Annotated in this window: 51 protein-coding genes, 5 pseudogenes and 1 riboswitch (1 of these 57 running past the window's edge); of the genes and pseudogenes, 25 read left to right on the top strand and 31 right to left on the bottom strand. The window is 37.4% G+C overall.

What is annotated here, in order from left to right; genetic code table 11:
- The 3 genes and pseudogenes from M014_RS0124465 to M014_RS0124450 all read right to left on the bottom strand — a co-directional run.
- Positions 1-1,369, bottom strand: a pseudogene (locus M014_RS0124465) (C40 family peptidase) (it extends 138 nt beyond the left edge of the window).
- Positions 1,370-1,434: 65 nt separating this feature from the next.
- Positions 1,435-1,749: a winged helix-turn-helix transcriptional regulator gene (locus tag M014_RS0124455; RefSeq protein WP_016112543.1), complete on the bottom strand. Its 315-nt coding sequence runs from the start codon at positions 1,747-1,749 to the stop codon at positions 1,435-1,437.
- Positions 1,750-1,918: 169 nt separating this feature from the next.
- Entirely contained in the window at positions 1,919-2,761 is an 843-nt protein-coding gene (locus M014_RS0124450) for a DegV family protein (RefSeq protein WP_026594035.1), read from the bottom strand.
- A 240-nt stretch (positions 2,762-3,001) separates the two neighbouring features.
- Here M014_RS0124450 and M014_RS0124445 point away from each other — a divergent pair, with 240 nt between their 5' ends.
- Entirely contained in the window at positions 3,002-3,643 is a 642-nt protein-coding gene (locus M014_RS0124445; protein WP_026594034.1) for a YigZ family protein, read from the top strand.
- A gap of 25 nt (positions 3,644-3,668) precedes the next feature.
- A complete protein-coding gene (locus tag M014_RS0124440) occupies positions 3,669-4,793 on the top strand; it encodes an LCP family protein (RefSeq protein ID WP_026594033.1) in 1,125 nt (374 codons plus the stop codon).
- Between the two features lie 57 nt (positions 4,794-4,850).
- Here M014_RS0124440 and wecB read toward each other — a convergent pair whose 3' ends face one another.
- Together wecB and M014_RS0124430 are read right to left on the bottom strand one after the other, a co-directional pair.
- Positions 4,851-5,969: a non-hydrolyzing UDP-N-acetylglucosamine 2-epimerase gene (wecB, locus tag M014_RS0124435; protein ID WP_026594032.1), complete on the bottom strand. Its 1,119-nt coding sequence runs from the start codon at positions 5,967-5,969 to the stop codon at positions 4,851-4,853.
- 270 nt (positions 5,970-6,239) lie between these two features.
- A complete protein-coding gene (locus M014_RS0124430; protein ID WP_051588625.1) occupies positions 6,240-7,565 on the bottom strand; it encodes a UDP-glucose dehydrogenase family protein in 1,326 nt (441 codons plus the stop codon).
- A gap of 585 nt (positions 7,566-8,150) precedes the next feature.
- Here M014_RS0124430 and M014_RS0124425 point away from each other — a divergent pair.
- The 3 genes from M014_RS0124425 to M014_RS0124415 all read left to right on the top strand — a co-directional run bounded on the left by M014_RS0124425 (position 8,151) and on the right by M014_RS0124415 (position 12,934).
- Complete coding sequence (locus M014_RS0124425; RefSeq protein ID WP_026594030.1) at positions 8,151-9,224, top strand: glycosyltransferase family 4 protein; 1,074 nt, start codon at positions 8,151-8,153, stop codon at positions 9,222-9,224.
- A 192-nt stretch (positions 9,225-9,416) separates the two neighbouring features.
- Positions 9,417-10,154, top strand: a complete 738-nt coding sequence (locus M014_RS0124420; protein WP_026594029.1) for a polysaccharide deacetylase family protein — start codon at positions 9,417-9,419, stop codon at positions 10,152-10,154.
- A 104-nt stretch (positions 10,155-10,258) separates the two neighbouring features.
- A complete protein-coding gene (locus M014_RS0124415; RefSeq protein ID WP_026594028.1) occupies positions 10,259-12,934 on the top strand; it encodes a PRD domain-containing protein in 2,676 nt (891 codons plus the stop codon).
- Positions 12,935-12,977: 43 nt separating this feature from the next.
- Here M014_RS0124415 and M014_RS0124410 read toward each other — a convergent pair whose 3' ends face one another.
- Entirely contained in the window at positions 12,978-13,403 is a 426-nt protein-coding gene (locus tag M014_RS0124410) for a CHRD domain-containing protein (RefSeq protein WP_026594027.1), read from the bottom strand.
- Between the two features lie 224 nt (positions 13,404-13,627).
- Between M014_RS0124410 and M014_RS0124405 the strand changes: the two genes are divergently transcribed.
- Positions 13,628-14,788 carry a chromate transporter gene (locus tag M014_RS0124405; protein ID WP_026594026.1) on the top strand — a complete coding sequence of 387 codons (1,161 nt, stop codon included), beginning with the start codon at positions 13,628-13,630 and terminating at the stop codon, positions 14,786-14,788.
- Between the two features lie 35 nt (positions 14,789-14,823).
- Here the strand turns inward: M014_RS0124405 and M014_RS29435 are convergent.
- From M014_RS29435 to M014_RS0124385, 5 genes and pseudogenes are all read right to left on the bottom strand, one after another.
- A pseudogene (locus tag M014_RS29435) lies at positions 14,824-14,910 on the bottom strand (chitin disaccharide deacetylase); the annotation flags it as partial.
- A 28-nt stretch (positions 14,911-14,938) separates the two neighbouring features.
- Positions 14,939-16,263, bottom strand: a pseudogene (locus M014_RS27465) (6-phospho-beta-glucosidase).
- Between the two features lie 3 nt (positions 16,264-16,266).
- Complete coding sequence (locus M014_RS0124395) at positions 16,267-16,590, bottom strand: PTS lactose/cellobiose transporter subunit IIA (RefSeq protein WP_026594025.1); 324 nt, start codon at positions 16,588-16,590, stop codon at positions 16,267-16,269.
- A gap of 332 nt (positions 16,591-16,922) precedes the next feature.
- The gene (gene celB, locus M014_RS0124390) at positions 16,923-18,230 is read right to left on the bottom strand and encodes a PTS cellobiose transporter subunit IIC (protein WP_026594024.1); all 1,308 of its coding nucleotides are present in this window, start codon (positions 18,228-18,230) and stop codon (positions 16,923-16,925) included.
- A gap of 17 nt (positions 18,231-18,247) precedes the next feature.
- Complete coding sequence (locus M014_RS0124385) at positions 18,248-18,550, bottom strand: PTS sugar transporter subunit IIB (protein WP_026594023.1); 303 nt, start codon at positions 18,548-18,550, stop codon at positions 18,248-18,250.
- Between the two features lie 453 nt (positions 18,551-19,003).
- Between M014_RS0124385 and speD the strand changes: the two are divergent.
- Positions 19,004-19,328: pseudogene (gene speD / locus M014_RS28840) on the top strand (adenosylmethionine decarboxylase).
- 144 nt (positions 19,329-19,472) lie between these two features.
- On the opposite strand, the gene M014_RS0124375 reads toward speD, so the two are convergent.
- The 4 genes from M014_RS0124375 to M014_RS0124360 all read right to left on the bottom strand — a co-directional run bounded on the left by M014_RS0124375 (position 19,473) and on the right by M014_RS0124360 (position 21,147).
- Positions 19,473-19,886 (bottom strand): DUF3021 domain-containing protein, encoded by a 414-nt coding sequence (locus tag M014_RS0124375; RefSeq protein WP_035415761.1) that lies wholly within the window; start codon positions 19,884-19,886, stop codon positions 19,473-19,475.
- Between the two features lie 9 nt (positions 19,887-19,895).
- Positions 19,896-20,345, bottom strand: a complete 450-nt coding sequence (locus M014_RS0124370) for a LytTR family DNA-binding domain-containing protein (RefSeq protein WP_026594021.1) — start codon at positions 20,343-20,345, stop codon at positions 19,896-19,898.
- A gap of 134 nt (positions 20,346-20,479) precedes the next feature.
- On the bottom strand, positions 20,480-20,797 hold the full coding sequence (locus tag M014_RS0124365; protein ID WP_026594020.1) for a PTS lactose/cellobiose transporter subunit IIA: 318 nt from the start codon (positions 20,795-20,797) through the stop codon (positions 20,480-20,482).
- 125 nt (positions 20,798-20,922) lie between these two features.
- Positions 20,923-21,147, bottom strand: a complete 225-nt coding sequence (locus tag M014_RS0124360) for a hypothetical protein (protein ID WP_026594019.1) — start codon at positions 21,145-21,147, stop codon at positions 20,923-20,925.
- Positions 21,148-21,255: 108 nt separating this feature from the next.
- Here M014_RS0124360 and M014_RS0124355 point away from each other — a divergent pair, with 108 nt between their 5' ends.
- Entirely contained in the window at positions 21,256-22,425 is a 1,170-nt protein-coding gene (locus tag M014_RS0124355; protein WP_081811121.1) for an acyltransferase family protein, read from the top strand.
- Positions 22,426-22,540: 115 nt separating this feature from the next.
- Here the strand turns inward: M014_RS0124355 and M014_RS0124345 are convergent, their stop codons facing one another.
- Both M014_RS0124345 and M014_RS29820 read right to left on the bottom strand, forming a co-directional pair.
- Positions 22,541-23,626, bottom strand: a complete 1,086-nt coding sequence (locus tag M014_RS0124345) for a hypothetical protein (protein WP_026594017.1) — start codon at positions 23,624-23,626, stop codon at positions 22,541-22,543.
- Between the two features lie 106 nt (positions 23,627-23,732).
- Positions 23,733-23,876, bottom strand: coding sequence for a hypothetical protein (locus M014_RS29820; RefSeq protein WP_090695168.1), 144 nt, complete (start codon positions 23,874-23,876; stop codon positions 23,733-23,735).
- 271 nt (positions 23,877-24,147) lie between these two features.
- On the opposite strand from M014_RS29820, the gene M014_RS0124335 reads away from it, so the two are divergent.
- The 3 genes from M014_RS0124335 (at position 24,148) to M014_RS0124325 (ending at position 28,273) form a co-directional block, all read left to right on the top strand.
- On the top strand, positions 24,148-25,503 hold the full coding sequence (locus tag M014_RS0124335; protein ID WP_026594016.1) for a cytochrome ubiquinol oxidase subunit I: 1,356 nt from the start codon (positions 24,148-24,150) through the stop codon (positions 25,501-25,503).
- Positions 25,496-26,521: a cytochrome d ubiquinol oxidase subunit II gene (locus M014_RS0124330; protein WP_026594015.1), complete on the top strand. Its 1,026-nt coding sequence runs from the start codon at positions 25,496-25,498 to the stop codon at positions 26,519-26,521. The genes M014_RS0124335 and M014_RS0124330 overlap by 8 nt, the downstream gene beginning before the upstream one ends.
- 393 nt (positions 26,522-26,914) lie before the next feature.
- Complete coding sequence (locus M014_RS0124325; protein ID WP_026594014.1) at positions 26,915-28,273, top strand: arsenic transporter; 1,359 nt, start codon at positions 26,915-26,917, stop codon at positions 28,271-28,273.
- A gap of 151 nt (positions 28,274-28,424) precedes the next feature.
- Here M014_RS0124325 and thiC read toward each other — a convergent pair whose 3' ends face one another.
- Positions 28,425-30,185 carry a phosphomethylpyrimidine synthase ThiC gene (gene thiC / locus M014_RS0124320; protein WP_026594013.1) on the bottom strand — a complete coding sequence of 587 codons (1,761 nt, stop codon included), beginning with the start codon at positions 30,183-30,185 and terminating at the stop codon, positions 28,425-28,427.
- A 116-nt stretch (positions 30,186-30,301) separates the two neighbouring features.
- Positions 30,302-30,493 carry a hypothetical protein gene (locus tag M014_RS27460; protein WP_035415734.1) on the bottom strand — a complete coding sequence of 64 codons (192 nt, stop codon included), beginning with the start codon at positions 30,491-30,493 and terminating at the stop codon, positions 30,302-30,304.
- A 25-nt stretch (positions 30,494-30,518) separates the two neighbouring features.
- Positions 30,519-30,634, bottom strand: a riboswitch (TPP riboswitch).
- A 556-nt stretch (positions 30,635-31,190) separates the two neighbouring features.
- Between M014_RS27460 and M014_RS0124310 the strand changes: the two genes are divergently transcribed.
- The gene (locus M014_RS0124310; protein ID WP_026594012.1) at positions 31,191-31,373 is read left to right on the top strand and encodes a hypothetical protein; all 183 of its coding nucleotides are present in this window, start codon (positions 31,191-31,193) and stop codon (positions 31,371-31,373) included.
- 105 nt (positions 31,374-31,478) lie between these two features.
- Here M014_RS0124310 and lldP read toward each other — a convergent pair whose 3' ends face one another.
- The 3 genes from lldP to M014_RS0124295 all read right to left on the bottom strand — a co-directional run bounded on the left by lldP (position 31,479) and on the right by M014_RS0124295 (position 34,386).
- Positions 31,479-33,140 carry an L-lactate permease gene (gene lldP / locus M014_RS0124305; RefSeq protein ID WP_026594011.1) on the bottom strand — a complete coding sequence of 554 codons (1,662 nt, stop codon included), beginning with the start codon at positions 33,138-33,140 and terminating at the stop codon, positions 31,479-31,481.
- Positions 33,141-33,510: 370 nt separating this feature from the next.
- Complete coding sequence (locus tag M014_RS0124300; RefSeq protein ID WP_026594010.1) at positions 33,511-34,005, bottom strand: metal-binding protein; 495 nt, start codon at positions 34,003-34,005, stop codon at positions 33,511-33,513.
- A gap of 15 nt (positions 34,006-34,020) precedes the next feature.
- A complete protein-coding gene (locus M014_RS0124295) occupies positions 34,021-34,386 on the bottom strand; it encodes a YkvA family protein (protein ID WP_026594009.1) in 366 nt (121 codons plus the stop codon).
- Positions 34,387-35,090: 704 nt separating this feature from the next.
- Here M014_RS0124295 and M014_RS0124290 point away from each other — a divergent pair.
- From M014_RS0124290 to M014_RS0124265, 6 genes are all read left to right on the top strand, one after another.
- Positions 35,091-37,019 (top strand): LTA synthase family protein, encoded by a 1,929-nt coding sequence (locus M014_RS0124290; RefSeq protein WP_026594008.1) that lies wholly within the window; start codon positions 35,091-35,093, stop codon positions 37,017-37,019.
- Positions 37,020-37,533: 514 nt separating this feature from the next.
- Positions 37,534-38,418, top strand: coding sequence for a D-amino-acid transaminase (locus tag M014_RS0124285; RefSeq protein ID WP_026594007.1), 885 nt, complete (start codon positions 37,534-37,536; stop codon positions 38,416-38,418).
- A 209-nt stretch (positions 38,419-38,627) separates the two neighbouring features.
- Positions 38,628-40,298 (top strand): C40 family peptidase, encoded by a 1,671-nt coding sequence (locus tag M014_RS0124280; protein WP_026594006.1) that lies wholly within the window; start codon positions 38,628-38,630, stop codon positions 40,296-40,298.
- Between the two features lie 330 nt (positions 40,299-40,628).
- Positions 40,629-41,840: a NupC/NupG family nucleoside CNT transporter gene (locus M014_RS0124275; RefSeq protein WP_026594005.1), complete on the top strand. Its 1,212-nt coding sequence runs from the start codon at positions 40,629-40,631 to the stop codon at positions 41,838-41,840.
- 108 nt (positions 41,841-41,948) lie between these two features.
- Positions 41,949-42,701, top strand: coding sequence for a dGTP triphosphohydrolase (locus M014_RS0124270; protein WP_026594004.1), 753 nt, complete (start codon positions 41,949-41,951; stop codon positions 42,699-42,701).
- Complete coding sequence (locus M014_RS0124265; RefSeq protein WP_026594003.1) at positions 42,698-43,993, top strand: glycosyltransferase family 2 protein; 1,296 nt, start codon at positions 42,698-42,700, stop codon at positions 43,991-43,993. Before M014_RS0124270 ends, M014_RS0124265 begins: the two co-directional genes overlap by 4 nt.
- A gap of 310 nt (positions 43,994-44,303) precedes the next feature.
- Here M014_RS0124265 and M014_RS30405 read toward each other — a convergent pair whose 3' ends face one another.
- The gene (locus M014_RS30405) at positions 44,304-44,438 is read right to left on the bottom strand and encodes a hypothetical protein (RefSeq protein WP_090695650.1); all 135 of its coding nucleotides are present in this window, start codon (positions 44,436-44,438) and stop codon (positions 44,304-44,306) included.
- Between the two features lie 166 nt (positions 44,439-44,604).
- Positions 44,605-44,915 (bottom strand): annotated as a pseudogene (locus M014_RS28830) (BCCT family transporter); the annotation flags it as partial.
- Positions 44,916-45,617: 702 nt separating this feature from the next.
- Between M014_RS28830 and M014_RS0124255 the strand changes: the two are divergent.
- The 4 genes from M014_RS0124255 (at position 45,618) to M014_RS0124240 (ending at position 51,383) form a co-directional block, all read left to right on the top strand.
- On the top strand, positions 45,618-46,508 hold the full coding sequence (locus M014_RS0124255) for a cell wall-binding protein EntA (RefSeq protein WP_026594002.1): 891 nt from the start codon (positions 45,618-45,620) through the stop codon (positions 46,506-46,508).
- 87 nt (positions 46,509-46,595) lie between these two features.
- Complete coding sequence (locus tag M014_RS0124250) at positions 46,596-46,868, top strand: DUF3910 family protein (protein ID WP_026594001.1); 273 nt, start codon at positions 46,596-46,598, stop codon at positions 46,866-46,868.
- 155 nt (positions 46,869-47,023) lie between these two features.
- Positions 47,024-48,643 (top strand): SWIM zinc finger family protein, encoded by a 1,620-nt coding sequence (locus M014_RS0124245; protein WP_026594000.1) that lies wholly within the window; start codon positions 47,024-47,026, stop codon positions 48,641-48,643.
- Positions 48,627-51,383, top strand: a complete 2,757-nt coding sequence (locus tag M014_RS0124240) for a DEAD/DEAH box helicase (RefSeq protein WP_026593999.1) — start codon at positions 48,627-48,629, stop codon at positions 51,381-51,383. Before M014_RS0124245 ends, M014_RS0124240 begins: the two co-directional genes overlap by 17 nt.
- A 39-nt stretch (positions 51,384-51,422) precedes the next feature.
- Here the strand turns inward: M014_RS0124240 and M014_RS0124235 are convergent, their stop codons facing one another.
- The gene (locus tag M014_RS0124235; RefSeq protein WP_026593998.1) at positions 51,423-51,908 is read right to left on the bottom strand and encodes a VanZ family protein; all 486 of its coding nucleotides are present in this window, start codon (positions 51,906-51,908) and stop codon (positions 51,423-51,425) included.
- A gap of 110 nt (positions 51,909-52,018) precedes the next feature.
- Between M014_RS0124235 and M014_RS0124230 the strand changes: the two genes are divergently transcribed.
- Positions 52,019-52,243, top strand: a complete 225-nt coding sequence (locus tag M014_RS0124230; protein WP_026593997.1) for a DUF1659 domain-containing protein — start codon at positions 52,019-52,021, stop codon at positions 52,241-52,243.
- A gap of 28 nt (positions 52,244-52,271) precedes the next feature.
- Positions 52,272-52,487 carry a DUF2922 domain-containing protein gene (locus tag M014_RS0124225; protein WP_026593996.1) on the top strand — a complete coding sequence of 72 codons (216 nt, stop codon included), beginning with the start codon at positions 52,272-52,274 and terminating at the stop codon, positions 52,485-52,487.
- 20 nt (positions 52,488-52,507) lie between these two features.
- Here the strand turns inward: M014_RS0124225 and M014_RS0124220 are convergent, their stop codons facing one another.
- Complete coding sequence (locus M014_RS0124220; RefSeq protein ID WP_026593995.1) at positions 52,508-52,909, bottom strand: DUF4359 domain-containing protein; 402 nt, start codon at positions 52,907-52,909, stop codon at positions 52,508-52,510.
- 301 nt (positions 52,910-53,210) lie between these two features.
- Here M014_RS0124220 and M014_RS0124215 point away from each other — a divergent pair, with 301 nt between their 5' ends.
- A complete protein-coding gene (locus tag M014_RS0124215) occupies positions 53,211-53,690 on the top strand; it encodes a competence protein ComK (protein ID WP_155924363.1) in 480 nt (159 codons plus the stop codon).
- 101 nt (positions 53,691-53,791) lie between these two features.
- Here M014_RS0124215 and M014_RS0124210 read toward each other — a convergent pair whose 3' ends face one another.
- The 5 genes from M014_RS0124210 to M014_RS29815 form a co-directional block, all read right to left on the bottom strand.
- The gene (locus M014_RS0124210; protein ID WP_026593993.1) at positions 53,792-54,259 is read right to left on the bottom strand and encodes a sigma-70 family RNA polymerase sigma factor; all 468 of its coding nucleotides are present in this window, start codon (positions 54,257-54,259) and stop codon (positions 53,792-53,794) included.
- A 215-nt stretch (positions 54,260-54,474) separates the two neighbouring features.
- Positions 54,475-55,170, bottom strand: coding sequence for a Yip1 family protein (locus M014_RS0124205; protein WP_026593992.1), 696 nt, complete (start codon positions 55,168-55,170; stop codon positions 54,475-54,477).
- Positions 55,171-55,303: 133 nt separating this feature from the next.
- Positions 55,304-56,503, bottom strand: a complete 1,200-nt coding sequence (locus tag M014_RS0124200) for an ABC transporter permease (protein ID WP_026593991.1) — start codon at positions 56,501-56,503, stop codon at positions 55,304-55,306.
- Complete coding sequence (locus M014_RS0124195) at positions 56,500-57,180, bottom strand: ABC transporter ATP-binding protein (RefSeq protein WP_026593990.1); 681 nt, start codon at positions 57,178-57,180, stop codon at positions 56,500-56,502. The genes M014_RS0124200 and M014_RS0124195 overlap by 4 nt, the downstream gene beginning before the upstream one ends.
- Positions 57,177-57,671: hypothetical protein (locus M014_RS29815; RefSeq protein ID WP_026593989.1), on the bottom strand; the 495-nt coding region annotated here is incomplete at its 5' end. The genes M014_RS29815 and M014_RS0124195, both read right to left, overlap by 4 nt.

The following is a 57,671-nucleotide window of genomic DNA, read 5'->3' as shown; positions in this document are numbered from 1 at the left end:
AGTACCTTGGAAGAATACTAAATCTCCAGGTTGTGGGCTACTTACTTTAGAAACTGAGTTCCAATAACCCGCAACATCTTGACGACCTACACCAAAAATATAAGAAATGAAACCACTGCAATCAAAACCACCATTTGATGGAGATGCACTTCCCCATACATATGGAAGACCAAGGTATTGTTGTGCTTTACCAATTACGCCACCTTTATTTGGTGCTGGTGCTGGTTGAGGTGTTGGCGCTGGCTTTGGAGCTGGTTTAGTTTCTTCTTTTTTAGCTTGTCCACCATTATTTGCTGGTGCTGGTGCAGCTTGTTGCGGAGCTGCTTCTTGTGCTGGTGCTTGTGCTGGCGCTGGTTGCTGAGCTTTCTCTGCTTGTTGCTTTGCAGCCTCTTCTTGTGCTGCCTTCTCTTTTGCTTCTTCTTCAGCCATGCGTTGTAATTGTAGCGCTTGTTTTTCAAGATCTTTTAATTGATCTTCTGTGCTTGTCATATTGTTTACAACCGTATCCATTTTACCGCTTAAGTCGTTTACTGCTTCTTGTTTTTTCGCTTTTTCAGTATCAAGATCTTTCTTTACAACTTCAATCTTTGCTTGTGCTTCTTTTAATTCTTTTTGTTTTTCTTTTACCGTTTCAACATCTTTTTTCACAGTTGCTTGCTCTTCTTGTTGCGTTTTCATGATATCTTCATCAGATTCAAGAATTCTAGAAACAGAAGTTAAACGATCTACTAGATCAGCAATGTTTTTAGAGTTTACAACAACCTCTGTTACAACGTTCGTGTTCGGTTGCTCTTGAAGTGCTACTAAACGTTTTCTTAACAAATCTTCACGCTTTGCAATTTTCGTTTGTAATTCTGCAATGTTTTTATTCTTCTTCTCAATTAATGCTTGTGTTTCTTCAACTTTTTTCATTGTTTCGTCAAGTTTCGCTGCATTTTCTTGAACAGACTTATCTAAACCTTCAACCGTTTTATTTAAGTCATTCATTTGTTTTTGAAGCTCATCACGTTCTTGTTGTTGTTTATGTAAAGTATCATTTTGTGCGTTAATTTGTGTTTTTACGTCCTCAATCTTTTCTGCGAATACATTTGGTGTTACTACTGAAAACATCATAAATCCTGCAGCCAATGCGCAAGATGCAATTTTTAATTTTTTCATTTTGTTTTTACACCGCTTTCTTTTTTTCTTTTCCGACATATAATCTATTAAAATTTATACCATATTTCGTAAGATTTTTTCTCAATGTTACGCTTTTGTAAAATAAATGTAATATTGCGCTTGTGATTTCCTGACATTTTCCTTCTAATCCTGTATTTTCTTGTAGAATTTTAAGAAAATGACACTGTTTTTTTATACAATTGTCATACATTTGTTATAAAAAAATCACAAGGAAAACTCCTTGTGATTTTTTCTCCCTATCCATGGATTACTTTATTATTTCACCCATTTTTCAGCCCAGTTTTGGACTTCATTCATAACACTTTCTAATGCTTTTCCTTTGTCTGTTAAACCATATTCGATTCTAACAGGTACCTCTGGATAAACATTCCGAACAACTACCCCTTCACTCTCCAATTCCTTTAAACGTTCTGACAGCATACGATCACTCATATTTGGGATAATATCCGCGATTTCTCTAAATCGTTTCGGTTCTTCTAACAGAGATTTAATAATTAAACCCGTCCACTTTTTACTAAGCAGTGTAAAAGCCGACTCAAACTTTGGACATAAACAAGAATTATGCTCCATATGTTTCACCTCTCCTTTATTATAAAATAGTTTCTTATAAAAAGTAAGCAATAAAACTTTCCTCATTTTAGGTTATGTATCATTTTATCACTTCCAAATATTAACTTGTCAATTCAATGTGGATATCCGTAAAAAAACTCTCTACAAAAAGAGAGCTTTTACATTACTATTATTTTGTATACCAACCTAGACCTAGTGCTCCCTCTCCTAAATGCGTTCCAATTACAGCACCAAAATAACTGATGCGAATTGTAACATGAGGGTATTTTTCCGCTAATTCTTGCTGCCATTCTTTCGCTTCCTCTTCACGATTTGCATGAATGATAACAGCTTCCATTGGCATACCTTTACTCGCTTGCTCATCAAAGATTTCAACAATACGCTTTAGCGCCTTTTTGCGCGTGCGAATTTTTTCAAACGGAATGATAACTTTATCTCTAAAGTATAAAACCGGCTTTACTTGTAATAAGCTACCGATAAATGCTTGTGCACTATTTAAGCGACCACCACGCTGCAAATGATGCAAGTCATCCACAACAAAATAAGCATCTATAGTTTGTTTCATTTCATCAAATCTAGCTAAAATTTCTGCTGGCATCTTTCCTTCGCTTGCCATTTTTGCACCTTCACGCACATAAAACCCTTGTACTTCACAACTAATTTCAGAATCATACGTATATACGTCTATTCCCTCGACCATTTGCCCAGCTGTCGTTGCTGTTTGATATGTGCCACTAATCCCGCTTGAAAGATGGATACTAATAACCGCATCGTATTCTTTTGATAATTCTTCAAATAGCTCCACAAATTTTCCAATTGCTGGTTGAGAAGTTTTTGGAAGTTCTTCATGTTCACGTACTTTTACATAAAAATCATCCGCTGTAATTTCTGCTTCTTCTTGGGAAGAATTCGCCCCAAAAATTACATCTAATGGGATCATATGTATATTGAGTTCTTCACGAATATGCTTCGGTATATATGCTGTACTATCCGTAACAATAGCTGTTCTCATTTTCGTACCTGCCTTATAAAAAAGTTTTTATTTCCTAATTTTACACGAAAATTGGAAAAGGTGCATTAGTGTATGAAAAATGCTGATTTAAGATTATAATCAACACTAGGGAAATTTACAACAAAAACATTAAATTTATAATAGAATTTGCCACCTTGCTATAAAAAATGTTTGAATCTGAAAACTCCCCATTTTACAATAAAGAGTACTAGTAATTTTGAAAGGTAGGAGCGTATACTATTGCTATTACAATATTTAACAATCAAGGGATACGGTGAACACGAAATTGTCATTCAAAAATCACGTTTCATTTGCTATATAAGCCGAGCGAAAACAGAAAAAGAAGCACAGGAATTTATTCAAAAAATAAAAAAACAACACTGGAACGCGACGCATAACTGTTCAGCCTATTTAATCGGGGAACAAGATCAAATTCAAAAGGCAAATGACGATGGTGAACCAAGCGGTACAGCTGGTGTGCCTATGCTAGAAGTATTGAAAAAACGTGGACTGAAAGATACTGTCGTTGTCGTCACACGATATTTTGGTGGCATTAAACTTGGTGCTGGTGGTTTAATTCGTGCATATGGAAAATGTACAAGTGAAGGACTTAACCATGTAGGTGTTGTTGAACGAAAATTAATGCGGGTTATGAAGACAGAAGTTGAATATACACTACTTGGGAAAATTGAAAATGAATTACGCCACTCGAAATATGTGATTAAAGAGATACATTACCTAGAAAATGTGACATTTGACACTTATGTGGAAGAAGATCAAAAACAAACTTTCACAAATTGGATGATTGAATTAACAAATGGGCAATGTACAATACAAGAGGATGACATGCTCTATTTAGAGCATGACGTTGTTCAACAATAACATATTGATTAAAGGGAGATTATGTATGGAAGAGCGTTATCATCATCTCCAGAAGAGAAGAATTAAAAAAAAGCGCAGACGTAGATTTTTCATCTATCTCATTATTATAGGCCTAATTAGTAGTGTAGGACTTTATGTATTTAATTCTTATTCGTCACTTATGGAGATGTATAGTGGTTTTACTCGCGATAAATCAAAATTACGTGCGGTAAATGTAGAAATTACAAAAGAACCTTTCAGCGTCCTGATTATGGGAATTGAAGATTATGCAACAGATGGACAAAATGGACGAACAGATTCTCTTATGTTCGCAACAATTAATCCAAAAACACAAAATGTTTCAATTATGAGTATTCCACGTGACTCACGTGTTACAATTGCTGGAAAAAATAAAAAAGATAAAATTAACGCCGCACATGCTTATGGTGGAGAAAAAATGGCATTAGAAACCGTAGAAGGTTTTTTAGGCGTGCCTGTTGACCATTATGTTAAAATTGATTTCAAAGGCTTTAAAGGAATTGTTGATGCTGTTGGCGGTATTACAGTCGATGTTCCGTTCGATTTCGAGGAACGATCTGATATAGATTACTACAAGCTAATTCAATTTAAACAAGGAAAACAAGAATTAAATGGTGAAGAAGCGCTCGCTTATGTCCGAATGCGGAAACAAGATCCGAACGGAGACCACGGCCGTGCTGATAGACAACGACAAGTACTTGCTGCGGTTGCTAGTAAGCTAAATTCCACTTCCACCGTCTTTAAGATTAAAGAATTAGCAGAGGTTGTTGGAAAATATATAAAAACTGATATACCTGTATCTGACGGCCTTGCCCTATACACTAAGTTATCTGGATTCGATCCTTCTAACATACAGACGATTCAATTAAAAGGTGAAGATAAAAAACTAAACGATATTTATTACTTTATTCCAGATGAAGTAGGCTTACAAGATGTTCGTAATACAATTTTAGCAAACTTGGGTAAAGAAAAAATAAACACGAATTCAACAACCAATAATGATTCTGGTTCTAGTTCTAGTTCTAATTCTGGTTCTAATACAAATTCATCAAATTCCTCTACTAAGACGAAAACAGAGGAACCTCCATCTACGAATGCGAATGCGGAATGGTTAATGCGCAATCATCAGTAGAGCATAAAAAAAGAGACTTTTCCTATACTAATAAAAATAGGAAAAGTCTCTTTTTACTTACTTTTGATTAAAGTATTGTAAAATCGCTTCTACAATACGCTCTGAAGCAAGGCCATCACCGTAAGGATTAGACGCTTGTGCCATTTTATTATGTGCTTCTTCGTTAGATAACAAGTCATCCGCAAGCGTGAAAATCGTCTCTTCATCTGTACCCGCTAATTTTAATGTACCTGCTTCAATGCCTTCTGGACGTTCTGTCGTATCACGAAGAACAAGAACCGGCACCCCAAGGGAAGGCGCTTCCTCTTGCACACCACCAGAGTCTGTTAATATTAAGTATGAACGTGCTGCAACGTTATGGAAATCAATTACATCTAGTGGTTCAATTAAGTGAATACGATTATGATCTCCCAAAATATCATTCGCTGTTTCACGCACAACAGGGTTCATATGTACTGGATATACAACTTGTACATCTTCATACTTGTCAACAAGGCGTTTAATTGCACGGAACATATTACGCATTGGTTCCCCTAAATTTTCACGACGATGCGCCGTCATAAGTACAAGTCGGTCATTTCCAAGCTTCTCAAGTACTGGATGACTATATTCTTCTTTTACTGTCGTTTTTAGCGCATCAATTGCTGTATTTCCTGTTACGAAAATACGTGCTTCATCTTTATTCTCTTGTTGCAAGTTCGTTGCTGATTTTGCTGTAGGAGAGAAATGAAGATCTGCCATTACACCTGTTAATTGACGGTTCATTTCTTCCGGGTATGGAGAATATTTATCCCATGTGCGAAGTCCAGCTTCAACATGACCGATTGGAATTTGATTATAGAAAGCAGCAAGACTTGCAATAAAAGTAGTTGTTGTATCACCATGTACAAGAACGATATGCGGCTTTGCTTCCTTCATTACTTTATCTAGACCCTCTAAACCACGTGTTGTAATATCAATTAATGTTTGACGGTCTTTCATGATATTTAAATCAAAATCTGGTTTAATACCGAAAATATCCAATACTTGATCTAGCATTTGGCGATGTTGCGCTGTCACTGTCACAATTGATTCAATTTGCTCAGGATGTTTTTGCAATTCTAATACAAGAGGTGCCATTTTAATCGCTTCCGGACGTGTTCCAAAAATTGTCATCACTTTTAAACGTTTAGTCATTTCACTGCCTCTTTTCTTTCACTAATTACAATCTACGAAAAGCTAACATAAAATCTCTCCTTTTGAGTGGGAGAGCGCGTCCAGCTATGCATAGAAACGGTCAAATCTTCTTTTAGCTCCACGCCAAGTAAAACAAAAGGAGAAAACGAGCGAAGATCTCCTTTTATTTTCATAGCCGCTATTTAGATACAGCTTCTCAACATGGATTTATATAGTATTGTTACACCCACCATTATATAGGAGAGTATACAAGGACAAAAGAGAACCTTCTTAATAGACCGTAGAAACTTTCCTATTACAAATACTTTTTCTGCCAACAGAATAGTAATCCATTCTATGCTTTTCAACATCTTTCCCAGTATAACAATTTCTACCATCAAATAAAATAGGTTCACGCATAAGCTTCACATACTTCTCTAATGGATACGTTCGTATGCATTCCCATTCGGTTACAATAAACGCTGCATCTCCTTCTGTAATTGCCTCATCTAAATTGGTTGTATATTTTATTTCGTCTCCAAACAACTGTTGTACATGCAATAGAGCTTGCGGGTCATATACAATTACATTTGCTTCCATCTCTAATAACTCTTTTATAATGAGAAGAGACGGCGCTTCCCTAATATCATCTGTATTTGGCTTAAAGGCCACTCCTAATACCGCAACCTTCTTTCCCCTCATGTTCATTACACTTCTAGCTTTCCGAACAAGCAACATCTGTTGTTTATTATTCACTTCAATTACCGCTTTGAGTAGCCTAAAATCATGCGCAACATTACCTGCGATTTGAACAAGAGCATCCGTATCTTTTGGGAAACATGAACCTCCATAACCGATACCTGCCTGTAAGAAATGTGGACCGATTCGTCGATCTATTCCCATGCCACCTGCTACTTCTAACACATCTGCGCCCACTTTTTCACATATATTAGAAATTTCATTGATGAAGCTAATTTTCGTAGCTAAAAAAGCATTGGAGGCATATTTAATCATCTCAGCACTGCGGGTATCTGTAACAAACGTTTCCATTCGTAGCTTGCTGTATAACCCCTCTACTTTCTGTGCGATTTCTTCTGTTTCAGCTCCTATGACAATACGATCACCATGGAAAAAGTCATGTATACCCGATCCTTCACGTAAAAACTCTGGATTGGATACCATATGTATGATATGCCGTCCTTGTAACTTCTCCTGAATCCATTCCTTCATTTGATCGTTCGTACCTACAGGAACCGTACTTTTGGTAACCACAATTACATCTGAATTTGCATATATCCCAATTTCATAACAACTATTACGAATATATGTTAAATCTGCCGTCCCATCCGGTAAAGAAGGTGTTCCCACTGCTACAAATATAAAATCTACATGTTTAAATGCCTCTGCTTGACTTGATGTAAATACTAGTCTTTTTTCTTGGACAGCTGCATTGACTAATTGTCCTAAACCTGGTTCATAAATTGGCATTTCTCCTTGCTTCATTCGTGCTATTTTTCCTTGATCTATATCAAAACAAGTAACTGAATGACCTAATGTGGCTAATCCTACTCCAGTAATTAATCCAACATATCCAGTACCTATCACTGTAATTTTCATTAGATGTTCCGCACACACTACCTAACATTATATTTTAGGTATTTTTGTGCTTCCCCCTTTCATACGAAGAATGAATATAGGACAATCCCTTTAAGAGTTTCTTTTCCTCTGTATTAAGACATGGAATATACAGAAGAGATAACATGCCATCTCTCACCCCTTATTATATGAGACGTCTTCTCTTTCATTTTTTAAGATTTTGTAAAATACCATCATTACATTTGAACATATTTGTTTACAAACTGTTCCATTATCAACACATTGAACAGTTCCATATTTTAACACGAAACGTACATGTTTGAACGTGCAACACTTATAGTAAAGAGATTCATTATCGGCCACATCGTATCGTATGTAAATGTTATAAGCTATACTAAATGATACGATATATTGTAACCTTCTTGTGGGACATTATATTTATCATAAATTTGTCATATTTTTATCTGTTTCCAATTACGTTGAACGAGAAAAAAGATTGAATTCTAATCTTTTTGTGATACCATATGTTATGAGCCTGCAAATAAACATCTTAATTTTCAGATAATTATTAAAAAACTACGTTAAAATATAAAAGGTGGGGTATTAATGGACTCACAAGTGATTTATGCAGTTTTGGCATCTTTCATTACCGTATTAGTCGTTACTCCTTTCGTCATCAAATTAGCATTTAAGATCGGAGCAACTGATAAGCCAAACGCACGTAAAGTACACCAAAAAATTATGCCTCGCCTAGGTGGACTGGCAATTTTCATTGGTGTAGCTGTAGGATTCATTGTTAGTGGATTATATGAACAAAGAATGCTATCCATTAGTTTAGGGGCTGTCATCATTGTCATTATCGGTATTTTAGATGACATGTATGAATTATCGGCAAAAGTAAAGTTCGGTGGACAACTAGTAGTTGCCGCATTCATCGTAAAAAGTGGATTATTAGTTCAGGTGTTATACATTCCATTCCTAGGAGATACTGAGCTTGGTCTACTTGCATATCCAATTACAATATTCTGGATTGTCGGTATTACAAACGCCATTAACTTAATTGATGGATTAGATGGATTATCCGCTGGTATTTCATCCATCGTTCTTGCAACGTTAGCATATATGGCCTTTACTAGTCCGATTGGTACTGGTGCTGTCATTATTCTACCATTAGCACTTATTGCACTTGCAAGTACACTTGGGTTTTTATTCTATAACTTCCATCCAGCAAAAATTTTCATGGGAGATACAGGTGCACTGTTTTTAGGATACTGTATTTCTGTTATATCCTTACTTGGATTGTACAAAAGCGTAACGTTATTCAGCTTCGTTGTTCCAATTATTATTTTAGGTGTACCAGTGTTCGATACAACCTTTGCAATTATTCGACGTGTTGTAAACAAAAAGCCAATTTCTGCACCAGATAAATCACATTTACATCATCGGCTGTTAGCAATGGGCTTCTCTCATCGTACAACGGTACTTATCATTTATGCATTCGGCATTTTCTTTAGCGTAAATGCAATTATATTCACTAGCGCAACATTATGGTTATCCATTATCCTTCTGTTCGCTTTAATCTTCTTTACTGAACTCATAGCAGAAGTAATTGGTCTTGTGCACGAGCGTTATAAACCAATTATTTCCTTCTATAAAAAAGTGAAAAAACGCGAAGACTAATTATAGTATCGTCTTTACTAGCAAAGAATATTCAAATAGCACTCTTTCTTTTTAAGAAAGAGTGCTATTTTTATTTCCAAAATATAGTTTGTTTGAGAGTTCTTCTATTGGAGCAAGATATACATATAAAGGGAATCATGAGAATATAATCTTAATTCCTTCTTCACGACTGTTAGATTGAGGGTGAGTATAATGATAAAGCAAATGTTTCTATGTATTATTATATTTTTGAGTATTACTACATGTTCGATATCTTATACTGAAGCAGCCGCTAACTCCCCACTTATACATCAATCTCCGGCTCAGGACACGGCTCTTCCGTCCAAAATTGCATACTTAACATTTGATGATGGACCAAACAAGTACACATCACAAATTTTAAACATCTTAAAACAAAAACAAGGAAAAGCAACCTTCTTTGTAATTGGTAGCAAGGCTTCACATTACCCCCAAATAATGAAACGTTTCATACAAGAAGGTCATTATATCGGTCTTCATAGCATGTCCCATGACGTAAAACGTCTATATACTGGTGATCCATCCACTTTAATTACTGAAATGGAACAGACCCGCTCAATTGTCCGTCGCACCGCAAACTTGGATACACACCTTGTTCGCGTTCCATATGGTAGTATGCCTTATTTAAAAAAGAATTATCGTGATGCGCTTGTTTCTGCTCAGTATAAAATGTGGGATTGGACAATCGATACATATGACTGGAAAAGTTATCATAATCCTTCGGCTGTACTAGAGCGTGTTATGAACCAAAACGATGAACAAGTTGAAGTTATTTTAATGCATGATTCTAGCGTTACCGTACAAATTCTTCCAAAGGTAATTGATTACCTCAAAGCAAAAGGGTACACACTTCTTCCTTATAATCCTTCCTCACATTTAGAAGTTAACTTTTGGAAGGACACAAGATTGTAACAGCTTTAGTATATATACTAGGGCTGTTTCGTCTTTTTCTCTTCCCACACTTCCTATTTTTGTGTAAAATTTTAAATAGCGACGAAGTTTCGAGGTGAAGAAAAATGAAACGAATGGACCTCATTTATAATGTAATAAAGAAAGGGAATTACTCAGAAGGTGTAACAGCATCTGAACTCGCTACCTTTCTACAGCTAGACCGTGCAAATGTAAGCAGCGATTTAAATAAGCTGGTGAAAGAGGGTCGTTTATCTAAAACAGGGACACGCCCTGTCCGTTTTTATTTAGGAGTTAACTCTCATATGGAAACGCATTCAGAAAATGACACTTCACTCGATACCTTTGCAAAAGAGAACACAAGCCTCAAAATTGCGATTGAAAAAGCAAAGGCCGCTGTACTCTATCCGCCAAATGGTATGCATACATTACTACTTGGAGAAACAGGTGTCGGGAAATCTATGTTTGCCTCTTTAATGCATGAATACGCAATTGAAGTTAATCGGCTCCCAAAAGATGCACCGTTTATCGTCTTTAACTGTGCGGACTACGCAAATAATCCACAGCTCTTACTTGGGCAGCTTTTCGGGATAAAGAGAGGTGCTTACACTGGTGCAAGTGACCAAAAGGGATTAATTGAAAAAGCTCATGAAGGCATTCTCTTTCTAGATGAAATACACCGCCTTCCGCCAGAAGGACAAGAAATGCTATTCACATTTATTGACCGGGGTGTGTATCGTCGCCTTGGAGAAACAGAGAACGAGCGCCGAGCACAAGTATTAATTATTACCGCAACAACAGAAGAACCAAACTCGTTTTTACTGAAAACATTTACACGGCGAATTCCAATGACCGTAACGCTTCCACCACTTCGTGAACGAACACATCAGGAACGCTTTTCACTATTGCAGCTCTTTTTTACAAATGAAGCGATTCGCCTACGAAAAGAAATTCATGTCAGCCCAAATACAATGCGCGCATTCGTCTTTTATCAATGTCCAAACAATATCGGACAATTAAAAACCGATGTACAAATCGCCTGCGCAAAAGCCTATTCTGATTTCGTAACAAAAAAGAGAGATTCTGTACGTGTTTCTAGCACTGACTTACCATGGTACATGAAGGAAGGCTTATTTATCGAAAGAAAAAGTCGCCATCTGTATCAAGTACCAAACGAAACTTTTGTGTTTACGAGTGACGAAGGATGGAGTAGACATAAAACAGAAGATACACGCTCTTCCATTTATGATTACATCGATCATAAATATGAAGAACTCCAAGCACGCGGGATTGAAGAAGAAGAATTAGAATTATTAATAGACAATGATATCCAAAGCTTTTTCGTTCATTATTTTAATCAAATGTCCAAAAAGACAAATCATGAAAACGTCTTTAAAATCGTCGATCGTAATATTGTTTCTGTTTGCGAAAAAATCGCTGAACTAGCAGAAAAACATTTATCTAAGACATTCGATGAAAAAGTCTTTCTCGCTTTAAGTTTACATGTACAGACAACTTTACAACGTTTACAAGGCGGGAAACAAATTCATCACCCACAGCTGAATCAAATTCGTACGAAATATAAAGAAGCTTTCTCCGTTGCCATGCAATGTATCCAGCTGTTAGAAGAAGAATTACAAATAACGATGCCGATTGATGAAGCTGGATTCTTAACGATGTTTTTTGTTGTTGATCCCATCCCAGCTTCCCAAACAGAAGTAAAAGTATTAATTTTGGCTCATGGCAATGGTATCGCAACAGAAATGGCAAATGTATCCAATGAACTTCTCGGTATCGATGAAGTAACAGGAATTGATATGCCCCTTCATGAATCGCCGAAAGATTTCTTAGAACGAGTAAAAATGTACATGAAAACACTAGGACATATAAATGGACTTCTCTTACTTGTCGATATGGGGTCACTTGCTTATATCGGAGATATACTAGAGACGGAATTCCATATCCCTGTACGCGTTCTCTCGATGACAAGTACGCCGCACGTACTCGAAGCAGCGCGAAAAGCCCAGCTCGGTTACTCATTAGATACGTTATATGAAACCGTGAAAAATTTAACACCGTTTTACTTGAACGTACAAGAAGAAAAGAAAAAGCCACTCGCTCCAATGAAATCAGTCATTTTAACAGCTTGTTTAACAGGAGAAGGAAGCGCACTGGCCATTCAAAAAATGCTTGAAAACTATTTGCGATTCGATAAGGATTTAATAGAAATTATTCCGATTAGTATCGTTCATGAAAAAGATTTAACAAAAATGATCGAAAATATAAAGAAAGAACGCAATATGATTTGTATTGTTACAAACTTTGATGTACAAGTACCATGTTTAACTTATCATTTCCAAGATATTATAAACTACAAAGCCATTCAACCGATTCAAGAATTAATTACGTATGAAGAAACATATGCAAAAATGGCTGATATTCTCGGGCAACAAATGCAACGCGAAGATGGAGCACTGATGATTAAAACAATACGGTACGCGCTCAATACAATTCAAGAGCTCATCTCTTTACAGTTAAACCCTGATAGTTTAATGGGAGTTATTTTGCATATGAGCTGTATGATTGATCGGCTGCAAAAGGGAGAAAAACTCCTCCCTTACCCTGACAAAGAAGCACGTAGACAAGATGAATACTGGATGTATATGAAAGTAAAAAAAACGCTGCAACCGATTGAAAATACGTTTGACGTACAAATTCCAGATGATGAAGTATTTTATGTAATGGACTTCTTCATAAAGAATCAACCAGAAAAAAAAGAATAAAGTAAATATGCCCATGAATGTTAACATTCATGGGCATATTTACTTAACGGCTTATCGATCGGCTATACCCCTTTATCTTTCCACGTATTTCTCCTCTTGCATATGCTCTTGTATGAACATTTACATATGCATTCATTTCTTCGATTGCCTGCACAAGATTTTCGAACGTCTTCCCTTGCAAAGGCCCTTCTAGATCTTCAGTGGACACCATACCTGTTATCGTTCCTTCATTTACACTAATTCCATGCTTCACAGGTCCATATAAAAACATTACCACTGGTCCTGTCTGATTCCCTTTGCCTAAGTGAATTTGGCAAGATGTTATCTTCTCAATATTCTTCAATATGATCCTATAATGTAGTTTTGTAAAATTGCTATTGAAAATAAGTTCAGCTACCCCATAAGCCTTTGTTTCTACAGGAGGTAATTCATTACCACCTTTTAGCTTAGCAACAAAATGTTTTGTCATACGAGCAACATTCTCCTTATATAAATTTCAATTTGAATAGCTGGCATCTCTTTAACTAATTTATTGCTGGGACACGATTAATTATGACTTTTTCAGAGGCGCTTTTTCATGAGGATTATTCCACTCAAGAAATCTTTACAAAAACATTACATCATAGCCATTCCCTTTGCTTAGGTCCTCCTTGTATAATGCACATAGACTTGAAATTTCTTTAGGAGGCCACCTTGAAAACGATAATAGAAATCTTTCTCGTATCACTTAAACTAGGTCTTACCTCTTTCGGAGGTCCTGTAGCTCATCTTGGGTACTTCCATCACGAATACGTACAAAAGCGAAAATGGATGGATGAGCGAAGCTATGGCGATTTAGTAGCACTCTGTCAATTCCTTCCTGGCCCTGCAAGCAGTCAAGTTGGAATTGGCATCGGTTTATCACGCGGAGGACTCCTTGGAGCTATAGCCGCTTGGACTGGATTTACACTCCCATCCGTTCTTGTACTTGTCTTTTTTGCTTCACTGCTCCAGCAATTTCATGTGACGGATGCTGGCTGGATTCATGGTTTAAAGCTTGTAGCAGTAGCAATTGTCGCCCATGCAATATGGGGAATGGCTCAGAAATTAACACCGGATCGAAACCGAGCAACCATTGCAATCATCACTGCTGCAATCGCATTATTATTTCCAAGTACATGGACACAAGTTGCACTTATTCTACTTGCTGGTTTTATCGGTTGGCTCTTATATCGTAAGTATGAAGTTCCACCTGCTAGCAAAATACATATTCCTATTTCACGTATAACAGCCATCTTGTGCCTTTTACTATTCCTTAGTTTATTATTCTTGTTACCCATCTTACGACCATTTTCACACTGGATTGCCATGTTTGATAGTTTCTATCGCTCCGGCTCACTCGTGTTTGGCGGGGGACATGTCGTTCTTCCTCTTCTTGAAAATGAATTTGTACTAAATGGCATGATGACAAAAGAACAGTTTCTAGCAGGATACGGTCTAACACAAGCCGTTCCAGGTCCTCTTTTTACATTTGCATCTTACATAGGAGCTGTGCTGGATGGAACGCTAGGAGCCATTCTTGCAACAATTGCTATCTTTCTTCCTGCATTCTTGCTTGTCATTGGTGTACTGCCATTTTGGGATCAAGTTAGACGCTTGTCTTATGTACAAGGCGCACTCCTTGGTATTAATGCTGCTGTTGTTGGCATTTTACTAGCTGCTTTTTACAATCCAATTTGGACAAGCTCCATCATAAGTACGCCTGACTTTGTCATCGCCTCTCTCCTATTTTGTCTATTAGCATTTTGGAAAGCACCACCATGGATCATAGTTCTTCTTGGCGCCGTTAGTGGCTATATTCTTTCTATTATCTAGCCATACAAAAAGACGGTCTTAATAAACCGTCTTTTTTAAAATCTCACAAGTTCTATCCCCTCTGGCAACTCACTTTCCGTTAAAACCCGTAGTTCCTTCACGCGTTCCATTACATAAAATGAAAAAAGCGTGCCTTGTCAGCGCCGCTTTTTATTTCTCTACTTTTGTGAAGAACTGCGGAAGATAGTCTTTATGTGCTTCCAACATTTCATCTAAAATTTGTTTTGCTACTTTATCTGATGGTACAAGTGGATTAATTGTCATAGCTAGCAGCGCTTTATGATAATCCCCTGTAACAGCAGCTTCAATTGATGTGCGCTCAAATGATTTGATTTGCTGAACTAAACCGCAAACAGAAACCGGTAAGTCTCCTACCGCAATCGGCTTCGGACCATCTTTTGTAATGGTACAGTTCACTTCAACAACTGAATCATGTGGCAAGCTTGCAATTGTACCGTTATTTCTTGTATTAACAGGTTGAATATCACCTTTATTATTATAAATGGATGTAATTAAGCTACATGCTGCATCACTGTAATACGCCCCTCCGCGTTTTTCTAACTGCGGTGGCTTAATATCTAAATTCGGATCTTTATATAACTCGAATAAATCGTCTTCTAATTGTTTCACCACTTCTGCACGTGTTCCTTTTTTAATAGAAGCTTGTTTTTCTTCTTCTAGCATTTCACGTGTTTTATAATAGTAACGATGGTATGGACATGGAATTGCACGCAGAGCGCGGATGAACTCTGGCTCCCAATCTAGCGCAGCGATGTTTTCCATCGTAATTTGCTTTTCTGGGTCTGTTACAAGTTCTATTACTTGATCCATCACACTTACTCCATCTAAATACACATTTAATCCGTAGACCATATGATTTAAGCCGGCAAAGTCAACATGAACGCGGCTTGCATCTACTTCAAGCAACCTTGCAAGCCCCATACGAATACCAATTGGAACATTACATAATCCCACTACTTTTTGAATGCTTGTATAACGAAGTACAGCCTCTGTTACCATGCCAGCTGGATTTGTGAAATTAATGAGCCAAGCATCTGGACAAAGCTCTTCCATGTCTTTACAAATATCTAAAATAACCGGAATCGTTCTCAATGCTTTGAATAATCCACCTGGTCCATTCGTTTCTTGACCGATTACATCATATTTTAATGGAATCGCCTCATCTTTCGTACGTGCCTCTAATAAACCAACGCGAAGCTGTGTTGTTACAAAGTCAGCATCCTTAAGTGCAGCGCGGCGATCAAGTGTTAAGTGAATATCAATTGGTAGACCAGCTTTTTTCACCATACGTTTCGCTAAATTCCCAACGATCTCTAACTTTTCTTTTCCTTCTTCAATATCAACGAGCCAAATTTCGCGAACTGGAAGCTCATCATAGCGCTTAATAAATCCTTCAATTAACTCTGGTGTATAACTAGACCACCGCCGATTGTAGCAATTTTAATTCCGCTCATACCTTATTCTCCTTTCGCATCAAGTTTTTTATAAAGGTCAATAAATTCTGCTGCTAATTCTTTTACAGTCATTGAATTCATTAAATGGTCTTGTGCATGAATTAAAAGAACACTAATTTCTGTTTTTTCTCCTCTTGCTTCTGATTGTATAAGCTCTGTTTGGAAATGATGTGCTTCATTAATGGCTTCTTTCGCTTTTGCCATCGCTTCATCTGCTTCTAACAATCTCCCCTGTTTCGCATATTGCAGTGCCTCCATCGCATAACTTCTTGCGTTACCGCTGTGTAAAATTAATTGGAATGGAATTTGTTCTGCTGTAGTCATCATAAATACCGCCCTCTCTATAAAGTGAAACTTTAATCAGCAGGGGCTTTTTCCCACTGATTATTAGCCCTCGCCAATCGGGCATTTACAGGTAGTTGTCTCCACCTAACTTCTTTGCTTTTACCGAATTTTCAGGTAGGAGGCTTACTCCCCTTTAATGCGGGGTAAAGTTCAATCGATTGAAATACCCCCTCAGTTTGAACGCGTCTATTAAAATTAAACTATTATTTTAGTTGTATATTTTTAGTATTCTTCCAGATATGTGCCATCTTTCTGAACATGATATAAAGGTATTGTCCTCACGATCTAGCACCGCCCGTGAGAACAATCATGTATTACATAGGTACAGATTGATCGTTTCCTTGTGCTGCAGCTTTTTCAGTTTTAACAATAGAACGGTCACATAATACAACGAATGGATAGTAAATTACCATTGCAATTACAAAGTTGAGTAACTGGAGAATTGCACCTGAAATATGTCCACCCGTTACAAGGTAACCACTAATAATTGGTGGTGTTGCCCACGGAATCATCGCAACTGTTTTGGGCACCATTCCTAAAGAAATCGCTGTATAAGAAGTAATTACTAATACAATTGGTGTCACAATAAATGGAATAAATAAAATTGGGTTTAAAATAATCGGTGTACCAAAGATTACTGGTTCATTAATGTTAAATGCACCTGGTCCAATTGATAATCGGGATACGCCACGCATTTGTGCGCTTTTCGCTACAATTAATACAACTACTAAGAATGCTAATGTTGCACCAGAACCACCAAGATATACGAATGTATCAAAGAATGGCTTGGTAATAATGTTTGGAACATCAAATGCAGACACACCATCTTGGAATAATTTTATATTTTTTTCTAACGCTGGTAAGTATAACGGCTCGATGATACCACCAACGATGTTTGGACCGTGTAAACCAAAGAACCAAAGAAGATGAACAAGAATTACAATAACAATTGCACTTGGTAATGTACCCGCTAAACCTTGTAATGGTAATTGAATTGTATTAAAGATAAATTCATGAACACTTGTACCTGCTAATTTCACAGCTAATTGAATACCTGCAACTACTGTCAAAATCACAAATGCTGGAACTAACGCTGCAAAAGAGCGAAGAACAGCTGGTGGTACTCCATCTGGCATTTTGAAAGTAATCTCTCTTTGTACAAAGAAACGGAATGCTTCCGTAACAAGAAGTGCTACAATGATTGCTACGAATAAACCTTGTGCTCCTGTCCAAACTAAATTTAATCCGCCCTCTTTTGGTGTTGTTGGTGTAAGAATAATTAACGCACCAAATGAAATAATACCTGCAGACAATCCATCAACACCGTAAGATTTTGCTAAGTTGTAACTTGTTGTAAATGCTATAATTAATGCTAAAATTGCGAAAGAACCAGTCCACATTCCTCCGCCTATCTGCTTCCACGTTTCACCAAACAAACCTTTCATGAAACTTTGAAAAGCTTCAGATGGAAAGCCATTAACAAGCGACGCTAGGGCACCAACTAAGATAAGCGGCATAACTGCAATAAATCCATCACGGATCGCAGCTAAATGACGTTGTGATCCGATTTTACCAGCGACTGGAACAATATACTTTTCCATAAATGCAATAAACTTTTGCATTCTTTCTTCCCCCCTAATTATTTTTTAAGTGTTAATGCGTGATCTAAAACTGCCTCTCCATTCATCATGCCGTAGTGCATTGGATTGATAACGTCGATACCAACATTCCTCTCATCAGCAAGCGCTTTCATTGAAGAGAGCATATAACGAACTTGTGGTCCTAGTAATAATACATCTGCTTCATCAATGTTGTTTTTTACTGCATCCCCAGATACAGCCCAGATCTTTCCTTCTAGACCGCGAGCTTTTGCAGCCTCTTCCATTTTTGTAACTAGTAAGCTTGTAGACATTCCTGCTGAACAACAAAGTAAAATATTCATTAATAAGTCCCCCTATGCATGTAAACTATTTTTGTTATTTATTTTTCTTTCTTTACACCTTTTATTATTGCAATTGCCGTGCCAACTTTTCAAACTGCCTAAAATCAACATTCTCCTAAGTGTTTTTTATTGTGTGTTATCGCTTTCAAAAAGTGTGTTATTTAAAATATCGGTAGTGTGTTATAAAACAACACGCTTTTAACACATATCTGTATGAAAATAGATTAGTGTTTAGTTGTCTAGTCGTGTGGGAAAACAAAAAATAAAATATTTTTACAAATAAATTTTATATTGGCTTTTCACTTTGTAATAAACTAGTGTTTCATATTCCAAAAGAATAGATTGTCCAATCTAACTTCTATTTCTTTACATAAAATAAGATAAAACATTTTTTATACAAGAAGTATGGAACATGCCACATTCGGCAGACATATAATTGTAGATTTGTAGAAAATAGATTTTTTCTCTATTAAATGCTTGTGAATTTTTAGAACAACATTTAATAACTGCATCTGTTATATGTGGTGCTACTGTTCTATCTGTAAGCGAAAAAATATTTCACCCATATGGCGTTACTATATTAATTCTACTAGCAGAGAGCCACATCTCTATTCACACATATCCAGAAAAGGGCTTCGCAGCAATCGCCTATTATACATGCGGTACAGCCGTTGATCCACAAAAAGCGATTAACTATATATTAGACATTTTAAAACCGAAGCGATTTTATATAAAAAAATTGCTTCGAGGTATAGGAGAAATAACGAATATGAGCTAATTCTTATTTTTATTCTTCTACTAAAAGGAGGTTACGCTACAATAACAGGACCATCAGTGATAATCCACTGATGGTCCACACCCATCTATCATTCAAATATTGGCGATTCGAAAACCTACAATAAAGAATTAACCTCCTGTAAACCTACTTCAATCCACTATTCAATCCCTCAATTTTTTTCTTCCAATACATTGTCATCGTAAACCAGATAATGAAGTAAATAACGATAAAGCTACCTATGCAAATCAGAATGGGAACAAGTTGACTTGGAACCCAACCAATCCAAATTGCAATCGGTAAGAATGTTCCTAGTAAAATGATAAAGTGAATCATCGTTTGCTTCAAAATGCTCCATTCTTCTCTCTCAAACACAAAGGAAGCAAACGAAAAGATCATCCCTACAATATTTGCTGTTACAAGGTGGGTAAGTAATGTCTTTGTCTCTAATACATCCATTCCATTTGCATAACCGATTCCTAAAAACAATAAGCTATACACCATCGCCATCGCCATTCCTGCAATCACTTTAGCGCCTATTCTATCAAACAATGTAATCATCATATATCTCTAACCTCCTCCTATATTCAATGCTTCTTTAATAAGCGGCACATATTTTCTTGAAACATACTCTTTCATTCCATTTGAAAAGTGTGCACACATACTGCCACTAAAAGACATTTCAAAACTTGTTACATACTGCAAGTTAGCTAATGTAGACTTTGAGAATCTCACAAAGCGATCACCCTGTAATTTTGTTTCTAACTCATACAAACGTGATTTCACTTCAAGACTTCCTTTCGTCGTTTGCGCCATTATCTTTCGACCCTCTGCATAAAACCAATAAATATCTTTCGGTTCTAACAAATAATATTGCTGTTCCGAAATTCCAACAATTTGCTTCACACCTCCACCTTCTATCCTTTTTAAAAGATGCTGAACTTCGTCTGTTACTTCTTTTGTCTTTACAATAATCTCTATTTCATCTTGTGATGGATCTAATTCAAGGTGAATCTTCACTACCTCCACCTCCCTTACACTTTTATTGTTACATATATTTGGAAAAAATAAATAGATTGCTACATAAGTGGTATCACCCTCGACATAACTGACACTTTTTCGTACATAAAAAAAGACCTTGCATAAGCAAGGCCTCATTCTTTCGCTAACATTTTCTTATATAATCCTACAAATTCACTCGCTAATTCCTTCACCGTTATAGCATTCATTAAATGGTCTTGTGCATGAACCATGAGCAGGGTGATCTCCGTCTTTCCCCCCGCAGCTTCCCTCTGTATCAAATCTGTTTGCAAACGATGCGCTTCTTGTAATTCTTGAAGCGCATCCTGTAGTTTAGCGTCCGCCTCTTCAAACTTTCCTCGCTTTGCATAATCAATCGCTTCCATCGCACTGCTTCTCGCATTTCCTCCATGTAAAATTAAATGAAAAGCTTGTGTCTCTAATGTATCCATTTTATCTCTTTACTCCCCTTTTTCTTACGCTACTTTTTGCTTATCCTACACTCTCAAAAATGGTAAATAAAGAATACCATCGTAGCCCCAAAACTTTCTGCACAGATTCATAATTATCATATTTGTTATATCTTTCTTTGCTTGAAAAACGCTGCAGGTTTTAATCCATTCGTGATAATTAAATTGAACTCATGACACCGCCCACCATGGCTCGTCATGAATTCCACATGGACAATAATGAATACTACTAATACATCCACTTTATGTTGTTTCTCAAACCTGTAAGCGATTCCAATAAAACCTATTAAAGACATTATATTAAATGTTGCACTAACTGGATACCCGAACACTTCCTTACAATTACCTCCAAATAAAATAACACTTTATTTGCCACAAATTTGTTATAACTTTCACAAAGTTTCCACAGCGCTTTCTCTTCCTTCGTACTATAATCATGTATGGAAAAGGAGATGGAAACTATGACACAAAACGCCCCGGAATTTAAAGTTTTGCAAAGCATAGCATTTCTTGCTGTTGTTTTGCAAAGTTCCTTACTATATACAATGAATCAAGGACATATTCTACTAGAACAATCTCTTATTATGGGAATGCTATTTAATCTCGCAAAATTTTCAGCACCAGCATTCATCTTCATTGTTGGATTCCATTTAATTCGGCAATACACAAAACAAATGGTTTATACAGAATACCTCTATGAAAAAACAACACACTTACTTGCTCCTTATTTCTTCTGGTCCGTCGTATACCTATTTACAACAAATCAAGTCGTTACAGTGCAAAGCGGAATAAAAAGCCTATTTCTCGGAACAGCCGCACCCCATCTTTGGTACGTCATCATGATGTTCCAAATTCATTTGTTGTTCCCACTGCTATGCGGATTGTTCTATTGGTTTCAAAAGCGAACACACAATCAGCAAGATATATACCGGTACATGGCCGTTTTCGCTAGCATGTATTTTCTCTTAATGTGGTATTCTTCTCATTATATTTTTAACGGTGAAGTCTTAACTAGATCAACTGTTTTGCATTATACAGATCGATCCTTCTTCTTTTATTCATTTTACTTTGTCATGGGAGGAATCGCAGCTGTAGCACTTCAAGCTTGGCGTTTATTTGTAATGAAACATATACCGCTCATAACAATCTTATTTTTTATTCTATTCTTATTCATTAACTATGAACTATTTAGCTTTTATGGTGTAGATTCCATTCACCTTACTGTATCTACCTATTTAAAGCCATCCATGTTTCTGTACATTGTATGTGAAATTTTAATATTATACGTACTATCTATCATGATTGTACAGCGACGAGGTTTGTTATATAAAACATTACGTTTTATCGGAAACTACACGTACGGGGCCTATTTAGCGCACTTTTTCTTTTTACAGCTAATTACGAAATTACTATCTCTATTTACATTACAAGCAAATACAATTCTATATAGTCTATCACTATTTCTTTTGACGGTAACATTTTCTATCATCACAATGGTTATATGTAGCACGGTTCCATTCCATACATGGATTACAGGACCTTCTCCCACGCCTGTATTAAAATGGCCTACACTTATACCTTTACTATCGTTAGTAAGAAGTAAAAAATAAGAAGAAGCTGCCTCCGCAAAGAGGCAGCTTCTTCTTGTCCAGAAACCTGTTGATTTTTCTTTCTTCTAATATAACAAGGCCATCTACAATAACTGCAGGAGCCACTATCATCCTTTTACTTCTTATCCATTTTCAATTCCGTCTCAGCTAATAGCGGCAACACGTTATCAAAAATATGCGTGTTGTCCTCTTTCCCAACTACATATCCACCATAAAACCTGCTAAATACGTTGTCATTCCGAAATTCACTCATCCGATTGTATAATTCCTTAGCAAACTTTATATCTCCCGTTTGCAACACATATAGAATGGTTAGCCCATATGCCGCTGGTGATTCAAAATCTACTACTGGTTTTCCTGTATCTAAATCATAACGACCGTATAGCTTTCCATCTTTATGGAATGCTTTTTTGATAAAATCTAAATAGGCTTCCGAAGCAATGCCGCCTAAACTCCGATGATAAGCAACATACGATTGATCAATCAGATTCACCTGTTTTTCATATGTGAACGTGCCATCTGCTTTATATTCTTTCGGGAATGCCCAGCCGCGCCTCGGATAATCCGCTAAAAATTGAATAACTCCTTGATATTGCGTTTCTGAAATTTTTCCGTACTTTTTCATATAAGAGAATGCACTTGGATTTATGTAGGATGTCGTTAATATATTGTGTTGCATCTCCTTATCCGCATCATAATAATCAACATAGATGTTTCCTCTCTTATTATAACGAAGTACAGCATCACTCACTTGATCCGCAAGATGTTTATACCGCTCTTCTTTATACATTTCATAGGCACGATATAGCTGTTCGATAATGCGAAGATCATCAATGAGAGCGTTCGTAGCTGCTTGTCTTTCTCCTGTTTCAGAAATTTTCCATAAAACAATATGGACTGGATGTATAAAATAATTTTGGATAACCTTTACTTGTTCATCAAACAATGATTGATTGTCCATATCAAGTGTATATTGTAGCCATAGTCCTGCTGATTCTGATAATGCTTCACGACCGATTGCCTCGTCCGTTCCTTCCTCTGAATCAGCTATTCGATATGTTGCGAGCGTCCCATTCTCGTTTATCATATGTCTCAAAATAAAATATTCTGTTCGATTCCCTTGTAGTGCAGCCCAAAAAACAATCCCTCCTAAAACCATAAATAAAACTAACGCCACCCATATATACAAATGTTTCCGCACGTTTTCTCACCTCTATAATAAGGCTAACCGTAATCTTGGCAGAACATACGGAAACATTTAAAAGACAATCCTTTAGATTGCCCTTACTTTTTATTCTTTACATACGTTAGTTAGCCTCTTTCGCAGGACGATACAGTAATTGCACAAGGCGATCATATTCACGCCGTGTAATTTCTTTATTGTATAACTTTAATAATAAATCTTTATGCTCTTTCGAAAACGCCATTTTTCTAATGACTTCAGGATACATACAAGGATCCCCCTCCGTTTCACATGAACCTCTTCATTCTGTTGGTCTCAACCTCAGGAACAGAACTAACGTTCGTATAAGCATTATAAAAGATTTTGTTCTGAAATACAAATGCAATTACATTCCTTCCCTATTTTTTATCTTTTCTAAAGATTTCAAAATTATAATATCATACTCACTTTTTAAAATACATATATATTTTTGGCAGTTTTTTGAATAAATTTTCCAGTTCAATCAGAAAATAATGGCAAAAATGAAGAGGAGTAGAGTTATGGATACTGTTACATTGTCACGGGCTTTCTTTGGATCATCATTAGCATTCCACATTATTTTTGCAACTCTTGGAATCGGACTATCCTTAATGATTTTTATAAGCGAAATATTATATCACTGGAAGAGGGATTCAGATTATGCTGTTATGGCAAAAAGATGGACAAAAGCTTTTGCCATCCTTCTTGGTGTAGCAATTCCTACTGGAACAATTGTCGGTGTACAAATTTCACTTCTTTGGCCCGGTTTCGCCAAAATTGTCGGTCAAGTCATATCTGTTCCATTCCAGATTGAGATTTTCGCATTCTTCTTAGAAGCTTTATTTATGTCCATTTACGTATATGCAGCAGATAAATTACCACCATTCATGAGATTAATCTCACTCTTTTTTGTCATGCTTGGTGCCACGGCATCTGCCGTGTTAATTACTTCAGCAAACACATGGATGAATACACCGGCAGGCTTTTCTATGAACCCTGATGGCTCTGTCTTTAACGTTGATCCGTGGAAGGCATTCTTTAATCCAAGCTTTTTCACAAGCTCCCTTCACGTGGTCATTACGGCTTACGCAACAGGTGCAGCAGTCATTGCTTCTATCGCTGGATTTAAATTATTAAAACGAAATATAAGCCCACGGGAAATTGCTTATCATAAAAAAGGACTATTTTTAGGCCTCGTCGTCACGTTTATTACAGGTGCAACAATGTGGCTTTCTGGACATGAATCAGCAATTGCCCTGCATGAACATTCTCCGGAAAAATTAGCAGCGGCTGAAGCATTATTTCATACAACATCACATGCTCCTCTTGCAATTGGTGGGTTTGTTGATCCTGCAACACATGAGCTAAACTACGCCCTTGAAATCCCAAATATGCTAAGCATGTTAGTTGGATTTAATCCTAATACCGTTGTAAAGGGATTAAATGAATTTCCACAAGAAACGTGGCCACCATTTTATACACATACGTTCTTTAATTTAATGGTCGGTACAGCTGCATTCACTTTTGCTGTAGCAGCAATCGCTCTTTTATATTGGTACTTTATCTATCGAAAAAAAGGGACAGAATTACCAAAGTGGCTTCTGTGGGCTACTGCTGCATGCGGACCGATTATGATGCTTGGCATTGAATTTGGATGGGTTTTCAGTTGTAGCGGCCGTCAGCCTTGGACGATTTATGGGATGCAGCGCACAATGGATGCCGCTACGCGGGCTGATTTCGTCGGGCCCTTATTTATTTTATTCATCATCTTATATGTCGGTCTTGGCGCTTTAACGATTTTCGTACTACGAACGTTCTTTAGAAGACATCCATTAAAAAACGATCTAGGACAGCAAGGAGGAGATCCTCGTGCATGAGGAAAGTATTGCGATTATCATCTTATGGGCCATTATCTTCGTATACAGTATTTTAGGTTCCATTGATTTTGGGGCTGGATTTTGGGGCATGGTATACGCGAAGCACCCGACGCTAGCCGGAAAGCTTGCCAATCGTTATCTATCACCAACATGGGAAGTCACGAATACATTTCTTGTCTTTGTCGTTGTCGCATTTCTTGGCTTCTTTCCGAAAGCAGCTTTTACACTCGCAACAGTCATGTTCGTTCCTGTAACATTAATTTTAGTTCTCGTTGCTATTCGTAGTACCTTTATGGTGTTTGCTTACTCTGTACCAAAATATGAACACGTCCTGCGCCTCATTTCTGGTATTACTGGGCTCTTAATTCCTGCCTTATTAATTACAGTTTTGCCAGTAACAGAAGGTGCCTATATTACAACCTCTGGTGGAAAAGAAGTTTTATTATATGGGAAACTTCTATCAAGCCCTGTAATCTATTGGTATATGTTGTTCGGATTAACTTCTGAGCTATTCTTATCCTCTCTGTTTCTAGCTGATTTTGCGAGAGAACAGCGCTCAGAAGATACATATCGAATTTACAGACGTAATGCCATCATACTCGGCCCAGCAACACTCGTTACTGCCATCATCGCCCTTGTTGTTATGGACCCAGAAACCCATTGGCTCATGCAAGGATTAATTAAACAGTTTCCGTGGTTCACAGTCTCCATTATTTTATTTGTAATCGGGTATTCTTCCCTTTGGTGGACAAACAAAAAACACGGTTCACTTGGCTGGCCTCGCATCGCTGTGTTAGCAGTTGTTGCACAATATGCATTTGCAAGTTACGCTTATGGCGTTGCACATTTACCGTATATTATCTATCCGGACGTTACCGTATTTACAAGCTTTACAACGAAAGAAACATTCTATGCGCTGCTCATCCTCTATGCAATTGGCATCGCGATCTTACTTCCGGGCTTTATTTTCTTCTGGAATTTATTCTTAAAAGATCGAACATTCCTCAAAGAAAAATAGCAATTAAAAAAGAAGCTACTCCAAACATTTACTGAAAATAGAGATGTTTGGAGACCAGCTTCTTTTTTTATGATCATAAAAAAGTGACCTACTCTTTGTTTTAAACTGGGCATGGGGTTAAACCGCTTCTATGCTTGAGCAGATGCTCTTTCTCCCACTTTAAAATGTTTCTATATTATTTGTTCATTTTTTATTTATGCAGGCACTTCTCTCTATCAAAAAGCACTAGTTATCTCTCTCGTATCTATATTTGCCTTTTAACATCAAATACACATATTCACTAGATTCAGATACATACCTAGTTCTACTTGTCTTTCTTTGAATATACTACTGTATAAACTTGAGACAAGCTTACATCTATTTGTTCAAGTAAAAAAGAAAGGTAGGCTAACAATGAGTACAGAAATATTGGTTACTATCGTCGTCTTCTTCTTAACCATGATTATCATCTTTTGGCGACCACGTGGATTGAATGAAGCATGGCCCGCTGCAATTGGCGCCGGTATCATTCTCCTTACAGGGCTTGTATCAAAACCGGACGTCATGGATATTATTAGTAAAATAGGAGGCGCCTCCATAACGATCTTAGCAACCATTGTTATGGCGGTTATACTAGAAAGCTTCGGCTTTTTCCATTGGTCGGCTGCAAAACTGGCAAACTTAGCAAAAGGTTCCGGCCGCCGTTTATACTGGTACATTCAATTATTATGCTTCCTCATGACACTTCTATTTAACAATGATGGCAGTATCTTAATTACGACTCCAATTCTAATTTTACTTCTTAAAAACCTTCGATTAAAACCACATGAGCAAATCCCATATTTACTAAGCGGTGCTTTAATTGCTACTGCTTCAAGTGCACCAATTGGTGTAAGTAATATCGTAAACTTAATCGCATTAAATATCGTAAACATGACACTTTATATGCACACTGCAATGATGTTTGTTCCGGCAACGCTAGGATTACTATTTATGTCATGGCTCATGTACACTGTGTTAAAGAAAAAATTACCAGAAAGATTACCTGTTTCCTCTTATGATATTGAAGAAATTTTCTTCACAAAAAACTTTCATCCTCTAAAAGGGAGAAATCCCGTAGATACAAAACAAAAACGGACAAAATTCATGTTAAAAGTATTACTTTTCGTATTCCTTATGCGCTGTCTTCTCTTCGTCGCTTCCTTCCTATCCATACCGATTGAAATTGTAGCTGTACTGGGTTCATTCATTCTTCTTGTGTGGAGATGGTACTATTTACGTACAAATCCTGTCGATATCTTAAAAAAGACACCTTGGCATATCCTAATCTTCGCTTTCTCTATGTATGTTATCATCTACGGCTTGCACAATGCAGGATTAACAGAGTTGCTGGTAAAATGGTGCGAACCCATTGTAAACCAACATCTTCTTTATGCGAGCTTTACAATGGGCGGATTGGTTTCTATCCTCTCTAACATCTTTAACAATCACCCTGCTCTCATGATTGGTACCATTACATTAACTGAGATGGGACTTGATCCAGTCACTCTAAAAACAATCTATCTTGCAAACATTATTGGTAGTGACATGGGATCATTATTATTACCAATCGGTACACTTGCTTCCCTCATTTGGATGTACATCCTAAGACAAAATAAAATTAAAGTGAAATGGAAAGATTATTTAAGCGTATCACTTATTGTCATTCCGCTCTCAACAATCGTAACATTATTCCTCTTATTCTACTGGGTACAACTTTTCTTCTCCCTCTAAAAAATAATAGCCTCCTTTGCTACCGTCTTAGCAAAAGAGGCTTCTTCTATATTTAAATTAGGTACACGTGATCAATCAAGTAAAAAGGTGCTCGGAAATCATACATATCTCCCGCTATCCGCGGGCACTCTTAGCCTCATCTCAAATTCAATTATTGATATAAGTGACTACCCGCTTCTTTAAATTCTTCCGCTTTCTCTTTCATACCTTTTTCAATTGCTTCTGTTGTTTCTAAATCATTTTCTTTTGCATACTCACGAATGTCATGTGAAATTCTCATACTACAGAACTTCGGACCACACATCGAACAGAAATGAGCTGTTTTTGCCCCTTCTGCTGGTAATGTTTCATCGTGAAAATCCATTGCGCGTTCGGGATCTAAAGATAAGTTAAATTGATCGCGCCAGCGGAATTCAAAACGAGCTTTTGAAAGTGCATCATCACGCTGCTGCGCTGTTTTGTGTCCTTTCGCAAGGTCAGCCGCATGCGCCGCAATTTTATACGTAATAACCCCTTCACGAACATCATCTCTGTTCGGCAAACCTAAATGCTCTTTCGGTGTCACATAGCAAAGCATTGCTGTGCCAAACCAACCAATCATTGCTGCACCAATCGCAGATGTAATATGGTCATAACCAGGTGCAATATCCGTTGTTAAAGGTCCGAGTGTATAGAACGGTGCACCTTGGCAAATCTCAAGCTCTTTATCCATGTTTTCTTTAATTAAGTGCATGGGTACATGACCTGGCCCTTCAATCATAACTTGAACATCATGCTTCCAAGCAATTTTTGTTAACTCACCAAGCGTTTCAAGCTCAGAAAATTGCGCCTCATCATTTGCATCTGCAATCGAACCAGGACGTAATCCATCTCCTAAAGAGAAAGAAACATCATATTGTTTCATAATTTCACAAATCTCTTCAAAATGAGTGTATAAGAAGTTTTCTTTATGATGGAATAAACACCACTGCGCCATAATGGACCCACCGCGTGAAACAATTCCTGTCGTACGTTTTGCAGTGATTGGAATGTAACGAAGCAGTACACCTGCATGAATTGTAAAGTAATCCACACCTTGCTCCGCTTGTTCAATTAACGTATCACGATATACTTCCCACGTTAAATCTTCAGCAATTCCATTTACTTTTTCTAGCGCTTGATAAATTGGTACTGTCCCAACCGGTACAGGAGCGTTACGGATAATCCATTCACGAGTTGTATGAATGTTTTTCCCTGTTGATAAATCCATAATGGTATCTGCGCCCCAGCGAGTTGCCCATGTCATCTTCTCTACTTCTTCTGCAATGGAAGAAGAGACAGCAGAGTTTCCGATATTCGCATTTACCTTCACATGGAAATTGCGGCCAATAATCATCGGTTCTGCTTCTGGGTGGTTAATGTTTGCTGGTAAAATAGCGCGTCCTTCTGCAATCTCTTTACGTACAAATTCAGGCTCTACCCCTTCACGAATCGCAACATATTCCATCTCAGATGTGATGATCCCCTTACGAGCATAGTGCATTTGCGTTACATTTGCTCCTTTTTTTGCGCGAAGTGGTTTACGATCCATTTGCGGGAACACAGATGTATGATTAGATGCAACTTTCACACCATCATCTTCCGGCTTAATTTCTCGTCCTTCATACTCTTCCACTTCTCCGCGCTCAACAATCCAGCGACGGCGAGGCGATGGAATTCCTTTCTCTAGCTCTACTTTGTACTTAGGGTCTGTGTACGGACCACTCGTATCATAAACACGAATTGGTGGATTTGGTACACCGTTTGTATCACTTTGTTCAATCTCACGCATTGGTACTTTCATACCTTCATGCGGTCCATCAACATAAACTTTCTTACTCCCTGGTAAACTCGACTTCAATTCAATTTGTTCAGCTGAAACAGATTGCTTCATAATTTGTGTTTCCTCCCCTTTATCATTTCAGGCAAATCTAACTTGCACCGAATCTTGAGCCAATTTCTGTGCAACTCGATTCTCACTTCAGCGACGTTTCGCCGCTTTCGCTTTACTTAAGATCCAGCTTGAGTGGCTAGAATGATCGTTGGCTTCGTTTCTTCAAATGAGGTAAAACACACCTCTTCGGCTGAAGCTCCATCCCCCTTCCATTCTGAACGAGCCGCTTTCGCCTTACTTGTGACAAGGACAAGAACTAGTGGCCAGCGCATGCCAAAATAAAAAGAGCCAGGTCCATAGTAAAACAAGGACCTGGCTCATAAAGACATAGTTATGTAAAGCCGTTAACTTCCCTACGCTGGTACGAGCCAGATCAGGTCCAAAGGGTTAAGAAGTTATCGCGCTTCTCTCTCAGCCTAAGCATCACTTAGGCACCCCTAGTTTATCACTGATTTAATTTTCAATACTTTCCCATCATACACGATAATCAGAAAAATGCAAAGGCATGAGTTGCAATTTTTATCTATCGTTTTTTTGTCTGCTAATCGATATACCTGATAGAACCAATGATTATTAGCCCTCACCAATCGGGCTCTTATGGGCAGTTGATCTATCACCTAGCTTCTTTGTTTCCACTAAATTTTGAGGTGGGAGCCAAAACTTATTCATGTTCAAATAAAATCATACCATCCGTCTACAATTAATAGAGATTTCTACTTATTACACGGATTATAATACGGTTTCGTGTTATAATTTTCTAAAAATTATTATTCTTATATATTTTATTTATAAGAACAATTCAGTTAAAGTCAAAACACATAAAAAATTAGTCATATTATTTATGCACATATATCAAGTATAGTTTAGATCAGGAGTGAAATTATAATGGGGTGTTTGGGGTCTATCTTCAGGTTTATATTTTGCGCAATATGTATTATTTTTGTCTTTTGGTTTGGAGGCACGTCAATTATGGCCTTTTTTTCTGCTCTGTTTGGGGGCAGTTGGATGCGCTTCTGGACATTATTTTCTATCTGGGTTGTTGCCAATTACGGAATCGGTTGGCTGTTTGAAGTTCACTGGAAAGATGAGGACGCGGGCGACGAATTCTTTTTAAATTTTATTCTTTTTATCAGCATACTTATTTATAGGGGAGTTAATAAACTTGGGAGAGTGTTTATCCGAGGATGAATAGTCTCTCAGCGTAACCATTTAGTTAAGATTATGAAACAAGCCAGGTGCTTTCAGCACCTGGCTTGTTTGTGTTAAGTTGACGGCTTATACCCACCTAAAAGCTTACGGTATCATCCACGTTAAATAGTAGGCTTGTACATATGTCATAATCCCAACAATCACTACAAAGAATAGACTATGTTTTACTGTAAAGCGGAATAAATCAGATTCTTTTCCAGCAAGTCCTACTGCTGCACACGCGATTGCAATCGATTGCGGAGAAATCATTTTACCCGTTACACCACCTGTTGTATTTGCCGCAACAAGCAGTACTTCTTTTACACCAACTTGCTGCGCTGTAATCGCTTGTAAGTTGGAGAATAGTGCATTTGCTGATGTATCTGATCCTGTTAAGAATACACCTAGCCAACCAAGGAATGGTGAGAAGAACGGGAATAATCCACCTGTTCCCGCTAACGCTAACGCAAGTGTTGACGATAAACCAGAATAGTTTGCGATGAATGCGAATCCTAATACTAAACCGATAGATAGAATCGGCATCTTTAATTCTTGTAATGTTTCTGCAAATGTTTCTACAGCCTGTTTTGCACTCATTTTTAGTACAAGGATAGAAATAATACATGCAATTAAAATCGCTGTTCCTGTTGCTGACAAGACATCAAGCTTTAATATCGCCTCATAAGGTGTTGGTTTATTTACAATTGGCTCTGCTTTCATTACTAAATTGTGCAGACCTGGAATTTGGAACTTAAAGACAAGACTTTCTAATGCCCCACCTGGAGCAAATAATGCTTTGAAGAAACTTTGACTCCAGATAACTACCATCACTGTCAAAATAATAAATGGTGACCAAGCTTTTACAACTTTTCCTGCTGTTAATTTCGGCATAGATGCAACTGTCGTTGCTGCTGCCACTTCATTATTTTCTTGATTAGATTGATAGATTTCTTTCGGCTGCCATACTTTTAGGAATAACGATAAACATATTAAACTCACAAGCGCTGATGTAATATCCGGAAGTTCTGGTCCTAAAAACGTTGCTGTAATAAATTGTGTAATTGCAAATGAACTACCTGCTACAAATAACGCAGGCCATGTTTGTTTTATACCTTTGAAGCCATCCATTAAAAATACGATAAAGAATGGAACAAATAGTGATAAGAATGGTAATTGGTGCCCAGCCATTTGGCCGATTTTGTGAGGATCAATACCCGTTACTTGCCCCGCAACTGTAATCGGAATCCCCATTGCTCCAAACGCTACTGGTGCTGTATTGGCAATTAAGCACAGTCCAGCTGCATATAGCGGATTTAAACCAAGACCAGCAAGAAGTGCTGCCGTAATTGCTACCGGTGCGCCAAATCCTGCTGCCCCTTCTAAAAATGCACCAAATGAAAAACCAATTAAAATAACAAGTAAACGATGATCATTTGTAATCGATAGTACGGATGCACGGATGATATCAAATTGTCCTGTTTTTACTGAAATTTTATATAAAAATACCGACATTACAATAATCCATGCAATTGGCCATAATCCATATAAAAATCCATATCCGGTTGCAGCCATCGCCATTGTAAATGGCATTTTATACGCAAATAGCGCAACTAGAATTGTCAATACAACCGTAATAAATCCTGCCACATAACCCTTCATACGAAAAACTGCTAAAGCCAAGAAAAAAAAGATAATTGGAATAAGTGCTACCGCTGCAGAAATCCAAATGTTACCGAACGGATCGTAAACTTGTGTCCATGTGCCCATTGTCCTCTCCCCTTCTGTAATCCCCTGTTTTAAAATTCTTATAGTCCTATCAATAGACTACCTGGTCATCATACCTTTAAGCCTAAAATAAAAAACGTTTTCAGAAAACGTTTTCATTAACTATGTTTATACTTTACCATATCATTTTCTTTTAAAAAAGATTTTTCTGATTATTTTTCGTTTCATTACACGTTTATAAATAGGAAAAAAAGTAAGTTTCATTCTTCCTTCATTTTTTAAACAAACGTTTGATTAATGAAAAAAAGAATATCATATCAATGCATTTCACTTTAAACAAACGTTTGATTAAAAGTCTTATATTCCGTTCTACATAATAAAAAAGAAAAAACACTCGCAATTTGCAAGTGCCTTACCTTCTTCGTTTTCTCTTCTTTCGCCCTATAAGCTTTTTCCGGCGCGTGTTCAATCGATCCGCTATAATATGAAGTGCACTCGCAGCAATGACTCCAATTACAAATGTTGTTAAAGCAACATCATATTCCTTTGCAATCTCGAGCAACCTTCCGTCTAATACCGTTTTATTTAATATGTATAGGAATGGAGAAAAGACGAGAAGCATATACAATATACGAATAAGATCCCCGATTACTAGCGTGTGCGTCAAAAAAGAACGATGTGGCATCACACATTGATACGGATACCAAAAAATACGAAGCAACCCCCATTTATTATAGGCGCTACTATGAATATCCAAATCAGGTGTTAAGAAAAACGTGCCAATTAAAAATCCTATGGCAAAAGTGAGTAAAAAATCAAAATTTGTTAGTCCATACGAAACAAGCATAAACAAAACGATCGGAAGAGAAAGTAAGTTTATTTTCGTATGTGTTTTTCCTGATGGCATAGTACACTTCCTCACTTACTGATCTAACTTTTGATCGATAAACGATGTGTCTATATCCGAACCAAACCAATCCACTAACTTTATCCGTGCTTTTTCTTTTACATCTTCATTTACATACATAGATGCTTGCAAAAGTGCAGCTATTAAAGCACCTAAATCATCCGTATAACCAATTCCAGCGAAAAAGTCCGGAATCGCATCAATTGGCGCAATAAAGTAAGCAAGTGCTCCAATAATAATTGCCTTTACTCGCTTCGGAACATCCGGTCTTTGCATAACGTAAAACAGCAATAAGCTCGCATAAATAACCGATTGTCCCGCTTGTTTCGCTACATGTTTCACTTTATTCCAAAACGCTTCAACTGAAAATTTCCGTTCCATATAAAGGCCCCCATGTTTTGTTTTTTTATTATACGCAAAAAGTAAATACGCCTTCAAAAAGAAAAACAGCCTCATTAGTCAATAAAAAGTTCATCAAATATACACATAACCGATCCATGAAAACTTATTGTAACAGACAATAGCAAAAAGAACAAGTGTTCGCAACTATTTTCCTCTATTAATTCTAACTTTAGTAAGGTTTTTAACATATAAACCACAGCTATGAAAACAAAAGAAAACCTACTCTCTTTCCCTCACTTTGTTTTAAACTTGGCATCGGGCTGAACCGCTTCTATGCTCAGGCGGATGCTCTCTCCTCTCTAAAAAGAAAGTGGATTTCAATATTTCTCAATATATAATGTTCTATTTCTCTTACTATTCTTTATTATCTTTGTTATATTTTCTAGTTGACGAGCATATAAACCAATGTTAAAGTTTTCTCTGGCAGCAACAATAAAAAATACAAAAAAATGTAAAATGTTATAGTGTTTCTAAGAATTGAATTTTGTTGTATAATACAAAAATGACGTTATACTTATGTATCAACAAACAAAATGGCAGGAAACCAAAAGGGTATGCATAGTTAAAGTCGTATATGAGAGATATAGAAACCTCTACTCATGGCCAAGAAAACTATGTATTTTTTATTTTAGCACTTTTCGCTCAAAAATCGACCAAGCCTGATAGAGAAAGGGTGGAAATGGATGAAGGAATCTTTAAAGTCACAATTTCTTAATGTGCGCTTTACTTTGTTCGTTGCTTTGGCTGTATGGCTAAAAACTTACATCATAACGCGTACAAGTTTTGATTTGAAACTTGAATCTTTCATGCAAGAATTTATCTTATTCATTAGTCCATTAGCAGCATCATTACTGCTTGTGGGTCTTGCATTATTCGCAAAAGGAAAGAAACGTAATTATATAGCACTTGGAATTGATTTTATTTTAACAATCGTTCTTGTTGGTAACGTAATGTTCTACGGGTTCTACAATGACTTCGTTACTTTACCGGTACTTGGGCAAACATCCAACTTCGGACAGCTCGGTTCTAGTGTGAAAGAACTATTTAATTACAAAATCATCGTTGCATTTGCTGATATTATCATCTTCTCTGTTCTATTAAAGAAAAAGAAGAACTTTGCAAGAACTGAGCGCGTATCACGTCCAATGCGTTCTTTATACTTCGTATCAACGATCGCTGTTTTCTTTGCAAACTTAGGTCTTGCAGAAACTGAGCGTCCAGAACTATTAACACGTTCATTTGACCGCGTTATGCTTGTAAAAAACTTAGGTTTATATACTCACCAATTATACGATCTTGGCTTACAAGCAAAATCAAGTTCACAAAAGGCATTTGCTGATGGTAGCAAATTACAAGAAGCAGAAAACTATGTGAAAACAAACAAAACGAAACCGGATCCAAATATGTTTGGTGCTGCGAAAGGGAAAAACGTAATCGTCGTTTCTCTTGAATCCTTGCAAACATTCTTAATTGGTGCACAAGTAAATGGTCAAGAAGTTACACCATTCTTAAACCAATTTGCAAAGGAAAGTTATTACTTCGATAACTTCTTCCATCAAACTGGACAAGGGAAAACATCGGATGCTGAATTCTTAGTAGATACATCTCTATATCCGTTAGACCGCGGTGCTGTATTCTTTACACATGGTAATAACGAATATACTGCAACACCAGAAATTCTGCGTCAGCAAGGGTATTACACAGCTGTATTCCACGCAAACAACGCAACATTCTGGAACCGTAACATCATGTATCCTGCACTTGGTTACGATCGTTACTATAATGAGCTTGACTACAAAATCACACCAGAAACAAAGCTAAACTGGGGATTAAAAGATATCGAGTACTTTGATCAATCAGTGGATATGTTAAAACAAGTGAAGAAGCCATTCTATACTCGCTTCCTTAGTTTAACCAACCACTATCCATTTACGTATGACGATAGCACAAAATTAATCGAACCTTACAACTCTGGTGACGGAGTGTTTGACCGTTACATGGTAACAGCTCGTTACTTGGATGAAGCACTGAAAAACTTTATTGAACGCCTAAAAGCAGAAGGGCTATATGATAACTCTGTTATCGTCTTCTACGGTGACCATTACGGTATTTCTGAAAACCATAACCGCGCAATGGCACAATTCTTAGGCAAAGAAGAAATTACAACATTTGATCATATGAACTTACAACGTACACCGATGTACATTCATGTTCCAGGTCAAAAAGAAGGTAAAACAATTTCAAAACCAACAGGTGAAATTGATATTAAACCAACAATTCTAAACTTACTTGGTGTTGATTCAAGCAATGACATTAGCTTTGGTCATGATGTATTCTCACCAGATTATAAATCATTCGTTGTTCTTCGCGATGGAAGCTTTATAACAGAAAAATATATGTACACAAACAATACATTCTATGATCGCATGACAGGCGAAGTTGTAGAAGTACCAAAAGAAGAAGCTCAAGCAATGATTGATCGTGCACAAAATGAACTGCGCATGTCTGATAAACTCATTGAGGGCGACCTACTCCGCTTCTCTGAAAGTAACAAAATTAAAACAGGCGAAGTAAAAACGGCTATTAAAGAAGACAAAAAAGACGCTGAGTAATCTCAGCGTCTTTTTTCTACATTTGTATGATAAAATTACACAATCTTCACCAAATATTTACATAAAATTCATAATACATCTCTATAATAAAACTTGTAAACAATGTTCTGCCTATCCCCCGCCTATCATTTCACAGCTTTGTGAAAGGTCCCCTTGGGGGAGTAACAGAATCATTTGTGTAACAATGCCTTTGGTGTTACTTTGAAGTAACACTCATTGTCTTAGTAAAGCCGATCGATCTGTTTACTATTTACCTTTCTAGGCTATGCCAAGACAATATCCCTATGAAATGAGCTACCCTCCTTATGCGACATTCTATATGAATGTCGCTTTTTTTATTTCTAAAAAGCAGGATTCTTATTTCTCATTTACGAATTGATATATGCGAAATGCATTAAGGTGGAAATTCTATCATTTTTTCATCTTCCGCTAATGGAATATCCTCACCAATCGTTTTATTACAACTATCACCTACAAACGATTCACCACTCATCATTCAAACAATTAAGAAAGGATGGGAAGTAAAATGGCGTACGAAAGATTTGTATTATGGAATGATCAAATTATTGATACAAATAAAACAGAGCCGTACATACAATTAGAAGAACGCGGCTTACAATTTGGAGATGGGGTCTATGAAGTAATTCGTATTTACAAAGGAAACATTCATTTATTAGACCCACATTTAACAAGATTATACCGTTCAATGGATGAAATAGAATTAACATTACCTTGCTCTAAAGCAGAACTTATTACCTTGCTTTACAAATTACTTGAAAATAATACATTCCAAGAAGATGGTACAATCTACTTACAAGTTTCTCGAGGAGTACAACATCGTGTACACACATTTTCTTTTGATGTAACCCCAACAATCTATGCTTATATCTCCAAAAAAGAACGACCCGCTTTATGGATTGAATATGGAGTACGTGCTATCTCAGAACCTGATACACGTTGGCTCCGCTGTGACATTAAATCCTTAAATTTATTGCCAAATATACTGGCTGCCACAAAAGCAGAACGTAAAGGGTGTAAAGAAGCCCTTCTCGTGCGTAATGGAATTGTTACAGAGGGTAGTTGCTCGAATTTTTTCCTAGTAAAAAAAGGGATTCTTTATACACACCCTGCCAACCATTTAATCTTAAACGGGATTGTCCGCCAATACATTCTCTCTTTAGCAAACAAACTACAACTTCCTGTACAAGAAGGACTATTCAGCATTCGTGATGTCTATAATGCTGACGAATGCTTCTTCACAGGAACAACTGTAGAAGTTTTGCCTATGACGCATCTTGATGGAACTGCTATCCAAGATGGACAAGTTGGACGAATTACCAAATTACTACAAAAAACATTTATGCAGAGCTTTTCAACTTCTAACATCTCATTACCTTAAACACGGACGATGTCATATTAACTATACATTAATATATGTGTTTTCATTTAAAATCAAGGTGAAGAATACACCTTGATTTTTTTTGTAATACTTTTGACATATTCAGATTCCCGCATAAACCTTGACAGTAATCGACATGCCTTTTAGAATTTTTAACAGTTGGTAAATATTTCATCACTATATCACAGACAGAAAGGAATCGACAAAACATGAAAAAATATCTTGCCGGTCTTGCGGCAGTGTCTGTAGCGGGAGGCGCAGCCCCGACATTAGATAGCGTTCAAGCTGCCCCTGAAAACACTCAGAAACCTGCTGCACAAGCTGTTCAAGCTGCACCACAAAACAATTCAAACTACACAGTAACTGCTGACGTACTACACGTGCGCTCAGGGTCCAGTACTTCTCACGACATCATCTCTCGCGTATACGAGGGACAAACATTAAACGTAATCGGTGAAGAAAACGGTTGGGTTAAAATTAATCATAATGGTAAAACAGGTTATGTAAGCGGAGAATTTGTATCCAAAAATGGTGCAAAACCAAACGTAAGCACAGGTGGTAAAAACAAAGTTACTGCTGACGTATTACGTGTTCGCACAAGCCCAGATCCTTCTAGTTCTATTATGGGACGTGTATACGAGGGACAAACATTAAACGTAATCAGTGAAGAAAATGGTTGGGTTAAAATTAGCCACAATGGTAAAACAGGTTATGTAAGCGGAGAATTTGTATCTGGCGCTTCTTCAAATAATGGAACAGCAGTTAAACCTGCAAACGGAAATTATACTGTGAGCGTATCTTCCCTTCGTGTTCGTACAGGCCCTAGTATTTCTCATACAGTTTTAGGATCTGTTCATAAAGGACAAGTTGTACAAGTTGTTGGCGAAGTTCAAGATTGGCTCAAAATTAACTACGCAGGACAAACAGCATATATTAGCAAAAACTACGTAACAAAAGGCGGTTCTAGTAACAATACTAACCAAGGTAACAATGAGCAAGAAAATAACAATACAACTGTTCGAACTGATGGTACTTACGTTGTTAACGCAACATCTTTACGTGTTCGTACAGGTCCAGCTGAATACCATGGTGTGCTTGGTGGCGTATTAAATGGGCAAACATTAAACGTAATTGGCGCAGAGAATGGTTGGTTCAAAATCAATCATCACGGTAAAACGGGTTATGTGAGCAGCAAGTATGTGACATTCGTTAAAGGCGGCACAACTACACCCGAAAAACCACAGCAACCACAAACAACTGTTGGCGAATACTACATTAATGTAGCCGCATTAAATGTACGTAGCGGCGAAGGTACAAATTACAGCGTAATTGGTGCTCTTCCACAAGGCCAAAAAGTGCAAGTTATTTCTGAACATTACGGCTGGAGCAAAATTAACTACAACGGTCGCACTGGCTATGTAGGAACTCGCTACCTATCTAAAACACCAGTTGGTGGCGCTGTAAACAATAAGCCTAACAACAATAACAACCAAAATAACAATACAGGTAACACAAGTGGCGATATGTCTTCTATCCTTGCATATGCAAAATCCATGCAAGGTGTACCATATGTATGGGGCGGTACTTCTGCTAATGGCGTTGACTGTAGTGGTTACATTTTCCACGTATATAACAAATTCGGTCATAACATTAGCCGTCAAAGCGTTGCAGGATATTGGAGTAGCTTACCAAAGACTTCAAATCCACAACCAGGTGACTTAATTTATTTCCAAAACACTTATAAGCCGGGTCCTTCGCATATGGGTATTTACCTTGGTGGTGGATCATTCATTCAAGCTGGCGACAACGGCGTAAAAATTGTTTCAGTAAATAATTCTTATTGGAGCAGCCACCTCTTAGGATATACAAAAGCACCTTAAGTCATAGTTTCAGAGTCTTCTAGAATACTAGAAGGCTCTTTTTTAGTTTTATAGATTTTAAATGTGCAGCCTTCTTCTCATTTCATACACTACATTCTACGAAAACATTCTAAAACGTCACAATAATGATGCATTTTTTTTAACATAACCAAATTCTTTATTTTAGGATAGATATGTGTTTTTTAACAAAATCTTCTTTCTATTTAAACTTTTCGGTAGACGTTTGACCTCTGATGTCCGGTATGATACGTTACTTAAGATGCTATTTTCGTTGAGTATAGACATCTGTTATGTACACTTTTTTACTATGAGAAAGGAGATTTACACTGTATGAATGTTTTATGGGGAATTGGCGGCGTGATTGGAGTTTTAGCAATCGCTTTCTTATTATCTTCCAACCGCAAAGCTATTAATTGGCGTACGATTTTAATCGCGCTAGCATTACAAATTACATTTTCTTTCATCGTGTTACGATGGGATGCCGGAAAAGCTGGCTTAAAAGTTGCTTCTGACGGCGTTCAAGGCTTAATCAATTTTTCTTATGAGGGAATTAAATTCGTCGTTGGGGATTTAGTAAACGCAAAAGGTCCTTGGGGCTTCGTCTTCGTAATTCAAGCACTACTTCCAATTGTATTTATTAGTTCATTAGTAGCAATCTTATATTATTTTGGTATTATGCAAAAATTCGTTAGTATCGTTGGTGGTGCATTAAGCAAACTTCTTGGAACTTCTAAAGCAGAAAGTTTAAATGCAGTAACAACTGTTTTCTTAGGACAGACAGAAGCACCAATTTTAATTAAACCGTACTTAACACGTCTAACAAACAGTGAATTCTTCACAATTATGGTAAGCGGTATGACAGCTGTCGCTGGATCGGTTCTTGTCGGTTATGCAGCAATGGGAATTCCGCTAGAGCACTTATTAGCAGCAGCAATTATGGCAGCACCATCAAGCTTATTAATTTCAAAACTAATTATGCCAGAAACAGAAAAACCAGATAACAATGTACAACTTTCTACAGAGCGTGAAGATGCTAACGTTATCGATGCAGCAGCACGCGGTGCATCTGAAGGAATGCAGCTTGTTATTAACGTTGCAGCAATGTTAATGGCGTTCATCGCATTAATCGCTGTATTAAACGGCCTATTAGGATGGGTTGGATCTTGGTTCCATATTAAACTTAGCCTTGATTTAATCTTTGGTTACTTATTATCACCATTTGCCATCTTAATCGGTGTTTCACCAAACGAAGCTGTACAAGCTGCTGGTTTCATCGGTCAAAAACTCGCAATCAACGAATTCGTTGCTTACGCAAACTTAGGACCACATATGGCAGAGCTGTCTGATAAAACAAATATGATCTTAACATTTGCAATTTGCGGCTTTGCAAACTTCTCTTCTATCGCAATTCAATTAGGTGTGACAGGGACACTTGCCCCTTCTCGCCGTAAACAAATTGCACAGCTAGGGATTAAAGCCGTAATCGCTGGAACACTAGCGAACTTCTTAAACGCAGCTGTTGCAGGTATGATGTTCTTATAATAAACAGTGAGCTGATCCGAACTTTCGGGTCAGCCTTTTTTTATGAATGTATCCTCCCCCTTCTAGCACATATTACATATAAAAACCTATTTGTTAGGAGGTACACCAATGAAGAAAACTCCCAATCAAATCATACTGTTATGGATTGTTCAAATTTTATTCTATTTCACCACAATCCATATAAACTCCTATCCTTATGCTTTTTTCTTCACAATTATTTATGTACTCATCAACTTACTATTTCTATTCATTTCAAATAAATTCGCTTTTATTTTATTTATTGCCGGCACTCTCCTCTCCGTCTTCTATTTATTTTATGAAGCATGGTTATATTTATGGAGTACTTCCACACAATTTTCCTATATCATTGCTCATTTCCTAACAACCGCAAATTTCTTTCTTATTTATATATCGACCTATATGTTAAAAAAACTCGTGAATGAAAATAAACGCCTGCGAAAGCAAGTTCAAAAGCTCGAACAATACATTGGAGAGACAAAGCTATTAACAAGACAAGAATTTGAAAAACGTGGTTTATTGCTCGAAACTGCTATGAAAAGACGTAGTGAAACGGGAATGCTCATCTACTTTTCGTTTTCCTCTTTTAGTAGCTATACGCGACAAAGCGTCATGGATCACGTTGCCTCCCTCCTACTCGATACAGTGCTAAGTGATTTTGATTTAGTTGGAAAATATGATGATAATACATTGGTCATTTTACTTCAAAATATAAATGAAGTTGGTGTAAATATCGTCCTGAAGCGTCTTGAACATAAATGGGAAGAATGGTTCACAGAAGAGGCTATTTCAAAAATCAAAATAAAACAAGAACAGCTTGGAGGGAAGGGATTAACAATATGATGACCCTTATTCTTCTTCTGTTATTTCTTCTATTTTGTCTGCTTGTTTTTTGGATTAGTACTATTTTTTCTATTAAATATGTACTTATTTTTACAGCCTTCTTATTTTCAGGCTTACTCGTCTACTATTCCTTACTAACAATCGCTGGCCTTATTCATCGACAGCGTAAATTAAAGGATCGTACATTAGAACATTATCCAAGCGTAGATATTCTGATTCCTGCTCATAATGAAGGCGTTGTTATTATGGATACGTTAGCCGCGATGGCAAATATTGAATATCCCGGAAAACTTACGATTTATTTATTAAATGACAATTCCAAAGATGAAACCGGAGAAATTAGCGATGAATACGATAAGGCATATGCTCATATAAGGCATATTCGCGTACCACCTGGGGAACCGAAAGGAAAATCACGCGTATTAAACTATGGACTTAGCATATCAAATGGAAAATACTTTTGTGTATACGATGCCGATAATCAGCCAGAACCTCATGCTCTTCGCATGCTTGTTGAATACGCAGAAACGACAAAAGATGCTGTCGGTGCTGTCGGCCATGTGCGTACTGTTAATGAAAAACGAAATTGGCTTACAAGGATGATTTCTCTTGAGTTTCAAATCTTCCAGCTACTCATGCAATCTGGCCGTTGGCTCCTATTCCAAACCGGCTCATTAACAGGAACAAACATGCTCCTTCGCCGCTCTGCACTTGAAGAACTTGGCGGCTATGACCCTTATGCCATTGCGGAGGATGCAGAACTCACATTACGAATTACACAAAAAGGCTATCTATTACCAATCGTACCGGAATCCATTACATGGGAACAAGAACCTGAACATTTAAACATCCTAATTAAACAACGAACGCGCTGGCTCCAAGGAAACTTATACATTTTAGAAAAGATGTTTTCCTCCTTCAGCTTCTTTAAAGGAAAACTACTCGTTCATTCACTGCAGCAAGTATTAGTATACATTGTCTTTTGGCTATTCTTAATCATTTCAAATGTATGGTTGATCATCGGTCTACTAGGCCTGTTTCAAATCAACTATGCAATCCCGCTGCTATTTACGTGGTACGTCGCCTACATTACGTACACCTCGCAGCTCTTTAGTGCACAAAGTGTCGAAAACACATTCACACCGCTAAACATTTTTATCAGCATCATCATGTATTTCACATACGCCCAGCTCTTTACGTACTTATTTATCAGAAGCCTCATCCTATACTTGCGCGCTAAAGGTAAAAAACAAATTATCGGATGGGACAAAACAGTACGGTTTAAAAAATAAAAGCGGAAGCGGCTCGTTCAGAACAGGAGGGCGTTGGAACTCCTGAATCAGAGGCGCTCTTTGCCTCAGGTGAAGGAGTGAAACGACCGACTGTTCTAGCCGCTGGAGCTGGATATCAATAAAAGCGCATGCGGCTAGAATGAAATTAAACAAACGTTTGATTAAAAAAATAAGCACAGAGCGCCGTATGCTCTGTGCTTATTTTTACTATAAAATCTATATATCGGACAATACCCCTTAGTCGAAAGCAATTTTCACGTCCATCCCCCAACGAACGATCTACTTTCATTTATATACGAAAAAGTGACTGCTATTTTTGTAAAACCAATTGCTTCTCTTGTTGTTCTTTAGATACCTCAGTCTTTGGTTCCGTGTTTGCTTGAACACTACGATGTGCCACACGTTTCAAACAAATATGCTTCCACTTTCTTTCGTAACGCTTCATTATTCTAGTTGTCCCCCTTGAATACGCTTAAAAACCATTTGAAATCGCTTACAAGAAATAATATAGCACATATACGGAAAAGTGACAACACATTTCCGACAAATTTTTGACACAAATTTGGATTATGTTTGTCAATATATCAATAGTTTACACATTACAGCAAATATCCGACAATATGCGACAAATTAAATAAAATCACAAACCCTGTCAAATAACTATAATTTGGTTTATCGTCCTCATTCCCTAAACGGATTGAACCATATTTTGAAAAGATTAAAAAGATAGCTAAACCTAAGAAAATAGAAACAGAAATAATAGAGAACCAAACTTACTTACTAACGCCGTTTGGATTGTAGCTGTTACATTTCCTAAACTACCTTTTCCAATAACAGACTCAGGAATAATCCCCCATGCGATACATAATGTTAATGAGATAAATCGGATAAACAACAATTTTAGTGAGTGGGTTTTCTTCATTCCACACTGATAATTTTCTCTCATCAATCAAGCTTTTATAGAGATATCTTCTCTAAATATTGAGATGCACATATTGCTATTCACGAATAGCTGGATAAAATGAAATATTTCTTGTGGTGATTTTCTTAAGCCCCGCGAAAATGAGCCTTCACCAATTGAGCTCTTGATAGACAGTTCCTTCCTCCTTATTCCCTTTAAGAATGGAAAAGAAGAGTATGACTGTCCGTTGGTATGAGATAGATGCGAATGGAAAAGTGTGTTTTTCCCCAAAAATGATGTGTTACAGTTGTAAAAAAGGCACATGCACGGATTGCGCCCCTTTCTTTTTGTAACAATTATGCGGTTGTTTTTGTAGGATATAGCACTTCTTTGTGAGCAAATAAACAAATTGTTTATGTTTATATAACTATTTTAGTTATATATCGACGAATTACTCAAGGAATGTAACCTTTTAGTAACCATGTCGTAACGATCGCGCAACATTATTATCTTAATCGAAAAACATCCTTTGAGTTACAAATAATAGAGATATCTACTAAACCTCCGAAAAACATGGAACGAAAACCGCTTTCTATTATTTTTTTCTATATTACAGAGTATTAATGATTTGTTACGAATGGTTTGTAATTGTGTGTTTTCCCAAATTCCGAAAAAAACTGTTGCTATAATGAGGACACGAAAACAAACGCAATGGAGGCTATCATGAAAAAATTAATTGGTATAGCAACAGCAGCAGTTTTTGGTCTTGGGATTTTCACTACTTCTGCACAAGCAGAAACTGTTGTAACAACAGACGTATTAAATGTACGAGAGAACCCAACTACTGGATCACAAGTTGTAGGCAAAGTATTAAATGGTCATAAACTAGATGTTACAAATACAGAAAACGGATGGTCAAAAATCAAATTAGATGGTAAAGACGCATTCGTAAATGCAGAATTCACAAAAAGCATCTATTACGTAACAGCAAACGTATTAAACGTACGTGCTGAAGCGAACACAAACTCAGAAATTCTTGGTACGCTTAAGAAAGACGATATGATTGAAACAACGAACCAAGTACAAAATGAGTGGTTACAATTCGAATATAATGGGAAAACAGCTTACGTTCATGTTCCTTTCTTAACAGGTACAGCACCTGTTATTGAAAAACAAGAAACGCCTGTACCTGCTAAAGCAGAAGCGACTGCTAAAACTACAGCACCTGCTAAAGCAGAAGCACCAGTAGCACAAGCAAAACCTGCTACTCAAGTAAAAGCAGCAGAAACAAACGCTCCTTCTGGTGGCCGTGAACTAACAGTTGTAGCGACTGCATATACAGCTCATCCGAGCGAAAATGGCGGCACATATGGTGGCCGTGTATTAACTGCAATGGGTCATGACTTAACAGCGAATCCAAACATGAAGATGATCGCTGTTGATCCGAAAGTGATTCCACTAGGATCAAAAGTATGGGTAGAAGGATATGGAGAAGCAATTGCTGGTGACACTGGCGGTGCAATTAAAGGTAACCGTATCGACGTTCTAGTTGGCTCTGATTCAGCTGCTGATAAATGGGGACGTAAAACTGTAAAAGTGAAAATTTTAAAATAATCAATTACTGCTAAAAATTCAGCCAGTCCTCTTATTATTTGAGGGCTGGCTTTTATTTTTTTATAATAACAATAAGGAGGTTACAATATGAACCTGAATGCAAAAATAGATTGGATTGGTACACCAAAGCCCTATCATGATGGGACAACAATTGATTTTTCACTTGAGCATGATGACAATCGCTATAAATTAATCGTGCTCAATTACGATCAATCGGTTCAGTATAAGTTCGTGCAATACGGGATTAAGCCAGGATCACAAAAACCATTTCCAATTGATATACCATTTCAAGAAGAAATGCTTCCATTAATAGAAAGAATTCTACAGGATCCATATGTACAAGCTTTTCGTATTTTGTAGAATTGGCGATATATCATGCGAAAAGACTATCTCTTTCTCTAAAAGAGATAGTCTTTTCGCATTTCAACATATGATTCGCAAATTCATTTTTTCTGTTTTCACAGCTTTTTGTTTATAATGGTAGAGGAAAGAAATCTTTTGTACGGAGGAAAATTATGCTGCAACATTCAATTACGAAAGATGAAATTATGATGATCGCGAATGAATTTGTTCAAGGACTTGATCCGCAGCAAGAAGCCGATCAAGTACATGTTGCCACTGCTCGTCACTTATATCGTAGCGGTCTTGTCTACAACGTTGATTTTGATGGCTATACGTTGTCAGGCACCGTAGACGCTGAAGGGAACGTGTATAGCGTTCATATTCCGATTCGTGATATCGCAGAAAGTTATTGTGATTGCTTTGCGCCGACGCAATGTGAGCACATGCTTGCTGTTTTACTATCTGCTGCTTCTAGCTTCGGACAAGTGGGAGAAGTATTAGCATTATTTAAAAATAAAACGAAGCCATCACTCCCTCCGATTCGAACAGCAAGGCAAGTATTACAATCGTCTGCATTTGAAGAAACGGATTTTAAAAGTTGGCACGCATATTTTGAATCTGAATATGGCGCATTTAAAAAAGAACAAGCACGGCTCTCATATAAACAAATGTATTTTCTTATGAGTATCTTTACAGACTTTTATATGAAATTAGAACGAAAAGCACCGCGCATCGTTGCCATTCATGAATTGTTCAAATTACACGGCGCACTTTTTTGCTTTCAGAAGTTATTAGAAGAAGCCAGCGACTTTGAGACAAACAAAAAGTATTCCTATCACCAACCAATTCAAGTTGTTCGTCTCTTTGTCGATAAAGTTGAATCACTTGTACGTGACTTGAAGTCAGAATCGATTCCAGCTGAAAGTGAACCAATTTTGCAAGAAACAGCTCGCCGAATGCATGATATTTTCTTCTCTACCGACTCCTATACACAGGAAAGATTCTTTATTTACCGGCATATATGGGGAGAGCTACTAGCAAAAATAGCTTGGATACACGAAGAAGAAAAACGAATTGACGAGAAGATGCATCCACTATCGAAAGCACTCGCCGCTTCTCATCTATTCTTTTTAAAACAAGAAGACAATTCTGCTATGGACTTGCTCGAAACACAACCAGCGCAAGTTGTCGGTCTTTATTTCGATTGGCTCGAAGATTTACTGAGCACTATGCAATGGGAACGCGCCAAAAACTGGCTTTCTTTCACATATAAACAAGTGAAGAACACAATGAAAGATAAAGCCGACCCTATTTTTATAAAAGATATCGTCCGTTTGTTCATTATGATGTATGAAACATATGCAACGCACACAAATGAACAAGCTGGTCTTGAAATGATTTTGCAAGAGCTATTGCCATACAGCTTCACAAACTACGAGCACTATATACTAGCAAAAAAACAATATTATACATGGACAGAACTTCATCTTTTGTACGGATTTGAAGCCATTGAACTATTAAAAGAACCACTAAAAGAAATCGAAAAAGAAGCACCAGATGCAGCTCTTCCGCTCTATCATCTCGCAGCCGTACAAGCAATTGAAGAACGGAATCGCAAGTCATACCGCCGGGCGGTCCGTTACTTAAAGAAATTACGCATGCTCTATAAGCGGCTCAAACGAACAGATGAATGGCACACTTTCATTATCCATATCACCAACTCATATTCACGCCTAAGAGCACTACAGGAAGAACTCCGGAAAGGAAAATTAATCGATGATCATACAAACTGAAGTAACAATTCGGCTCCAGCACGTAAATCAAGGTTGGTTTCTTTGGGGAGAAGATGAAGTCGGCAATCTCTTACCTATAAAAGATTGGAAACAACATGCCTTCACATGGCATTCGACTTCCTTCTATGGCACCTTCTTGAAAGAAGCTACATATGAAGGTCGAAGTGGGATTATGCTAACGAACGTTCAGGCATTTGAATATATCGCCAACAGGCCAATGAATTCATTTGCCAGGCTGAAAATGAATGGTCCCATTACCACACTTACACCTGATGCAAAGGAACTATGGGATGCCTTTGTGACTGGAAGCTTTATACCTGATATGAAGAGCTGGTCCGATCGCCCATCATGGAAAGTGAACAATGTTTCAACTGAAGATGATACACTATCATCACTTTTCTCTCAGGCAATTAATGAAAGTATTCTTCAGGACACGCGCTCGAGTGATGGCTGGGAGGATGCAAAAAGGCTATATGAGCACTATGATTTTACGAAGAAACAGCTTACAGCAGCGATGCATGAAGAAGATTGGCTCCGAAAAATTGGTTACATTGAGGATGACCTTCCCTTTACAATCGGTCTTCGCCTCCAAGAGCCGCAAGATGACTTTGAAATGTGGAAGCTTGAAACGATTATTACGACAAAGCGCGGAGCACACCGGATCTATGTATATACTAGCATCGATTCACTACCAAAAAGATGGCATAGCTATGAAGAGCGTATTCAAGAAACGCAGGAAGGGTTCGGCAAACTCGTTCCATGGCTTAAGGAAGATGATCACTTTCGAACTGAGCTTTATGAAACAGAAGCATGGAGCTTCCTAACAGAAGCAAGTAACGAATTATTAGCAGCCGGCGTTGATATTCTACTACCATCTTGGTGGCAGAATTTAAAGGCAACAAAACCGAAGTTACGCGTTCAACTGAAGCAGAATGCGAATCAAACACAATCCTTCTTCGGCATGAACACTCTCGTCGATTTCAACTGGCGCGTTTCCACAGATGGTATCGACCTATCAGAGAGTGAATTTTTTGACCTGGTCGAACAAAACAAACGACTCTTTAATTTAAACGGACAATGGATGCGACTCGACCCTGCCTTTGTTGAAGAAGTGAAAAAACTAATGAAGCGCGCAGATAAGTATGGACTTGAAATGAAGGATGTCTTGCAGCAGCACTTATCAAACGCTGCTGAAGCAGAAATCGTAGAAGAAGACAATCCATTTACAGACATTGAAATTGAGCTAGATGGTTATTACGAAGAGCTCTTTCAAAAGCTACTGCATATTGGAGACATTCCAAAAGTTCAAATATCCTCCTCCTTGCAAGCTACACTTCGCCCCTACCAAGAGCATGGTGTAGAGTGGCTCTTATATTTACGAGAGCTCGGATTTGGAGCATTGCTAGCAGATGATATGGGTCTTGGAAAAAGTATTCAAACCATTGCTTACCTATTATACGTAAAAGAAAACCGCCTCCAAACAGGCCCGGCGCTCATAATAGCACCGACATCTGTTCTTGGAAACTGGCAGAAAGAATTTGAACGCTTTGCGCCAAACTTACGAGTGCAACTACATTATGGAAGCAACCGCTCAAAAGGTGATTCATTTAAGGACTTCCTTCAAGATGCAGATATTGTGTTAACTTCTTATGCATTAGCACAACTCGATGAAGAGGAGCTAAGCGCGCAATGTTGGGATGCCATCATTCTCGATGAGGCGCAGAATATAAAGAACCCGCAAACGAAACAATCAAGAGCTGTTCGGCAATTGCGAGCAAATCATAAAATTGCTTTAACAGGTACGCCGATGGAAAACCGTTTAGCAGAGCTATGGTCTATTTTCGATTTCTTGAATCACGGATATCTCGGAAGCCTAGGTCAGTTTCAGCGTCGCTTCGTAACACCGATTGAAAAAGATCGTGACGAAGCAAAAATCCAGCAAGTACAAAGGTTCATCTCACCATTCTTACTACGCCGGACGAAACAAGATCAAACAGTTGCATTAAACTTACCGGAAAAACAAGAACAGAAAGCATACTGCCCGCTAACAGCTGAACAAGCATCACTTTATGAACAGCTCGTACAAGACACGCTACAAAACGTCGAAAACTTAACAGGCATTGAAAGACGCGGTTTTATTCTAATGATGCTTAGTAAGCTAAAGCAAATTTGTAATCATCCTGCGCTTTATTTAAAAGAAGATTCACCGAGAGATATTGTGCAGCGCTCCATGAAGACACAAACATTAATGGACCTGATTGAAAATATAAAAGATCAAAATGAAAGCTGCTTAATTTTCACCCAATATATCGGAATGGGAAATATGTTACAAAAAATATTAGAAGAGAAATTCGGTCAACGTGTTCTCTTCCTAAACGGTAGTGTGCCGAAGATAGAACGCGATAAAATGATTGAACAGTTCCAAAATGGAACATACGACATCTTCATCCTATCATTAAAAGCTGGCGGCACAGGTCTAAATTTAACTGCCGCAAACCATGTCATTCACTACGACCGCTGGTGGAATCCAGCTGTGGAAAACCAAGCGACAGACCGCGCTTATCGCATCGGTCAAAAGCGATTTGTACACGTTCATAAACTCATTACAACAGGTACACTCGAAGAAAAAATTGATGAAATGCTAGAGCGTAAACAATCGCTAAGTAGCGCTATCATCACAAGTGACAGCTGGATGACAGAACTATCAACAGACGAATTGAAAGAACTACTCGGTGTATAATAACCACCGATATATGAAAAAAAGGAGCTACCCCAAAGGTTAGCTCCTTTTTCTATACCAAAACCAATTACTTATTATAATACCTGTCAATCCGCCCGACGTATCTAAAACTGTATCTTGCCACATCGGTGTACGGTCACCTGTAAACCATTGATGAATTTCATCGAATGTTGCATACCCAGCGACAAAAAGAAGTGCAAATAAAAAGGATCTCTTCCTCGAGCATCCTGAACGATACAATGCATAGTATGCCAATGCTCCAAGCATAAAGAACACCATAAAATGAGCTCCCTTACGCAGGAAAAACTCAATAAAGCCGCCAACACCTTTATTCGCAATACTAACTGGTGTACCTCCGCCGTAATCAATGGATACCCATGAAAAATGTTCTTTCACAAATTCTACGTTCACGTACTGTTCAATATCTGAGCGCATATCCTGCTTCTTATACGGCTGCGCTGAAGAATAAAAAATAATCCCGATCCATAGTAAAACGGGAATCCAAACTAACCTTTTACGATTCATCTGTAGAAACTCCTCTCTCATTCTTCTAAGAGTACCAAAAAAAAGAAAAAATTTCACGCCAAAATATGACCATTGCCCCCTATATATATGATGAAAAGGGGGTGAAAAACATGGCGATTGAAACAATTGTAACTGATTTAAGCTTACGCCTTGTCCTAAACGGCGGCACAGACAAAAACGGGAAAGCAATTCTTAAAAACAAACAGTTTAAACGAGTAAAACCAAACGCTGATGTAGCAAAGGTGCATGAAGTTGCACATGCACTTGCTTCATTGCAAGAATTAAAGCTTCATGCTGTTCAACTTTTAAGCACATCTGACATCTCGAATCCGTAAAATTCTAATGAAAAGGAGGTAAATGAAAATGACAGTACTTGAGCTCATTTTCTTGAAAGAGGATGGAAAAACCGTTGTCTTTTCTATCGACAATCCGATTACACCTGTGAATGAACAAAACATTAACCAAGTGATGGACACGCTTCTCTCCTCTACAATTTTCTTATCACTTGGTGAAAATACCCGTAAAAAAGGAGCACGCCTTGTTGAAAAGACAGTATCCGAAGTAACAATTGCTCCTTAAACGATTAAGACGAAGCTGCATTACTTTGCAGCTTCGTCTTTTTTCTTCGGCATCTCAATCGGAATAAAAATATGAGAAAACCCGACTGAAACATATTTATAATTTTCTTTCCCTAGTGTAAATTCTGTCGTATATGTCGAGAAGAAAATATAATCGCTTCGCTTTGTATAATGGTTAATCAACACATCAACTTGTGGCTCTACATATTTCTTCGCTAACTTCTTACCAATTGTCGCAAGTTCACCAACAAGCCCATCTGGATCTTCTTTTTCAACCTCTGCTAATTTTTTACTAATATCATTGCGATTCATAAATTGTTTTGCTGCCCATTCTGTATATTCCCCTTTACTTGGGTTGCTGCTTGCTAAATATACGAAAAGAAGGACAACAAGTGCCATAATAATGATATACTTCCGTTTCATATTCTATCACCGCCTAACTGTTTCTATTTTCATATATATGTACAAGTGATGCAAATTATATAAACCTAACTTAAAAAGCGATAGAAACTCTTTCTTTTTAAGAGATAAAAAAGTATAGATTCATTTTCGTATGCAAAACAACTTATATGTCAAAAAATTAAAATGAACTTATACAGAAAACTTACTATTTACAAGGTAAAATTAAATTTACAAATATTTACAAATAATTAAAATTGTTTTTATATTCCATCTATATACTGAAATATGTAAAAACCAATATTTTTTAAGGGAGGCTTTTCAGGTGCATGATCCAGCTAATCTGTATGCTATTTCTAGTACCGTAATGATGATGATGTCTTATGAAGATCCGTTTTATCGTACTCAAATCCATACCACCAAAGGAATTCTCTACTCACCTAAGACACCTTTAGAACTAATAAAAGAATTGATTATCTTACACAATTATTCCACATATGAAGGCAGGCGGAAAGCAATTATTAAAAAATGGGATTTACGACAAAATACACCGATCCCAATTAATCATCGGCGATTCATTTGTGCCATTCCGACAAAATCACCTACCGCTTGGGATTGCATCTGGGTCTTCTACAAAGGTATTAAAGTAATAAAGAAAGACATGAATAATCAAGCAATACTACATTTTTATAATGAAGAAACAGCAGTTCTTCCCATAACCTGCTACAAAATGAAACAGCAATGGAGAAAAGCTGGTAATTTAATCGCTCAAATGATGCTTGATGATTTTCATAACGATTTCTAGCATAAAGTGAAACTTTAATCAGTCGCGGGGCTCTTACTGCCCGTTAAGGCAAGATAAACGAAATGGAGACAAGATATCCTCTTGTCTCCATTTTATATTTCCTATATCTCAGCCTGCATCTTCCCCAGTGCCTGCCGATATACCCATCTCACTTGATGATACGTCATCCCCATCTCTTCAGCAATTTCATGCATCTTCTTTCCTACATAAAAACGTTCGTAAATAATATGTTTCTCTTTCTCATCTAACAAACTCATATAATCCTGAACTTCTGATGATGCTTCCGCTCCGCATACATTTTGCAAAATTTCCTGTCCAGCGAATGTATGCCGCTTTTGAAATCTACTTTCTTTCTTCAACTTCTCTATTAAATATCCGCGCACTGTTACGAATGCATAAGCTGAAAAAGTCCCCTTCTCTTCCTCATACTTTTCATATGCCTTCCAAAGTCCAATTAAACCGCATTGATAGTACTCTTCATAATCCCGGTACAGACAAAGCCTCTTCATTTGATTTTTAATCATCTTTTCATACAACGTAACTGTTTCTGTAAAAGTAGCCGGTTTCATATCGTGCCTATTTCTAAAAGGTATACCTCTTTGTTATTCCGCGGTACCTTTACAATATAAGAAGATAAAGCGGATTTCATGGTGAGATATTTGAAATTCTGCATAGGGAAATTTCAAATATCTGTAGAGGAAATTTGAAATACGAGGCCTAGTATTTCAAATACATACAAAAATAAAAAAACGGCTCCTAATCGAGCCGTTTTCTGCACATATTCTTATCCATTGAAACTTTGCATAAACTTTACTAATACGATAACAATTAAACTTAAGAACGCTGCTTTAATAATGAAGAGAACAACAATTGGAACCGCAGCTTTTACTTTTCCTAACCCAGCTGTAATTTGTAATCCAATCCAAATTAATACGATATTCCATAAATAAAATATCTCAACTACACTACCAATTGCATACCCTATAGTACCTTGGTCAAATAATGGTGCTAAGCTTGTATACCCAGTTACACCACTTCCAAAAATTAAACCTAAAAGAGAATTAATAAGTCCACCAATAACAACAACAATGCTTGGATATACAATAATAGCTAACAATTTTTTGTAAGGAGTATCATTTCCAAAAAACATCATAAAGACTTTATAAACAGCTGCTACAATAAGAGTTCCAATTATTATCCCAATAAAACCTGAACCGATTGACTTACCAACTAAATATCCGATAGATTCTTCTTGACCTGTGCCAAATTTCTTCTGAATTTCCATCATCTCAGGCGATGATTGCGCCACATATGTAGATAATCCATTTACAAGTGCTTGTAACAACGCAACCAAAAAGAACATACCCCAAACCTTATCAGTCGCTTTCATTCTCTCAAACTGTAAGCCAGGAGATGTGATCATTCCTAGTAAAGATGGTTTTTCTCCACTAACCTTTTGCGAATTAACATTCGGTTCCATTCTAAAAAACCTCCTTGTATTTATATAACCCGTTCTAACGGGCGGTTCGCATCCTCTTTACTAGAGGCGGCGAACCGCCCATCAGAACACTATGTATGTGTAGTAGAGGAGCCCCCTCTACTACACTAGCAATCTATTCGTAACGAAGTGCTTCAATTGGATCTAATTTCGCTGCTTTGTTCGCTGGAATTAATCCGAAGATAATGCCGAGCGTCATCGAGAATAACACACCGCCAACGACAACTTCCCATGAAACGAGAGGTGGCCATTTTGCAAATGTGGACACAATATATGCGCCTCCGTAGCCAAGGCCGATTCCAATTAATCCACCAAGAAGCGTTAACATAACGGCTTCAATTAGGAATTGCAGCAAGATTTTACTGCGCGTTGCTCCAAGTGCTTTACGTACCCCAATCTCACGCGTACGCTCTGTTACGGATACAAGCATGATGTTCATTACACCAATACCACCAACGACTAATGAAATTCCAGCGATACCGCCAATGATCATCGTCATGATACTTGTTACTTTCGAAACACCTTCTTGGAATTCTTTTAAATTCACCATTTCGTATTTACCGGAAATCTCACTTGGCTTACGACTATTTAACACTTCAACTGCTTTTTTGCCGGCAGTCTCCAAACTATCTACATTTTTTGACTGTACAGCGATACTTTGAATTTCATCTGTTCCGTATAAAGTTGGCCATAACGTAAGAGGAACTAGCGCCTCTGAAGGACCCATTCCCATAAACGAATTCTCTGATTTATACACACCGATAATTTGCATCGGTTGACCCTTCATCTCAATAATTTTCCCAACAGGATTCTCTTTCTTAAACAACTCATCTTCCATTTTCGTACTAATCATGACCACGTTATTTCCTTGCGAAATATCGTTTTCATTGAGTGAGCGACCCTTTACTACTTTCGTCTTATTGACTTCAAAATACTCACTATCTAGTCCAATAACATTAACCATCTCTTTTTTATCATTAATTTCAAGTGGTTCCATCGTATTATTTGTTGTAATGACATGAGAAATTTCCGGGAGCTTTTTCACTTCAAAGATGTCTTCTTCCGTTATTTTCGGTATTTCACTCGCTCCCATTCCATACGGATCATTAATATCCGCAGCGAAGTGGATTGGCATGACATTATTACCAGAACCAGCAATTTGTGACTTTAACATTGCTTCCCCACCTTGCCCAATCGCAACAACAGTAATAATAGAACCGACACCGATAATAATTCCCAGCATCGTAAGTGCTGAGCGCAGTTTATGAGCTAAAATAGAAGATAGGGCAATTTTGATACTATCTAGTAAACTCATACCGCACACCTTCTATCTTCTGTAATTTTCCCATCCCTTAACACAATTCGGCGCGAAGAATACGCCGCAACTTCTTCCTCATGTGTAACCATAACAATCGTCGTACCTTCTGCGTTTAACTTCGTGAATATATCCATAACTTGTTCCCCTGATTTTGTATCAAGAGCACCAGTTGGCTCATCAGCCATAATAAACGTTGGATCATTCGCAATGGAACGAGCAATCGCCACACGCTGCTTTTGTCCACCTGAAAGTTCACTGGGTAAGTGATGCACACGGTCTGATAATCCGACTTTTCCAAGCGCTTCAAGAGCTCTTTGACGGCGCTCAGCTTTCTTCACACCACCATAGATAAGTGGAAGCTCTACATTTTCTACCGCTGAAAGACGTGGCAATAAGTTAAAATGCTGGAATACAAAACCGATATATTCATTCCGAATAAGGGCAAGTTTTGCCTCGTCTGCTGTTAAGATATTCACGTTATTCAACATATATTCGCCTTCTGTTGGACGATCTAAACAACCGATAATATTCATGAGTGTTGATTTTCCGGAACCAGATGGTCCCATAATCGAAACAAACTCACCACTTTGAATCGTTAAACTAATACCATGCAAAATCGGTACTGCAAGTTTCCCTTGATAATATGTTTTATGAATATTGTTTAACGTAATCATTTTTCTTTCACTTCCATTCCGTCATACACATTGTCGGAAGGATTTTTAACCACCTTTTGCCCCACTGTTACGCCTTCAAGAACTTCTGTCCAGTCTCCGTCAGTAGAACCTTTTTTCACATTTTGTTTACGAAGCTTTCCTTTTTCTTCTACATAAACAAATGCATCATCGTCTTTTTCTACAATGCTCTTACTAGGAACCGCAATTATCTTCTTATTTTCTAAGCTTACTTGTAGCGATACATGATAACCTGGAGATAAACCTTCTTGCCCATCTAGACTTGCTTTATATGTATACTGAGACATATTTTGTGTGCCTTCACCGGCGCCAGCTGCTTGCGCCATCTCTGCACTTGTTGGGAATTCACTTACTTCTGTAATTTTCCCTGTCCATTTCTGCTTACTATTTGCTTTTGCAGTTGCAGTAAATGTTTGATCCTTTTGGATTTGTGATTTTTGAAGCTCAGTTAACGTTCCTTGAATTTGGAATGG

The organism is Bacillus sp. UNC437CL72CviS29 (assembly GCF_000482345.1).
In the GTDB taxonomy this organism is placed as follows: domain Bacteria; phylum Bacillota; class Bacilli; order Bacillales; family Bacillaceae_G; genus Bacillus_A; species Bacillus_A arachidis.
The sequence above is the reverse complement of the archived record's forward strand: the minus strand, read 5'-3'. Positions and strand labels throughout refer to the sequence as shown.

Excerpts from the sequence above, each read along its gene's own strand:
- M014_RS0124455 (WP_016112543.1), bottom strand. The coding sequence starts at position 1,749 with ATGGAGCATAATTCTTGTTTATGTCCAAAGTTTGAGTCGGCTTTTACA.
- M014_RS0124450 (WP_026594035.1), bottom strand. The coding sequence starts at position 2,761 with ATGAGAACAGCTATTGTTACGGATAGTACAGCATATATACCGAAGCAT.
- M014_RS0124440 (WP_026594033.1), top strand. The coding sequence starts at position 3,669 with ATGGAAGAGCGTTATCATCATCTCCAGAAGAGAAGAATTAAAAAAAAG.
- wecB (WP_026594032.1), bottom strand. The coding sequence starts at position 5,969 with ATGACTAAACGTTTAAAAGTGATGACAATTTTTGGAACACGTCCGGAA.
- M014_RS0124430 (WP_051588625.1), bottom strand. The coding sequence starts at position 7,565 with ATGAAAATTACAGTGATAGGTACTGGATATGTTGGATTAATTACTGGA.
- M014_RS0124425 (WP_026594030.1), top strand. The coding sequence starts at position 8,151 with ATGGACTCACAAGTGATTTATGCAGTTTTGGCATCTTTCATTACCGTA.
- M014_RS0124420 (WP_026594029.1), top strand. The coding sequence starts at position 9,417 with ATGATAAAGCAAATGTTTCTATGTATTATTATATTTTTGAGTATTACT.
- M014_RS0124415 (WP_026594028.1), top strand. The coding sequence starts at position 10,259 with ATGAAACGAATGGACCTCATTTATAATGTAATAAAGAAAGGGAATTAC.
- M014_RS0124410 (WP_026594027.1), bottom strand. The coding sequence starts at position 13,403 with ATGACAAAACATTTTGTTGCTAAGCTAAAAGGTGGTAATGAATTACCT.
- M014_RS0124395 (WP_026594025.1), bottom strand. The coding sequence starts at position 16,590 with ATGATGACTACAGCAGAACAAATTCCATTCCAATTAATTTTACACAGC.
- celB (WP_026594024.1), bottom strand. The coding sequence starts at position 18,230 with ATGCAAAAGTTTATTGCATTTATGGAAAAGTATATTGTTCCAGTCGCT.
- M014_RS0124385 (WP_026594023.1), bottom strand. The coding sequence starts at position 18,550 with ATGAATATTTTACTTTGTTGTTCAGCAGGAATGTCTACAAGCTTACTA.
- M014_RS0124375 (WP_035415761.1), bottom strand. The coding sequence starts at position 19,886 with ATGATTACATTGTTTGATAGAATAGGCGCTAAAGTGATTGCAGGAATG.
- M014_RS0124365 (WP_026594020.1), bottom strand. The coding sequence starts at position 20,797 with ATGGATACATTAGAGACACAAGCTTTTCATTTAATTTTACATGGAGGA.
- M014_RS0124355 (WP_081811121.1), top strand. The coding sequence starts at position 21,256 with ATGGAAAAGGAGATGGAAACTATGACACAAAACGCCCCGGAATTTAAA.
- M014_RS29820 (WP_090695168.1), bottom strand. The coding sequence starts at position 23,876 with ATGTATCCTGAAGTCATTAGAAAAATGGCGTTTTCGAAAGAGCATAAA.
- M014_RS0124335 (WP_026594016.1), top strand. The coding sequence starts at position 24,148 with ATGGATACTGTTACATTGTCACGGGCTTTCTTTGGATCATCATTAGCA.
- M014_RS0124325 (WP_026594014.1), top strand. The coding sequence starts at position 26,915 with ATGAGTACAGAAATATTGGTTACTATCGTCGTCTTCTTCTTAACCATG.
- thiC (WP_026594013.1), bottom strand. The coding sequence starts at position 30,185 with ATGAAGCAATCTGTTTCAGCTGAACAAATTGAATTGAAGTCGAGTTTA.
- M014_RS0124310 (WP_026594012.1), top strand. The coding sequence starts at position 31,191 with ATGCGCTTCTGGACATTATTTTCTATCTGGGTTGTTGCCAATTACGGA.
- lldP (WP_026594011.1), bottom strand. The coding sequence starts at position 33,140 with ATGGGCACATGGACACAAGTTTACGATCCGTTCGGTAACATTTGGATT.
- M014_RS0124300 (WP_026594010.1), bottom strand. The coding sequence starts at position 34,005 with ATGCCATCAGGAAAAACACATACGAAAATAAACTTACTTTCTCTTCCG.
- M014_RS0124295 (WP_026594009.1), bottom strand. The coding sequence starts at position 34,386 with ATGGAACGGAAATTTTCAGTTGAAGCGTTTTGGAATAAAGTGAAACAT.
- M014_RS0124290 (WP_026594008.1), top strand. The coding sequence starts at position 35,091 with ATGAAGGAATCTTTAAAGTCACAATTTCTTAATGTGCGCTTTACTTTG.
- M014_RS0124285 (WP_026594007.1), top strand. The coding sequence starts at position 37,534 with ATGGGAAGTAAAATGGCGTACGAAAGATTTGTATTATGGAATGATCAA.
- M014_RS0124280 (WP_026594006.1), top strand. The coding sequence starts at position 38,628 with ATGAAAAAATATCTTGCCGGTCTTGCGGCAGTGTCTGTAGCGGGAGGC.
- M014_RS0124275 (WP_026594005.1), top strand. The coding sequence starts at position 40,629 with ATGAATGTTTTATGGGGAATTGGCGGCGTGATTGGAGTTTTAGCAATC.
- M014_RS0124270 (WP_026594004.1), top strand. The coding sequence starts at position 41,949 with ATGAAGAAAACTCCCAATCAAATCATACTGTTATGGATTGTTCAAATT.
- M014_RS0124265 (WP_026594003.1), top strand. The coding sequence starts at position 42,698 with ATGATGACCCTTATTCTTCTTCTGTTATTTCTTCTATTTTGTCTGCTT.
- M014_RS30405 (WP_090695650.1), bottom strand. The coding sequence starts at position 44,438 with ATGAAGCGTTACGAAAGAAAGTGGAAGCATATTTGTTTGAAACGTGTG.
- M014_RS0124255 (WP_026594002.1), top strand. The coding sequence starts at position 45,618 with ATGAAAAAATTAATTGGTATAGCAACAGCAGCAGTTTTTGGTCTTGGG.
- M014_RS0124250 (WP_026594001.1), top strand. The coding sequence starts at position 46,596 with ATGAACCTGAATGCAAAAATAGATTGGATTGGTACACCAAAGCCCTAT.
- M014_RS0124245 (WP_026594000.1), top strand. The coding sequence starts at position 47,024 with ATGCTGCAACATTCAATTACGAAAGATGAAATTATGATGATCGCGAAT.
- M014_RS0124240 (WP_026593999.1), top strand. The coding sequence starts at position 48,627 with ATGATCATACAAACTGAAGTAACAATTCGGCTCCAGCACGTAAATCAA.
- M014_RS0124235 (WP_026593998.1), bottom strand. The coding sequence starts at position 51,908 with ATGAATCGTAAAAGGTTAGTTTGGATTCCCGTTTTACTATGGATCGGG.
- M014_RS0124230 (WP_026593997.1), top strand. The coding sequence starts at position 52,019 with ATGGCGATTGAAACAATTGTAACTGATTTAAGCTTACGCCTTGTCCTA.
- M014_RS0124225 (WP_026593996.1), top strand. The coding sequence starts at position 52,272 with ATGACAGTACTTGAGCTCATTTTCTTGAAAGAGGATGGAAAAACCGTT.
- M014_RS0124220 (WP_026593995.1), bottom strand. The coding sequence starts at position 52,909 with ATGAAACGGAAGTATATCATTATTATGGCACTTGTTGTCCTTCTTTTC.
- M014_RS0124210 (WP_026593993.1), bottom strand. The coding sequence starts at position 54,259 with ATGAAACCGGCTACTTTTACAGAAACAGTTACGTTGTATGAAAAGATG.
- M014_RS0124205 (WP_026593992.1), bottom strand. The coding sequence starts at position 55,170 with ATGGAACCGAATGTTAATTCGCAAAAGGTTAGTGGAGAAAAACCATCT.
- M014_RS0124200 (WP_026593991.1), bottom strand. The coding sequence starts at position 56,503 with ATGAGTTTACTAGATAGTATCAAAATTGCCCTATCTTCTATTTTAGCT.
- M014_RS0124195 (WP_026593990.1), bottom strand. The coding sequence starts at position 57,180 with ATGATTACGTTAAACAATATTCATAAAACATATTATCAAGGGAAACTT.